The sequence below is a fragment of the Bradyrhizobium sp. 197 genome (genome assembly GCF_023073375.1).
Taxonomy (GTDB): domain Bacteria; phylum Pseudomonadota; class Alphaproteobacteria; order Rhizobiales; family Xanthobacteraceae; genus Bradyrhizobium.
Genome location: NZ_JADPJJ010000191.1, coordinates 169,314 through 226,984, shown reverse-complemented (window position 1 = coordinate 226,984; position 57,671 = coordinate 169,314). Strand labels below are relative to the sequence as shown.

General features: G+C 63.7%; 47 protein-coding genes (2 of these 47 cut by a window edge). 20 read left to right on the top strand and 27 right to left on the bottom strand.

The genetic code is table 11. From position 1 onward, the window contains the following. Positions 1-671, top strand: the 3' portion of a protein-coding gene (locus IVB27_RS42735) for an SDR family oxidoreductase (protein ID WP_247448476.1). It extends 112 nt beyond the left edge of the window; only the last 671 of its 783 coding nucleotides appear in the window; its start codon lies beyond the left edge, outside the window; it ends in the stop codon at positions 669-671. Further along, positions 668-1,657, top strand: coding sequence for an NADPH:quinone reductase (locus tag IVB27_RS42730; protein WP_247448475.1), 990 nt, complete (start codon positions 668-670; stop codon positions 1,655-1,657). Before IVB27_RS42735 ends, IVB27_RS42730 begins: the two co-directional genes overlap by 4 nt. 12 nt (positions 1,658-1,669) lie before the next feature. On the opposite strand, the gene IVB27_RS42725 is transcribed toward IVB27_RS42730, so the two are convergent. After that, on the bottom strand, positions 1,670-2,149 hold the full coding sequence (locus IVB27_RS42725) for a DUF3775 domain-containing protein (protein WP_247448474.1): 480 nt from the start codon (positions 2,147-2,149) through the stop codon (positions 1,670-1,672). 138 nt (positions 2,150-2,287) lie between these two features. Between IVB27_RS42725 and IVB27_RS42720 the strand changes: the two genes are divergently transcribed. From IVB27_RS42720 to IVB27_RS42685, 8 genes are all read left to right on the top strand, one after another. Continuing rightward, positions 2,288-3,136 (top strand): MBL fold metallo-hydrolase, encoded by an 849-nt coding sequence (locus IVB27_RS42720; RefSeq protein WP_247448473.1) that lies wholly within the window; start codon positions 2,288-2,290, stop codon positions 3,134-3,136. Positions 3,137-3,355: 219 nt separating this feature from the next. After that, complete coding sequence (locus IVB27_RS42715) at positions 3,356-4,198, top strand: fumarylacetoacetate hydrolase family protein (protein ID WP_247448472.1); 843 nt, start codon at positions 3,356-3,358, stop codon at positions 4,196-4,198. Between the two features lie 183 nt (positions 4,199-4,381). Next, positions 4,382-4,993 (top strand): glutathione S-transferase family protein, encoded by a 612-nt coding sequence (locus tag IVB27_RS42710; protein WP_247448471.1) that lies wholly within the window; start codon positions 4,382-4,384, stop codon positions 4,991-4,993. A 15-nt stretch (positions 4,994-5,008) separates the two neighbouring features. Continuing rightward, complete coding sequence (locus tag IVB27_RS42705; protein WP_247448470.1) at positions 5,009-5,878, top strand: MBL fold metallo-hydrolase; 870 nt, start codon at positions 5,009-5,011, stop codon at positions 5,876-5,878. 25 nt (positions 5,879-5,903) lie between these two features. Next, complete coding sequence (locus tag IVB27_RS42700) at positions 5,904-7,052, top strand: alpha/beta hydrolase (RefSeq protein ID WP_247448469.1); 1,149 nt, start codon at positions 5,904-5,906, stop codon at positions 7,050-7,052. Between the two features lie 67 nt (positions 7,053-7,119). Next, positions 7,120-8,091 (top strand): iron exporter MbfA, encoded by a 972-nt coding sequence (mbfA, locus tag IVB27_RS42695; RefSeq protein ID WP_247448468.1) that lies wholly within the window; start codon positions 7,120-7,122, stop codon positions 8,089-8,091. A 105-nt stretch (positions 8,092-8,196) separates the two neighbouring features. Beyond that, a complete protein-coding gene (locus IVB27_RS42690) occupies positions 8,197-9,669 on the top strand; it encodes an amidase (RefSeq protein ID WP_247448467.1) in 1,473 nt (490 codons plus the stop codon). A gap of 53 nt (positions 9,670-9,722) precedes the next feature. Then, entirely contained in the window at positions 9,723-10,076 is a 354-nt protein-coding gene (locus IVB27_RS42685) for a nuclear transport factor 2 family protein (protein ID WP_247448466.1), read from the top strand. A 57-nt stretch (positions 10,077-10,133) separates the two neighbouring features. Here IVB27_RS42685 and IVB27_RS42680 read toward each other — a convergent pair whose 3' ends face one another. Then, the gene (locus tag IVB27_RS42680; protein ID WP_247448465.1) at positions 10,134-10,616 is read right to left on the bottom strand and encodes a CinA family protein; all 483 of its coding nucleotides are present in this window, start codon (positions 10,614-10,616) and stop codon (positions 10,134-10,136) included. 168 nt (positions 10,617-10,784) lie between these two features. Here IVB27_RS42680 and IVB27_RS42675 point away from each other — a divergent pair, with 168 nt between their 5' ends. Genes IVB27_RS42675 through IVB27_RS42665 form a run of 3 tightly spaced genes read left to right on the top strand, consistent with a single transcriptional unit; the run spans position 10,785 to position 13,390 of the window. Further along, entirely contained in the window at positions 10,785-11,843 is a 1,059-nt protein-coding gene (locus IVB27_RS42675) for an amidohydrolase family protein (protein WP_247448464.1), read from the top strand. A gap of 24 nt (positions 11,844-11,867) precedes the next feature. After that, entirely contained in the window at positions 11,868-12,977 is a 1,110-nt protein-coding gene (locus IVB27_RS42670; protein ID WP_247448463.1) for an amidohydrolase family protein, read from the top strand. Beyond that, a complete protein-coding gene (locus IVB27_RS42665; protein WP_247448462.1) occupies positions 12,977-13,390 on the top strand; it encodes a Rieske (2Fe-2S) protein in 414 nt (137 codons plus the stop codon). The genes IVB27_RS42670 and IVB27_RS42665 overlap by 1 nt, the downstream gene beginning before the upstream one ends. 49 nt (positions 13,391-13,439) lie before the next feature. Here the strand turns inward: IVB27_RS42665 and IVB27_RS42660 are convergent, their stop codons facing one another. Then, on the bottom strand, positions 13,440-14,786 hold the full coding sequence (locus IVB27_RS42660) for an MFS transporter (protein WP_247448461.1): 1,347 nt from the start codon (positions 14,784-14,786) through the stop codon (positions 13,440-13,442). A gap of 140 nt (positions 14,787-14,926) precedes the next feature. Further along, positions 14,927-15,826 carry a transcriptional regulator GcvA gene (gene gcvA, locus IVB27_RS42655; RefSeq protein ID WP_247344148.1) on the bottom strand — a complete coding sequence of 300 codons (900 nt, stop codon included), beginning with the start codon at positions 15,824-15,826 and terminating at the stop codon, positions 14,927-14,929. 110 nt (positions 15,827-15,936) lie between these two features. Here gcvA and IVB27_RS42650 point away from each other — a divergent pair, with 110 nt between their 5' ends. Continuing rightward, entirely contained in the window at positions 15,937-16,140 is a 204-nt protein-coding gene (locus tag IVB27_RS42650) for a DUF1127 domain-containing protein (RefSeq protein WP_247344151.1), read from the top strand. 80 nt (positions 16,141-16,220) lie between these two features. After that, complete coding sequence (locus IVB27_RS42645) at positions 16,221-16,844, top strand: GNAT family N-acetyltransferase (RefSeq protein WP_247448460.1); 624 nt, start codon at positions 16,221-16,223, stop codon at positions 16,842-16,844. 228 nt (positions 16,845-17,072) lie between these two features. On the opposite strand, the gene IVB27_RS42640 is transcribed toward IVB27_RS42645, so the two are convergent. Beyond that, positions 17,073-17,903, bottom strand: a complete 831-nt coding sequence (locus IVB27_RS42640; RefSeq protein ID WP_247448459.1) for an enoyl-CoA hydratase — start codon at positions 17,901-17,903, stop codon at positions 17,073-17,075. 122 nt (positions 17,904-18,025) lie between these two features. Next, positions 18,026-18,727 (bottom strand): SDR family NAD(P)-dependent oxidoreductase, encoded by a 702-nt coding sequence (locus IVB27_RS42635; protein WP_247448458.1) that lies wholly within the window; start codon positions 18,725-18,727, stop codon positions 18,026-18,028. Positions 18,728-18,958: 231 nt separating this feature from the next. Here IVB27_RS42635 and IVB27_RS42630 point away from each other — a divergent pair, with 231 nt between their 5' ends. Both IVB27_RS42630 and IVB27_RS42625 read left to right on the top strand, forming a co-directional pair. Next, positions 18,959-20,743, top strand: coding sequence for an acyl-CoA dehydrogenase family protein (locus tag IVB27_RS42630; protein WP_247448457.1), 1,785 nt, complete (start codon positions 18,959-18,961; stop codon positions 20,741-20,743). A 44-nt stretch (positions 20,744-20,787) separates the two neighbouring features. Further along, positions 20,788-21,876, top strand: a complete 1,089-nt coding sequence (locus IVB27_RS42625) for a Zn-dependent alcohol dehydrogenase (RefSeq protein ID WP_007605188.1) — start codon at positions 20,788-20,790, stop codon at positions 21,874-21,876. A gap of 67 nt (positions 21,877-21,943) precedes the next feature. Here the strand turns inward: IVB27_RS42625 and IVB27_RS42620 are convergent, their stop codons facing one another. From IVB27_RS42620 to IVB27_RS42555, 14 genes are all read right to left on the bottom strand, one after another. Further along, positions 21,944-23,317 carry a putative hexosyltransferase gene (locus IVB27_RS42620; RefSeq protein ID WP_247448456.1) on the bottom strand — a complete coding sequence of 458 codons (1,374 nt, stop codon included), beginning with the start codon at positions 23,315-23,317 and terminating at the stop codon, positions 21,944-21,946. Between the two features lie 367 nt (positions 23,318-23,684). Continuing rightward, entirely contained in the window at positions 23,685-23,960 is a 276-nt protein-coding gene (locus IVB27_RS42615; RefSeq protein ID WP_345947009.1) for a DUF1488 family protein, read from the bottom strand. A 157-nt stretch (positions 23,961-24,117) separates the two neighbouring features. Continuing rightward, positions 24,118-24,726: a tetratricopeptide repeat protein gene (locus IVB27_RS42610; RefSeq protein WP_247448455.1), complete on the bottom strand. Its 609-nt coding sequence runs from the start codon at positions 24,724-24,726 to the stop codon at positions 24,118-24,120. 154 nt (positions 24,727-24,880) lie between these two features. Further along, the gene (locus IVB27_RS42605; RefSeq protein WP_247448454.1) at positions 24,881-26,359 is read right to left on the bottom strand and encodes an AMP nucleosidase; all 1,479 of its coding nucleotides are present in this window, start codon (positions 26,357-26,359) and stop codon (positions 24,881-24,883) included. A gap of 161 nt (positions 26,360-26,520) precedes the next feature. After that, positions 26,521-27,855, bottom strand: coding sequence for an HlyD family type I secretion periplasmic adaptor subunit (locus IVB27_RS42600; protein WP_247448453.1), 1,335 nt, complete (start codon positions 27,853-27,855; stop codon positions 26,521-26,523). Next, positions 27,852-29,597: a type I secretion system permease/ATPase gene (locus IVB27_RS42595; protein ID WP_247448452.1), complete on the bottom strand. Its 1,746-nt coding sequence runs from the start codon at positions 29,595-29,597 to the stop codon at positions 27,852-27,854. The genes IVB27_RS42600 and IVB27_RS42595 overlap by 4 nt, the downstream gene beginning before the upstream one ends. A 261-nt stretch (positions 29,598-29,858) precedes the next feature. Continuing rightward, complete coding sequence (locus IVB27_RS42590; protein WP_247448451.1) at positions 29,859-30,128, bottom strand: GlsB/YeaQ/YmgE family stress response membrane protein; 270 nt, start codon at positions 30,126-30,128, stop codon at positions 29,859-29,861. 90 nt (positions 30,129-30,218) lie between these two features. Continuing rightward, positions 30,219-31,196 carry an ABC transporter ATP-binding protein gene (locus IVB27_RS42585; RefSeq protein ID WP_247448450.1) on the bottom strand — a complete coding sequence of 326 codons (978 nt, stop codon included), beginning with the start codon at positions 31,194-31,196 and terminating at the stop codon, positions 30,219-30,221. Continuing rightward, entirely contained in the window at positions 31,193-32,608 is a 1,416-nt protein-coding gene (locus IVB27_RS42580) for an amidase (protein ID WP_247448449.1), read from the bottom strand. Before IVB27_RS42580 ends, IVB27_RS42585 begins: the two co-directional genes overlap by 4 nt. Continuing rightward, positions 32,605-32,802, bottom strand: a complete 198-nt coding sequence (locus tag IVB27_RS42575; protein WP_247448448.1) for a hypothetical protein — start codon at positions 32,800-32,802, stop codon at positions 32,605-32,607. Before IVB27_RS42575 ends, IVB27_RS42580 begins: the two co-directional genes overlap by 4 nt. Further along, positions 32,799-33,860 carry an ABC transporter ATP-binding protein gene (locus tag IVB27_RS42570; protein WP_247448447.1) on the bottom strand — a complete coding sequence of 354 codons (1,062 nt, stop codon included), beginning with the start codon at positions 33,858-33,860 and terminating at the stop codon, positions 32,799-32,801. The genes IVB27_RS42575 and IVB27_RS42570 overlap by 4 nt, the downstream gene beginning before the upstream one ends. A 2-nt stretch (positions 33,861-33,862) precedes the next feature. Further along, the gene (locus tag IVB27_RS42565) at positions 33,863-34,765 is read right to left on the bottom strand and encodes an ABC transporter permease (protein WP_247448446.1); all 903 of its coding nucleotides are present in this window, start codon (positions 34,763-34,765) and stop codon (positions 33,863-33,865) included. Positions 34,766-34,973: 208 nt separating this feature from the next. Beyond that, a complete protein-coding gene (locus tag IVB27_RS42560) occupies positions 34,974-35,927 on the bottom strand; it encodes an ABC transporter permease (protein ID WP_247448445.1) in 954 nt (317 codons plus the stop codon). A gap of 236 nt (positions 35,928-36,163) precedes the next feature. Next, a complete protein-coding gene (locus IVB27_RS42555; RefSeq protein WP_247448444.1) occupies positions 36,164-37,819 on the bottom strand; it encodes an ABC transporter substrate-binding protein in 1,656 nt (551 codons plus the stop codon). Between the two features lie 200 nt (positions 37,820-38,019). On the opposite strand from IVB27_RS42555, the gene IVB27_RS42550 reads away from it, so the two are divergent. After that, positions 38,020-39,615 (top strand): ABC transporter substrate-binding protein, encoded by a 1,596-nt coding sequence (locus IVB27_RS42550; protein WP_247448443.1) that lies wholly within the window; start codon positions 38,020-38,022, stop codon positions 39,613-39,615. An 86-nt stretch (positions 39,616-39,701) separates the two neighbouring features. Here the strand turns inward: IVB27_RS42550 and IVB27_RS42545 are convergent, their stop codons facing one another. Continuing rightward, a complete protein-coding gene (locus IVB27_RS42545; protein ID WP_247448442.1) occupies positions 39,702-41,933 on the bottom strand; it encodes a CHASE2 domain-containing protein in 2,232 nt (743 codons plus the stop codon). A 77-nt stretch (positions 41,934-42,010) separates the two neighbouring features. Further along, a complete protein-coding gene (locus IVB27_RS42540) occupies positions 42,011-49,996 on the bottom strand; it encodes a VCBS domain-containing protein (RefSeq protein WP_249811869.1) in 7,986 nt (2,661 codons plus the stop codon). Between the two features lie 619 nt (positions 49,997-50,615). Between IVB27_RS42540 and IVB27_RS42535 the strand changes: the two genes are divergently transcribed. After that, complete coding sequence (locus IVB27_RS42535; RefSeq protein WP_247448440.1) at positions 50,616-51,347, top strand: transglutaminase-like cysteine peptidase; 732 nt, start codon at positions 50,616-50,618, stop codon at positions 51,345-51,347. Positions 51,348-51,473: 126 nt separating this feature from the next. Then, positions 51,474-52,598, top strand: coding sequence for a lysozyme inhibitor LprI family protein (locus IVB27_RS42530; RefSeq protein WP_247448439.1), 1,125 nt, complete (start codon positions 51,474-51,476; stop codon positions 52,596-52,598). Between the two features lie 163 nt (positions 52,599-52,761). Here the strand turns inward: IVB27_RS42530 and IVB27_RS42525 are convergent, their stop codons facing one another. The 5 genes from IVB27_RS42525 to IVB27_RS42505 form a co-directional block, all read right to left on the bottom strand. Continuing rightward, complete coding sequence (locus IVB27_RS42525) at positions 52,762-53,961, bottom strand: ABC transporter substrate-binding protein (protein ID WP_247344223.1); 1,200 nt, start codon at positions 53,959-53,961, stop codon at positions 52,762-52,764. Positions 53,962-54,041: 80 nt separating this feature from the next. Then, positions 54,042-55,880: an AMP-dependent synthetase/ligase gene (locus IVB27_RS42520; RefSeq protein ID WP_247344227.1), complete on the bottom strand. Its 1,839-nt coding sequence runs from the start codon at positions 55,878-55,880 to the stop codon at positions 54,042-54,044. A gap of 125 nt (positions 55,881-56,005) precedes the next feature. After that, on the bottom strand, positions 56,006-56,794 hold the full coding sequence (locus tag IVB27_RS42515; RefSeq protein ID WP_247344230.1) for an ABC transporter ATP-binding protein: 789 nt from the start codon (positions 56,792-56,794) through the stop codon (positions 56,006-56,008). A 3-nt stretch (positions 56,795-56,797) separates the two neighbouring features. Continuing rightward, positions 56,798-57,556: an ABC transporter ATP-binding protein gene (locus tag IVB27_RS42510; RefSeq protein ID WP_247344232.1), complete on the bottom strand. Its 759-nt coding sequence runs from the start codon at positions 57,554-57,556 to the stop codon at positions 56,798-56,800. After that, on the bottom strand, positions 57,553-57,671 hold the final stretch of the coding sequence (locus IVB27_RS42505) for a branched-chain amino acid ABC transporter permease (protein ID WP_247448438.1). Its footprint extends 1,033 nt past the window's final position; only the last 119 of its 1,152 coding nucleotides appear in the window; its start codon lies beyond the right edge, outside the window; the stop codon is at positions 57,553-57,555. Before IVB27_RS42505 ends, IVB27_RS42510 begins: the two co-directional genes overlap by 4 nt.

Here is a 57,671-nt window from a genome sequence, read left to right as displayed (position 1 = left end):
CGCGCGGCGCCGAAGCTTTGAAAAAGACGGCCTACGACATCCGCAAGGCCTGTCCTGATGTGACTGTCACCGAGATCGTCGGCGACATCACGACGCCGGCCGGCCGCGAGGCCGTGCTCAAGGCCTGCCCCGAGCCCGACATCCTGATCAACAATGCCGGCGGACCGCCGCCCGGCGATTTCCGCAACTGGACCCGCGACGACTGGATCAAGGCGATCGACGCCAACATGCTGACCCCGATCGAGCTGATCAAGTCGACGGTCGACGGCATGATGGCGCGCAGGTTCGGCCGCATCGTCAACATCACCTCGGCCGCGGTGAAGGCGCCGATCGACATTCTCGGTCTCTCCAACGGCGCGCGCGCCGGCCTCACCGGCTTCATCGCCGGCCTGTCGCGCAAGACCGTGATCAACAACGTCACCATCAACGGCCTGTTGCCGGGCCCGTTCGAGACCGACCGCCTGCGCAGCACCGCGAAGGGGGAATCCGAGAAGCGCGGCATCACGCCGGATCAGGTTCTGGCGGAGCGCGCCAAGCTCAATCCCGCGGGCCGCTTCGGCGATCCCGACGAGTTCGGCTACGCCTGCGCATTCCTGTGCGGCAGCAGGGCCGGCTTCATCACCGGTCAGAACCTTTTGCTCGACGGCGGTGCCTTCCCCGGAACGCTGTGAGGGCAGTCTGGTACGAAGAGACAGGACCGGCGGCGGACGTCCTCACCTATGGTGAGATGACGACGCCGGTCGCAGGCCCAGGCGAAGTTCGTATTCGCCTGGAAGCCTCCGGCGTCAACCCGGCCGATGTCGGCCGGCGCGGCGGCAGCTATCGCGCGAAGGAATTTTCGCGTGTCATTCCGAACAGCGATGGCGCGGGGTTTATCGACCAGATCGGCGATGGCGCGACGCGGTTCAAGATCGGCGACAAGGTCTGGCTGTTCAACGGCCAGCGTAACGGCCGCGCCTTTGGCACGGCGGCCGAACAAATCGCGCTTGCCGAGCATCTGGTGACGCCGCTGCCGGACAATCTCTCTTTGGCGGAAGGCGCGACGCTGGGCATTCCCGCAATGACGGCGTGGTGCTCCCTGTTTGCGGACGGACCGATCGTCGGCAAGTCCGTGCTGGTCACCGGCGGCGCGGGTGCAGTAGGGCATTACGCAGTGCAACTCGCGAAATGGGGCGGCGCGCAGGTGATCGCGACCGTCAGTTCGGCGATGAAGGGCGAGCAGGCGCGACAAGCCGGTGCCGATCTCGTGGTCAATTACAGGGACGAAGATGTCGTTGCCAAGGCGATGGCCTTCACCGGCGAACGCGGGGTTGACCACGTGGTCGATGTCGATTTCGGCGGCAACATCGCGACGACCCTGAAGTTGATGGCAATCAATTCGACAATCGCGGTCTACGCCACGAACGGCAACCGCACGCCGACTGTGCCGATGCGCGAGCTGATGGAGAAGTGCATCACGCTCCGCTCGCTCGTCTTGTTCGCGCTGCCGCCGGCGTTGCTTGCGGCGGCGCAGGCCGACATCTCGAAATGGCTGGCGGCGGGGCCGCGAATTCACAACGTCGCGGCGCAATTTGCGTTGTCGGAGACGGCGCAGGCCCATGTCGCCGTCGAGAAAGGCGACAAGCTCGGCACCGTGGTCGTCGACTGCGCGCGCTAGTATCGGCCAGGATCACCGCTGTTGCTTGGTGGGCTCGTCTTCGTCCCGCTGGCTCGAACTGGAGGAATCGGCGACTGGGGTTCCGTCGGTCCAGTCGATGCCGAATTCGTCGAGCCCGTCGGCAAGCAGATCGCCCAGCATCGGCTCACCGAGCAGATAATGCGCCGTTTCGCGCCGGGGGCTGTGATACTCGGCGCGCGCCTGCACGGCGCGTGCGCGCAAATCGTTCCAGTCGTCGATCGTGCCGTCGCCGCGGCCGAGCCAGGTCAGCGTGACGAGATCGATCTGCTCGTCCTCGTTCAGGGCAACGATGAAACTTCCGAGTTCGTTGACGACCGGATCGGAGCCGTCATCCTCAAGGATGTCGACCGCATCGTCATCCGTCGCGTTCGAGCCGGAATCCGGATCGGAATTTCCTTCCTTGACGTCGAATTCGCGCGCCTTTTCGATGATGAAGGCGATCTTCTCGGCGGAGATTGCAAGCTCTGGCATGTCTGGCTCTGGCATGGCTGGCCCTTTGGCTTTCGCTGGGTTCCCGCGATAACGCCGCATCACGTCAGATGATCCATTGCGCCTGACGGCGAAACTGCGCATGTTCCGTGCCAAAGCAAGAACGTCAGGATGCGCCGGATGCAGTGGAAGGTCGGCAGGGTCAAAATCACCAAGGTCGTGGAATTGGAGACGGTCGGCTCGACCCGCTTCATTCTGCCCTTGGCGAGCAACGCGGAAATCCAGAAGCTGTCCTGGCTGATCCCGCATTTCGCCACCGACGAGGGCCGGCTGAAAATGTCGATCCACTCGCTGGTGGTGGAAACCCCGACGCGCCGCATCGTGGTCGACACCGGCCTTGGCAACGACAAGCAGGGCCGCAATGTCCCGACCTGGAACAACCGCACCGCGCCATTCCTTGAGACGATGATTGCGGCGGGCTTTCCGACCGAGAGCATCGACACCGTGCTGTGCACACATCTTCATGTCGATCACGTCGGGTGGAATACGAAACTGGTCGAGGGCAAATGGATGCCGACCTTCCCCAATGCGCGCTATGTGTTCGGCAAGACTGAATACGAGCATTGGCGCGACCACTCCACCGAGCCGGACAAGCAGGCCGTATTTGGCGATTCCGTGAAGCCGATCGTCGATGCCGGCCGGGCCGAGTTGATCCCGGGCGACCACCGGCTAAGCGACGAGATCAGCATGATCCCGACCCCGGGCCACAGCCCCGGACATATCAGCATTTTGATCCAGTCGGACGGTGAGCAAGGACTGTTGACGGGTGACGTCGCCCATCATCCGTGCCAGATGGCGCATCTCGGCTGGTCCTCGACCGCGGATTCCGATCAGGGCCAATCGGCGGTGACGCGCCGCGAATTATTCGGCCGCTTTGCCGATACCCCGACGCTGGTGATCGGCGGGCATTTTTCGGCCGGTCACATCAAGCGGGATGGGGACGCGTTCAGGTTCGACGCGCTGGGGTGAGGAAGTTGCTCCTCATGGTGAGGAGCGCGTCTTCGCGCGTCTCGAACCATGAAGGCCCCGCTTTCGCCCGCGGCCATCCTTCGAGACGCCCGCCTTTTGGCGGGCCCTCAGGATGAGGGGGAGCAATGCGGCAACGGGCGTCAGTCGGCGGTTGAATTTCCCGCCGCCCTGTTCCATGAAGCTGTTCAACCGATCGGTCCATTCCAGGGAGAAACGAGAATGAAACTTGTTCGTTATGGCGAGAAGGGTGCGGAAAAGCCTGGCCTGATCGACAAATCCGGCCAATTGCGCGACCTGTCGGCGCATGTGAAAGATCTGACTGGCGAGGCCTATTCGCCCGACAGCCTGAAGAAACTGGCGGCGCTCGATCCCGCCTCGCTGCCCGCCGTCTCGGGCAAGCCGCGGTTCGGCGCGCCTGTTACCGGCATCTCGAAATTCGTGGCGATCGGCCTCAACTACAGCGATCATGCCAAAGAGACCGGCGCCGAGATCCCGAGCGAGCCGATCATTTTCATGAAGGCGAACACCTCGCTGTCCGGCCCGAACGACGCGGTCGAGAAGCCGCGCGGCTCGACCAAGCTTGACTGGGAGGTCGAGATCGCCGCGATCATCGGCACTCGCGCAAAATACGTCTCGGAGGCCGATGCGCTCAACCACGTCGCCGGCTACTGCGTCTGCAACGACGTCTCCGAGCGCGCCTTCCAGATCGAGCGCCTAGGCCAGTGGACCAAGGGCAAGTCGCACGACACGTTCGGCCCGGTCGGCCCGTGGCTCGCCACCAAGGACGAGATCAAGGACGTGCAGAACCTTTCGATGTGGCTCGACGTCAACGGCCAGCGCCGCCAGTCCGGCTCGACCAAGACCATGATCTTCTCGATGGCCAAGTGCATCTCCTATGTCTCGCAGTTCATGACGCTGCTGCCCGGCGACATCATCACCACGGGCACCCCGCCCGGCGTCGGCTTGGGCATGAAGCCGCCGACCTTCCTCAACGTCGGCGACGTCATCACGCTCGGCATCGAGGGCCTCGGCGAGCAGCGCCAGGAGATCGTCGCGGCGTAAAGGCTCCGTCCTCATCCTGAGGAGCGCGCACAGCGCGCGTCTCGAAGGATGGACACGAACACAGTCGCCCGACGTTCGCGCCGGGTGACGAGAGAGCGCCTCCCTCGCCCATCCTTCGAGACACGCGCCAAACGGCGCGCTCCTCAGGATGAGGTTTGTATGTCTGGATAGCGGTTATTTCCCATGAAGCTCACCTTCTCTCCCGCCTCGCCCTTCGCGCGCAAGGTGCGCATTGCCGCGATCGAGCTCGGGCTGATCGACAAGATCGAGTTCACGCCGGCAGCCGTCGCGCCGGGCACGGCCAACGAGGACTACTCGCGCATCACGCCGCTGAAGAAGCTGCCGGTGCTGATCACCAACGACGGCGATGTCATTTTGGACTCCTACGTCATCGTCGAATATCTCAACGAGATGGTCGGCGGCAGCCTGATCGCCGACTACGGTCCGCGGCGCTGGCAGGTCAAGACCAATCATTCCCTGCTCAACGGCATGCTCGATTCCATGCTGCTGTGCCGCTACGAGAAGATGGTGCGGCCGCAGGGCCTGCAATGGCAGGCTTGGTCGGACGACCATTGGAATCGGGCCTGGACCGGCATGGCGCGCTTCGAGAATATGCCTGATGTCCTGAACGGCCCGTTCGACATCTCGCAGATCGGCCTCGTCTGCGTGCTCGGCTATGCCGACTTCCGCTTCGCCGATTGCGGCTGGCGCAAGGCCTATCCGAAGCTCGACGCTTTCCATCAGAAGATGCTGGAACGGCCCTCCGTGAAGATCTCGGTGCCGCCGGCGGCTTAAATCTCGGGAATCCTCATGAGCCTCAAATACTCGGTCGGCGATCTCACCATCCATCGCGTCGTCGAGCAGGAGACGACGTTCCTGCCGGCGCTAGACCTCATGCCCGGTCTCACGCCGGAGGTGCTGTCCGAGAATCGCGCATGGATGCGTCAGGCAAATGCGTTGGACGAACAGGATACGCTGATCCTCTGCTTTCAGTCCTATGTCATCAAGACGCCGCATCACACCATTCTGGTCGACAGCTGCATCGGCAACGACAAGCCCCGGCCGCAGCGTCCGAAATGGAACATGAAGACCGACGACACCTATCTGAGCGGGCTCAACGCCGCCGGATTCTCCATTGACGACATCGACTTCGTGATGTGCACGCATCTGCATGTCGATCACGTCGGCTGGAATACGCGGATGGAAAACGGCCGCTGGGTGCCGACCTTCCCGAAGGCGCGCTACGTGTTCGCCAGGCAGGAGTTCGACTACTGGACTGAACAGAATGCGAAGGGGCCGGTGCCGCCCTTCGTGGATAGTGTATTGCCGGTGGTGGAGGCCAAGCGGCACGAGATCGTCGGCAATGATCACCAGATCGGCGACCACGTGCGTATCCTGCCGACGCCGGGTCACACGCCCGGCCATGTCGCGTTCACTTTCGGCCGCGGCAAGGACGACGCAGTCTTCAGCGGCGATCTCATGCATTCGCCGATCCAGACGCTCTATCCGGAGATGTCGGTGAAGTTCGACGTCGATCAGGCGCAGGCGGCAACGACGCGCCGCAGCTTCCTGGAACGCTATTGCGACACCGACACGCTGTGCTGCACCGCGCATTTCCCGTCGCCGTCGGTGGGCAAGATCCGGCGCAAGGGCAACGGGTTCGTCTGCGCGGCGGTGTAGCGATTCCACCGAGTGGAGAGACACGATGACAGCGCTCCCCGATATTCCCCTGCCCGCCGGCATCCGCTCACGCTATGTCGACGACATCAACGGCCTGCGCATGCATGTGCTGGAGGCAGGCTTCGAGACCAAGGGGCGGCCTTGCATCCTGCTGCTGCACGGCTTTCCCGAGCTTGCCTTCTCCTGGCGCAAGGTGATGCCGGCGCTTGGCTCGGCCGGCTATCACGTGATCGCCCCGGACCAGCGCGGCTATGGCCGGACGACGGGGTGGAGCGCGGAGTACGATAGCGATCTCGCGCCCTTTTCGCTCTTCAACCTGGTGCGTGACGCGCTGGGGCTGGTGTCGGCGTTCGGCTACAGGCAGGTCGACGTGATCGGACATGATTTCGGCAGCCCGGTCGCGGCGTGGTGCGCGCTGATGCGGCCCGACGTGTTTCGTTCGGTGGCGATGATGAGTGCGCCGTTCGGCGGAGCGCCGCCGCTGCCGTTAGACACGATCGACACGCCGGTAAAGCCACCGGTCGAAGATCCCGTGCATCGCGAGCTCGCCGCGCTGCCGCGTCCGCGCAAGCATTATCAATGGTACTATGCGACGCGCCCGGCGAATGCCGACATGCACCGCGCGCCGCAGGGCGTGCATGATGTTCTGCGCGCCTATTATCATCACAAAAGCGCGGACTGGACCGGCAACAAGCCGTATCCGCTGAAATCCTGGTCGGCGAACGAGCTGGCGAAGCTGCCGACCTATTATGTGATGGACCTGAACGAGACCATGGCCGAGACGGTGGCGAAGGAGATGCCCTCGCCGGCTACGATCGCTGCCAATCAATGGCTGCCCGACCGCGAGCTCGCCTACTACAGCGCCGAATATGGCCGCACCGGATTCCAGGGCGGCCTGCAATGGTATCGCTGTGGCACATCTGGCGCATTCAACAGCCAGCTGCAATTGTTGGCCGGCCGCAGCATCGACGTCCCCTCCTGCTTCATCTCGGGCAAGCAGGATTGGGGCACCTATCAGCGTCCCGGCGTGTTTGAAGCGATGCAGGCGCGGACCTGCACGAAGCTGCTCGGCTGCCACCTCGTCGATGGCGCCGGCCATTGGGTGCAACAGGAGCAGCCTGTCGAGGTGAGCCGTCTGCTGCTCGAATTCCTGGCGAAGAGCCGCCCGGCCTGATTTGACCCGGGAACCCTGACGCCTTATATAGTTTAGAATAATTCTAAACTATCGAGACAGGGCTACCGTGAAGACCTTTGCCGATCTGACCGAACGCGAGGTGCTCGCGGTCGCGATTTCCTCCGAGGAGGAAGACAGCCGCATCTACATGACCTTCGCCGAGGATCTCAGGGACCGTTATCCGGACACGGCCAAGATATTCGAGGAGATGGCCGAGGAGGAACGCGGCCACCGGCGCCGTCTGCTCAAACTCTACGAAGAGCGCTTCGGTCAGCATCTGCCGCCGATCCGCCGCGAGGACGTCAAAGGCTTTTTGCGCCGGCGCCCGATCTGGCTGACCAAGAACCTGACGCTCGACACGATCCGCAAAGAGGTCGAGACGATGGAGTTCGAAGCCGAGCGCTTCTACGCGCGCGCCGCCGAGCAGGCCGAGGATGTCGGCGTGCGCCGCCTGCTCGGCGACCTCGCCGAGGAGGAGAAGCATCACGAGAATCGCGCCGCCGCGCTCACCGACGAGATCCTCAAGCCGGACGTGCGCGCCGAGGAGGATCGCACGCGGCGGCGGACGTTCGTGCTGCAATATGTGCAGCCCGGCCTCGCCGGCCTGATGGACGGATCGGTCTCGACGCTGGCGCCGCTGTTCGCGGCGGCCTTCGCCACGCATCAGAACTGGCAAACCTTTCTGGTGGGCCTCGCGGCTTCGATCGGCGCCGGCATCAGCATGGGATTCGCCGAAGCGCTGTCCGACGACGGATCGCTCTCGGGGCGCGGCTCGCCATGGCTGCGCGGCATCACCTGCGGCGCGATGACGACGCTCGGCGGCCTCGGCCACACCCTGCCTTATCTCGTCCCGGACAGCTGGCCGAACGCATTCTGGATCGCGACGGGAATCGCCGGCGTCGTCGTGTTCTTCGAATTGTGGGCGATCGCCTTCATCCGCTCGCGCTACATGGACACGCCGTTCCTCCAGGCCGTGTTCCAGATCGTGCTCGGCGGCGCCATCGTGCTGGCGGTGGGGATATTGATCGGAGCGGCGTAGGCTCCTCACGCTCTGTAGCGGCATATCAATCACCGTCAAACAGCCGTTGCAGCATTCGGCCAAACTGCGCATCATCCCTCCGGCAATAAGAGCAGGAGAAGCGCCGTGGCCAAGTCGGATTGGAGTTTCAAGAGTGCGGTCGAGCTGTCGGCCGCATTGACCGCGAAGAAGGTCTCGTCGGTCGAGCTCACGCAGGATGCGATCGACCGCATCGAACGCCACGACGGCAAGGTCAACGCGATCTGCGTCCGGGATTTCGACCGCGCCCTCAGTGCCGCGGGCGAGGCGGACGCCGCATTGGCGCGCGGCGAGCGGAAGCCGCTGCTCGGCCTCCCCGTCACGGTGAAGGAATCCTACAACGTCGCCGGCCTGCCCACGACCTGGGGCTGGACGCCGCAGAAGGATTTCAAGCCGGCGGAGGACGCGCTGTCGATCACCCGGGTGAAGGGCGCCGGTGGCGTCATCCTCGGCAAGACCAACGTCCCCGTTGGGCTCGCGGATTGGCAGAGCTACAACGACATCTACGGCACGACGAACAACCCGTTCGATCTCGGCCGCACGCCCGGTGGCTCGTCGGGCGGCTCGTCTGCCGCGCTCGCGGCAGGCTACGGACCGCTCTCGCTGGGGTCCGACATCGGCGGCTCGCTGCGCGTGCCCGCCTTCCATTGCGGGGTCTATGCGCACAAGCCGACCTACAATCTCTGTCCGACACGTGGCCACACGCCCCCGCCCTTTCCAGCGATCCCGATGGAGCGCGATATGGCGGTGATCGGTCCGATGGCGCGGAGCGCAGCCGATCTGCCCCTGCTCCTGGACGTGATGGCAGGCCCCGATCCGCTGGACCTGGGCATCGGATACAAGCTCGCGCTGCCGGAGGCGCGACACCACGCGCTAAAGGATTTCCGCGTGCTGGTGATCGATAGCCACCCGTTGCTGCCTGCCAGTGCCGACATCCGCAGCGCGATCGAGAAGCTGGCGGAACAATTGGCGGGCGCAGGTGCGAGCATCACCCGCGAAAGCCCGCTGTTTCCCGACTTCACGGAGTCCTCTCGCCTCTACATGCGCATGCTGATGGGCTTTCTGGGCGCCTTCCTTCCGCCGGACATTCTCGCCGGCGCGCGTGCCGGGGCAGCGCAGCTCTCACCAGAAGACAAGGGCCTGTCTGCCGAGCGGCTGCGTGGCATGACCAGCGCACATCAGGCCTGGGTGTTCGACGAGGGCGCTCGCGCCGGCCTGCGCACGCAATGGCGGCATTTGTTCAGGACATTCGATGCGGTGATCTGCCCGATCATGCCTACCCCCGCTTACCCGCATGATCATTCGCCGCAGCAGGAGGCGCGCCGGATCAACATCGACGGCAAGGACTTTGCCTATCCGGACCAGCTCGCCTGGCCCGGCATCGCCACACTGACGGGCCTGCCGGCAACGGCTATTCCGCTCGGTCTGTCGAAGGACGGCCTGCCGGTCGGCGTTCAAATCATCGGGCCATTCCTCGAGGACCGCACGCCGCTGAAGCTCGCCGCGCTGATCGAACGCGAGTTCGGCGGGTTCGTGCCGCCGCCCTCGTTCAATGACTAGTCCTTCTCGTAGCTGCGAGGAGCTCTTGCGACGAAACAATGGAGAGAAACCTCATGAGCCAGGACATGGATGAACTCACCACGCTCAACCGCGACTATGTCGCCTCCGTGCAGAATTGCGACGTCAAGCGCTTCGACGAGATTTTGGCGCCGGAGTTCTACTGCTCCAATCCCGACAAGACGCTGGTCGATCGCGCGGCCTTCCTGAAGCAGACGGCGCAACCGATTGCGATCCGGAATCTCGGGGAGCACGACGTCATCATCCGCATCATGGGCGATTTCGCCATCATCCACGCGGCGACGAGCTACACCACGGCGGACGGCCAGAAGGCAACCGGGCGCTATACCGATTGCTGGGCGAAGAAGAACGGGACGTGGCTGGCGGTGTCGGCGCACGTGTCGCGATAGGGAGCGCATCGCACCCGCGCATTCTCCGGGGCATCCAAATACCGGGAGACATCGAGGTCACCGGTCCAAGTTCTTCAACAGCAAATTCAACGCTGTCGCCGCGAACGTCTGCATGTTGGCGAAGCGGTCGTTGCTGCCCGTCTCCCGCGTCATCACCTCTGCGGCGGGACCGGCAACCGCCATGCAGCTGTGGCCTGCCGCATCGCCGTAGCGGTTGCCGGTGGGACCGGCGGCGCCGGTCTCGGACAGGCCCCAGTCGCAGTTGAAGCGGCCGCGCATCTGCTCGGCCAGCAGTTGCGCGTAGGGCTCCGACGAGGAGCGAAATCCCTTCATTCCTTCGTCCGAAATATCCATCAGCACGCGCCTGGCGTCGCGGGTGTAGACCACGGCGCCGCCGAGGAAGTAGGCGGACGCGCCGGGCACCGCGAGCAGGCTGGCCGCGATCAGGCCGCCGGTGGAGGATTCGGCCACGGCAATGGTCTGTTTGCGCGCGATCAGTTTCGTCGCGACCTGTTCCGCAATACCGACGAGCTCTTTCATGTCCTGCACCTCTGATCCTCGCAACCGAGCTGTGCCTTCCTAGCATATGACAGCGCCATTGGCCGAGTTGCGAACGACGGGCAGGCCTGCTTGAATGGCAGGCACAAGACGGCGCGACTAGGCGCTGCGCAAGCGTAACATCAAGAGGAAACGTAAAAGGGAGACGTCATGGCGTCCCTGATCGCCGGCGGGGTGGATTGCGATGTGCATCCGGCCGTGCCGCATCTGACCAGCCTGCTGCCGTACCTGAATGACTATTGGCGCGATCAGGTGACGACGCGCGGCATGGTCGATCTCATCTCGCAGTCCTATCCGCAGAACTCGCCGATCACGGCGCGGCCCGACTGGCGCCCTGAAAGCGGCAAGCCGGGCGAGAGCCTGGCGGACATGCAGCGCCATGTGCTCGATCCCTTCCAGCTCTCGCACGCCATCTGCAATCCGCTTTATGGCGTGCAGATGGTGTTTTCGGAGGATCTGCAGGCCGCCTTCTGCCGCGCGCTGAACGAGTGGCTCGCGAAAGAATGGCTCGATCGCGATCCGCGGCTGCGCGGCTCGATCGTGATCCCCACGCAAAGCATCGAGAAGGCCGTCGCGGAGATCGAGCGCTGCGCGCAGGACCGCCGCTTCGTGCAGGTGCTGATGCTGGTGATGGGCGACACGCCCCTCGGCAAGCGCGCGCTGTGGCCGATCTATGAGGCGGCGGAACGGCTGGAGCTGCCGATTGGCGTGCATGCCGGTTCCGCCTATCACAATCCGCCGACTGCTGTGGGGTGGGGTTCCTATCACATCGAGGACTATGTCGGTCAGGCCCAGGCGTTCCAGACCCAGCTCACCAGCCTGATCGTCGAGGGCGTGTTCGCCAAATATCCGCGCTTGAAGATGGTGATGCTGGAATCCGGCGTCTCCTGGATCTCCCCCTTTCTCTGGCGCCTTCACAAGTTCTGGCGCGGCGTGCGGATGGAGACGCCGTGGGTCGATCGCGCGCCGCTGGACATTGTGCGCAGCAACATCCGCTTCTCGTTACAGCCGTTCGATGCGCCGCCAGATGAGGCGACATTAATTCGCCTGTTTGATCATATGCAGTCGGATGAATTGGTTCTATTCTCCACCGACTACCCGCACTGGCAGTTCGACGGTCAGGACGCGCTGCCCGCAGGTCTAACCCCCGATCTCGTGCGCAAGATCATGAGCGACAATCCGCATGCAACCTATCCCCGCCTGACTTAGCCCGCTGCCAAAGGAGGCAAGGCGATGAATATTCAGTTCCGCGAAAGCTCCGAAGCCGCTTCCCCACTGACCGTCAAAACCGCGATCGCGGACTGCGACATCCATCCGGCACGCGCGACCCGCGCCGAGCTCTATCCCTATCTCGCCAAACGCTGGCAGCATCATCTCGAAGTCTACGGCGTCCATGCCTATCAGGGCATGATGGAGGGCCCGCCCTATCCGAAGGCTCAGCCCAACGCCTCGCGCCGCGATGCCTATCCGCCGGAAGGCGGGCCGCAGGGCTCATCGCTGTCCTTCATGCAGAAGCAGCTGCTCGATCCCAACAACGTGCAGCTCGGCGTGCTCAATCCGCTCAACACCGGACAGGGCATCCGCAATCACGAGCTCTCGGCGGCGCTGTGCTCGGCGATCAATGACTGGCAGATCGACAAATGGACCAGCAAGGACAAGCGGCTGAAGGCGTCCATCGTCGTCGGCAATGAGGACGGCCCGTCGGCCGCGGCCGAAATCCGCGAGCGCGCCGGCGACAAGAATTTCGTGCAGGTGCTCTTGCTCAGCCGCAATGTCGAGCCACTCGGACAGCGCCGCTACTGGCCGATCTATCAGGCCGCGGAAGAGGCCGGCCTTCCCGTCGGCGTCCACGCCTTCGGCTTCGGCGGCAACCCGATCACGCCGTCGGGCTGGCCGAGCTACTACATCGAGGAGATGGTGGGGCACTCGCAGTGCCAGCAATCGGCGCTTGCGAGTCTGGTGCTGGAGGGCGTGTTCGAGCGCTTCCCGAAATTGAAGATGGTGATGATCGAAGCCGGCTTCGGCTGGGCGCCGTCACTGGCGTGGCGGCTCGACAAGGTCTGGCAGCGGCTGCGGAGCGAGGTGCCGCACGTCAAACGGCCGCCGTCGGAATATATCCGCGAGCAGGTGTGGTACACGACGCAGCCGATGGAGGATCCGGAGCGGCGCGAGGATCTGTTCGACGTCATCAAGTGGATTGGCTGGGACCGGCTGCTGTTCGCGACCGACTACCCGCATTGGGACTATGACGAGCCGTCGCGCGTCTTGCCGGCGGGCGTCGGCGAGGCCGATCGCGAGGCGTTCTATCTGGGCAATGCGAAGAAGCTGTACGGCATGTCCTGATGGCAAGATACGTCATTGCCGCGGTGGATGAACTGCCGCCCGGCACGCGAAAATTTCTGGAGATCGACGGGCGGCCGATCGCGGTCTTCAACATCAAGGGCGAATATTTCGGCCTGATGAACCGCTGCCCGCATCAGGGCGCGGCGCTGTGCGAGGGACCGCTGATCGGGCTCGCGCAATCCAGTGACCCCGGTGAGATCGAATACACGAAACTCGGCGAGATCATCCGCTGCCCCTGGCACGGCTGGGAGTTCGACATCCGCACCGGCCAGTCCTACTGCGACCCCCGCCGCTTCCGCGTGAAGGCCTATCCGGCCCATGTCGAGCCGGGCGCGAGCGTGGTCAAGGGGCCGTATGTCGCCGAGACGATCCCGGTAAAGGTCGAGAGCGATTACGTGGTGGTGGAGTTGTAAGCTCCCGCCGTCATTCCGGGGCGCCCGAAGGGCGGCCCCGGAACGACATTCAGTGTCCGGCAACCGGCTCCGCCACCGCATCATACGTCGGCACCGTCTTGCCGCCGCCGCGATAAACGACGAGCGCGGCGATGATACCGAGCGCCGCGCCGAACATGAGCCAGTACGCCGGCGAAGCCTTGTCGCCATTGGTCATGCTGATCAGTTTGGTAGCGACAATGGGGGTGGACGTGCCGAAGATGCCTGCAGCCATCGCGAAAGCGATCGAGAAACAGGTGGTACGGACATGCGCCGGGACGATCTCGACCAGACATCCCAGCATCGTGCCGCTGTAAACGCCAAAGTAGAACGAGAACATCATCTGCACCGCCAGCAGCTTTCCGAGAGTGGGCTCTGCCGCGAGCCAGGACAGCGCCGGGTAAGCGGTGACCAGCGATAGGCCTGCGATCGTCAGCAGCACCGGCTTGCGGCCGATGCGATCGGATACCGCACCGCCGACCGGATTCCAGATGAAGTTGGTCACCGCAACGAAAAGGGTCACGAGCAATGTCCCCGCGGGCGAAAGGCTGAGCTGCTTGCCAAAGCCGGGGGCATACACCGTGATGAAATAGAAAGTCGTCGTGGTCAGGACCGCGATCATCATGCCGAGGACGACAATGCGCCAGTTCGCGAGCGCCGAAGCGAACACCTCGCTTGCGGTCGGATGTCTCTTCATGGCCAGGAAGGCCGGCGTTTCCTCAAGCGAGCGCCGCAACATGAAAATGACGGGGATGATGATGCAGCCGATAAGGAACGGGATGCGCCACTTCGCGATTCCTCCGAGGGAGTCCAAGAACGTGTCGCTGGGCATGACTTCCCTCAGGATAAAGCCGATGACCGCAGCCACAAAGATCGCGACCTGCTGACTGGAAGATTGGAACGAGGTGTAAAAGCCGCGATTGCCGGGCGTCGCGATCTCGGAAAGATAAACAGAGACGCCGCCCAGCTCCACGCCGGCGGAGAACCCCTGTATCAACCGGCCAATCAGGACGATAACCGGGGCGGCAACGCCGATTGCGGCGTAGGACGGGCAGAAGGCGATCACCACGGTACCGAGCGCCATCAGCGCGAGCGTGACGATCAGCCCCTGGCGACGGCCGATGCGGTCGATATAGGCACCTAGTACGATCGCGCCGACCGGACGCATCAGAGCACCGAGCCAAAACACGCCGTAGGCATTGAGTAGCGCCGCGGTCTCGTCCGCGGCGGGGAAAAACGCCTTTGCGATATCTTGCGCATAGAAGCCGAACAGGAAGAAGTCGAACTGCTCGAGGAAATTGCCGCTCGTTGCACGCAGGATTGCGCCGATGCGCGACTTGATCTCGGGCGGATTGGTTGATGCTGCTGGTCCAGCCATGGCGTCACTCCCCTGGAAGACGTAGCCGGACCGGAACTCACTTCACGGCAGGCGACGGATAGTTGCTGCGACAATCTGCCCTACCCCTCTCGCGCTGGCCGCGGCGCGTCAACTCAATTCGCCGGCGGAGCCGATGATTTTCAGGCTATATTTTGCGTTGCAGCAATCATCCATTCGCGGAATGCGGCGAGCTTCGGGGCCTCGCGGCGGCCCTCCGGCGCGACCAGGTAGAAACCGGCGTCGGCCGGCAGCGCGATCTTGAACGGAACGACGAGCCGGCCCTTGGCGATGTCGTCCCGGACGTAGGAGGTCCGCCCCATCGCCACGCCGATGCCGTCGATCGCGGCCTGGATGGTCATGAAGATCATGTCGAAGGTGATGCCGGGCTGCCTGGCGATGTCGGCCGGCAGACCCGCCGCCGTCAACCACAGCCGCCAGTCGTCGCTATTGGCGTTGGAGGTGTGCAGCAGCATATGGCTCTTGAGGTCCTCCGGAGAGCGCAGCGGCTTGCCCCCGTGCAACAAAGATGGGCTGCACACCGGAAACAGCTCGTCCGCCATCAGCCAGTCGGCGCGCAAGCCCGGCCACTGGCCGCGCCCGTAGCGGATCGCGGCGTCGACATTGTCGCGCTGAAAATCGACCAGGCTGGTCGAGGTGGTGATGCGGACGTCGATGCCGGGATGGTGCTCCTGGAAATCAGTGAGCCGCGGCAGCAGCCATTTTGCGGCGAGCGAGGCCAGCGTCGAGACGGTCAGCACCTTGTCGTCGTCCTTGCGCAGCAGCCGATCGGTGGCAAGGCGGAGGTCGTTGAAGGCGGCGCGGACGCCCGGCAGATAGTCGCGCGCCTCCGGTGTCAGCGCCAGCGCGCGGTTCTGCCGGACGAACAGGCGGATGCCGAGCTCCTCCTCCAGCCTGCGGATCTGATGGCTGATCGCAGTCTGGGTCACATTCAGCTCGGAAGCGGCCAGCGTGAAACTGAGATGGCGCGCGGCGGCTTCAAAGGCCCGCAATCCGTTCAGGGAAGGCAATCTGGCAGTCATCTGGCAGCAGGATACATGACGTTATTTCATGCGAAAGAGTACAAATTGTCGTTTGTCGCAGCGCAGTAGGAAGCAGATATAAGCGGTCAACTTAGCTCCAGGAGCTGAAAATGTCTACTTTGACCCAGAATTCGATGACAAATCATCATGCGCCCGGCCTGATCCACCAGATTGGCGAGACCCTTCACGTCTGGCACGAGCGCTACCGGACCCGGCGTGAGCTGACCAACTGGTCCGCGCGTGACCTCCAGGACGTCGGACTGTCCTGGAGCGATGTGGCCTTTGAGGCCGACAAACCCTTCTGGCGGGCCTGATTGGCCGCCAGGCCGGCGCCGCCTGATCACAGGGGCGCCGGCGGTCCCTTCTTCCTTGACGTCCCTTGTGGGCATGTGTCATGAGCACCCTCCGCCTGGAAGATTTGAAGCAATATTCGGACTCGCTGCGCACCCGGCACGGTGAGCCGGTGAGCGTTCGCTTCGTCGAACCGCGCGACACCGACGAGCTCCAGCACTATGTCCGCTCGCTCTCGACCCGCTCCCGCTACAACCGTTTCTTCGGCGGGATCAGCGAGCTGCCGAAAAGCCTGCTTCACGACTTCCTTCAGGTCGGCGAGCGCGATCGTTTTACGGTGGTCGCGACCATGATGGTCGACGGCTTCGAGACCATCGTCGCCGAAGCGCGCTACGCGCTGCATGCCGAAACCGCGACGGTTGAATTCGGCCTCTCGGTCGACGATCGCTGGCAGGGCCACGGCATCGCCACCGTGCTCATCAAGAATCTCGAATGCCGCGCGGCTGCGCTCGGTGCCGAGCACATGCTCGGCGACACGCTCCGTTCCAACGAGGCCATGATCTCGCTCGCGCGCAAATCCGGCTTTGCCTTCGTCAATCATCCTGATGACTGGAAACTCGTCCGCTTCGACAAGGAGATCAGCGTCGCACCAAAGGACATTCCCTGCGCGAGCTGGCGCCTCATCGCCCTTTCCCGTCGGGCCGAAAGCCCCTCAGCCTCGGCCTGACACCACTCGAGCCCGGCCTGGCGAAAACCAGAGCCGGGCATTTTTTTATCCCATTCATAAACCGTCATCCTGAGGCGCTCGTTCTGCGGTCTTCCGCAGAACGGGCCTCGAAGGATGGACGGCCCGGCTGGTTTTTATTTTCGCCGCGGCAACAGCGGGGCCGTCGCCCTTCGAGGCCTCCGCTTCGCTCCGGCACCTCAGGGTGACGGTCAACCACTTTCGGAAGCCCTACTTCCCCCTGAACACCGCCTTGCGCTTCTCGATAAACGCCTGCACCGCCTCCTTGTGATCGGCGGTCGTGGTCAGGCGGATCAGCCGTTCAGCCTCATGATCGCGCGCGGTTTCGAAGTCGAACTGCAGGGCCTCGTCGAGGTTGTCCTTCATGTAGCGAAGCGCGAGGCGCGGGCCTTCAGCGAGGGATTTCGCCAGTGCGAAGGCCTCTGCCTGCAATTTGTCGTCGGGCACCACGCGGTTGACGAGCCCGATCGCCTCACAACGCGCTGCGTCCACGCGATCGCCGGTGAACAGCAACTCGCGCGCCCGCGCCGTGCCGACGAGCCGCGTCAACAGCCACGCGATACCGTAATCGCCGCTGAGCGCGATGCGGACATAGCCGGTGGCCACGAAGGCCGATTGCGCGGCGATGCGGATGTCGCAGGCCATGGCGATGGTCAGCCCCGCGCCGACCGCCGGACCGGGGAGCGCCGCGATGGTCGGCTTGCGCACCGACACCAGCGCGCCGGTGAGCAGCCGCTGCCGCTCCTGGAGATCGGCCACGCGGTCTTCCAGCGACACCTCCAGCTTCTTCGGGTCGCGATGCGCGCCCATGCCCTTGACGTTGCCGCCGGCGCAAAAAGCTTCGCCGGCGCCGGTGAGCAGCAGCGCGCCGACATCGGGATTCTCGCCGCAGCTGCGGATCATCGTGCGCAGCGCCGGCGTCAGCGCGTCTGACAGCGAGTTGCGCGCCTCGGGCCGGTTCAGCGTGATCAATGCGACGCGATCACGGATCACGCAGAGGAGTTCATTGGTGCCGGTGTCGATGGTGGTTTCCGTGGTCATGTCGCTCCCTCTTTTTCGTCATTGCGAGGAGCGAAGCGAGGAAACAATCCAGCCTTTTTCCGCGGAAGCATTCTGGATTGCTTCGCTTCGCTCGCAATGACGGCGTTGTGACGTTATCGCCCTCAAAACTTCTCCACCCAGGGCCGCAACTCGAGCTCCCAGCTCCAGGCGCTGCGCGGCTGCTGCAACACGTTCCAGTAGCTCTCCGCGATGGCATCGGGATCGAGCATCGAACCCGGCTTGTCTTCGGGCTCCGTGCGCGCGGCGCTGCGGATGCCGCCGTCGATGACAAAATGCGCGATGTGGATGCCTTGCGGCGACAGTTCGCGTGCCATGCTCTGCGCGAGGCCGCGCAGCGCGAACTTGCCCATCGCGAACGGGGCCGACTGCGCATAGCCCTTGACGCTTGCCGAAGCGCCGGTGAACAGGATCGCGCCGTGCTTGCTCGGCAGCATGCGTTTTGCCGCCTGCTGCGCCACCAGGAAGCCGCCATAGGCGCTGACCGCGATCGCCTGCGCCACGTCGGCCGGGACGAGATCGACGAACGGCCCGCGCGCGCGAGCGCTGGCGTTGTAGACGACCACGTCGGGCGTGCCGATCTCGCGTTCGACGAGGCCAAACAAGCGCTCGACCTCCTCGGGCTCGGTGGCGTTGCAGGCATAGGCCTTGGCGCCGGTCTCGCTGCAGAGCGCGCCAAGTTTCTCGATTTTTCGCGCGGCCAGCGCGACGCGGATGCCCTGGGCAGACAATAGCCGCGCCAGCGAGGCGCTCAGGCCTTCGCCGGCGCCGACGATGAGGGCGATCTTGTATTTCGGGTGTTCCATGGCGTGATCTCTCGCAGACGGGAAGCCGCTGATCTATGCACGGTCCGTGCGGACAACCAGCCGGGACGATCACAATTCCGCAGAGCGAATTGCTCCCTCACGGCGATCATGCCTCCCTGACGATTTGCGGCTTTCTCCGCTTTCGCGACTGGAGCATGATCGACATCATCTCAAGCGGCAAGCGCCAAATCGGCGTAAGATGTCCGTAAGGCGGAAACGAAGAGGACGATCATGCACAAGCCGGCCCCCGCGCAGGCAAAACAGGTCGCGGCCGCACCATCCGGACTGCTGGCTCCCGATACCACTGGCATGAATTTCTACCGCGCCGATCAGGCGTTGACGGATCTCCTGCGCATCCATCTGCCGGAGAAGCTGTTCCGCCACATCGAGCCGCATCTCGATCGCCTCGGTGGACTCGCCGGCGGCCCCCTCGACGACTGCGCGCGGCTCGCCGACCGGCACACGCCGGTGTTGCACCAGCGCGACAAGTTCGGCCGCGACGTGCAGTGGATCGAATACCACCCGGCCTATCGCGAGTTGGAGGACGCGGCCTTCGGCGAGTTCGGCATCCACGCGCTATCGATCCGCAAGGGCATCATGGGCTGGCCGGACAAATATCCGGTCGTAGCGAAACACGCCTTCACTTTCCTGTTCAACCAGACCGAATTCGGCATGGGCTGCCCGATCAACGTCACCGACGGCTGCGCGAAACTTCTTGCGAATTTCGGCAGTGATGCGCTGAAGGCGAAATATCTCGATGGCCTGACCCAGACCGACATGAGCAAGCTGACCCAAGGCGGCCAGTTCATGACCGAGAAGGAAGGTGGCTCCGACGTCGGCACGCTCACCACGACGGCCGTGCAGGAGGGCGACCATTGGCGCCTCACCGGAGAGAAATGGTTCTGCTCGAACGCCGACGCTAAAATCGTGATGCTGCTGGCGCGCCCCGAAGGCGCCGGCCCCGGAACGCGCGGCGTCGGCCTGTTCCTGATGCCGCGCTTCCTCGACGACGGCTCGCAGAACCACTACCGGATCGTGCGTCTTAAGGACAAGCTCGGCACGCGCTCGATGGCGTCAGGCGAGATCAAGCTCGAAGGCGCGATCGCCTATGCGGTCGGCAAGCTCGACCGCGGCTTCGTGCAGATGGCCGAGATGGTGAACTCGTCGCGGCTTTCCAATGGCGTGAAATCCACGGCGCTGATGCGCCGTGCCTATCACGACGCGATGACGGTGGCGAAGAACCGCGTGGTGTTCGGCAACCGCATCATCGACCTGCCGCTGGGCCGGCGCCAGATGCTGAAGATCATGCTGCCGGTCGAGCAGGCACTGTCGATGAGCTTTCTCACCGCCGACGCGCTCGATCGCGCCGAGGCCGGCAGCCAGGATGCCGCTGCGCTGCTTCGCATCCTGACCCCGACACTGAAATTCCGCGCCACGCGTGATGCGCGAAAGGTCTGCGGCGATGCGCTCGAGATGCGCGGCGGCATCGGCTACATCGAGGAATTCGCGACCGCGCGGTTGCTGCGCGACGCGCATCTCGGCTCGGTCTGGGAAGGCACCGGCAACATCGTCGCGATTGATGCGCTGAGGCGCGCGGTCGGACGCCACGGCGCCGAATCTGCGCTCGCCGCCGATCTGCACGCCCGGCTCGATGACAGCCCTTCGGTGCCGCAGGCGTGGCGCGACCGGCTGCACATTCTCACCGCTCGCGCAGTCGGCTTCGCGCGCGAGGTCGCGGGCAAGGCCGACAACGAGGCCGATGCGCGCCGCGCCACCAGCCTGCTCTATCATGTCGCCAGTGCCGTCGCGCTCGCCTGGGAGGCGCACCGCATTCACGACCTGCGCGGCGATGCGCGAAGGCTGCTGATGTCGCGGCTGGTGATCGATCACCGGGTATCGCCGAGGGATCCGTTCCGGCTGACGGAAAATGCCGTGCAGCAGAAGATCGCCACGCTGCTGCTCGGCGATCGCGCAGCTGATATGAGCGAGGTTGGCGAACTGGTTCTGGCAGCGTAGGCTGCACCCGCGTTCAAAGCAAAAAAAGCGATAGGGAGTGCTCGATGAAGGCCGCCGTCCTCCATGAAGTCAACAAACCCCTGGTCATCGAGGATGTCAGCCTGCCGAAGCCCGGCCCGCGCGAGGTCCTGATCCGGACGTCGGTGGCGGGTCTCTGCCACTCCGATCTGCACTTCATGGAGGGGCTCTATCCGCATCCGCTGCCCGCGGTGCTCGGGCACGAGTCCGCCGGTGTCGTCGAGCAGGTCGGCTCCGACGTGACTTATGTAAAGCCCGGCGATCACGTCGTCACCTGTTTGTCGGTGTTCTGCGGCACCTGCGACAATTGCACCACGGGCCGCACGGTGCTCTGCACCGACACCACGGTGAAATTGCTGCCGGGTGCCTCCAATCGGATGCAGTGGGCCCGCTCGGAGAAGCTGCATCAGTTCCTCAATCTTTCCTCCTTCGCCGAGCAGATGCTGGTGCATGAGAACGCGATCGTCAAAATCCGCAAGGAGATGCCGCTCGATCTCGCCGCGCTGATCGGCTGCGGCGTCATCACCGGCTATGGCGCGGTCGTAAACACGGCGAAGGTGACGGCCGGCGAGACCGTGGCCGTGATCGGCTGCGGAGGTGTCGGCATGGCTGCGATCAACGGGGCGCAGATCGCGGGCGCCGGCCGCATCATTGCCATCGACACCAATCCGGCAAAGCTGCAGCTCGCGACCAAGCTGGGCGCTACCGACATCATCAACCCTGCCGACGGCGACGTCGTGAAGCAGGTGCGCGATCTCACCAATGGCGGCGTGCATCATTCCTTCGAGGTGCTCGGCCGCAAGGAAACCGCCGAGCAGGCTTTCGGCATGCTCGCCTCGGGCGGCACGGCCACCATCGTCGGCATGATTCCGTTCGGCCAGAAGATCGAGCTGCACGGCTTCGACTTCCTGCGCGAGCGCAGGATCCAGGGCTCCTCGATGGGCTCGAACCACTTTCGCGTCGACATGCCGCGGCTGGTGGATTTCTACCTGCGCGGACGGCTGCATCTGGAAGACTGGATCTCGGCCAAGCTGAAGCTCTCCGAGATCAACGAAGGCTTTGCCAACATGAAAGCCGGCAAGACGCTGCGCAGTGTGATCATATTCGACAGCTGATTGCTGGCGCTCCCGTGTTGCTCCGAAACAGCTGTCAGCCCCCGGCTCGACCGGGCGAGAGTTGAAGTCAAGACAACCGGTCCGGGCTGTCGCCCGAGCTGCGACGCGACTCTTTCAGGAGCAGCAGCGTCATAACCGTGGCGAGACTAGCGGTGAGCAGGTACACGGGGGACAGGTTCCAACTGGCACCTTTGAAGACCAGATTGGAGAGCAATCCCGCAATCGACACGATGAAGCCGAGCCAGGCAAACCTCGGAAAGCGAAATCCACGTTCGCCGCGCCAAAGATCAAGCACGAGGTAGAACACGAGAACGGTGTTGCAGAGTGCCGCCGGCAGCAGGCCCAGGACGATCCCGCTTTCGAACGCGAGATAGGATAACACGCCGTCGACTTGAGCAATCGCCGCGAAGGGCAAATAGCGCGGATTGAGGCAGGCGAGCGCGATGGACGCTAGTTCGAACGCGTAGAAGTAGCGCTCGTGCATCTTCGGGAGGAGATACGGCATGAGCATGAGCGATACACACGCGGCGAGCAGAATAAACTCCGGCCCCGCTTGCTTGGAGCGCGCGATGAAGATCGACAAGGCGAGCCCGCTCGCCGCTGCGAGCGCCAGGCCGGCCGCGACTCCGATCGCGTACGGCGTTGCCCCAGCCAACACCCAGATGTTCGCTGCATTCATGGTGAGACGGTGAAAGGTGTTGGCCTGGTCTAGATAGACCTCGAACACGGAGGCCAAGGATCTGCCGGCGACGAGAACCGGAATGGCGAGGACCACATAGATCCCGGGAACAGCGGCGAGCCACGCCACGTGTATCCTGCGGCGCAAAATCATGCCGAGCACGAAGGGCCCCAGGAATACGGCCTGGGCCTTCACCGAAAAGGCCAACGCAAATGACACGACGCCATTTCGGTCCCGCATGAACAGCGCCACGGAAACCAGCGTGAAGAAGGTCCAGATCGAATCAGTCTGCCCCCATACTGCCCCGTTGAAGATCACCGTCGGTGCAAGCCAAACGGCGCAGAAGCCCAGGGACGCGCGCAATGGCACCTTTGTAGCTTGCCAGACGATCTGGGCCACAGCGATCGCGCAGCCAAACTCGAATACTGCCGAGATCATCTTCAGGAGGGAAAGTGGCTCGCCTAGCCCATCAAATCGAGCGGCGATCAACAGGAGGTAGCTGAAAAACGGGGTATAGTTGGTAAAAGCTTCGGCCAGCCCACCAACGCCGTGATCTCGAGCAAAGACATACCAGGGGATCACATACCGAATGGTGTCGTCGGTCGCGTGCTCCCGGGCGAAGTAGCGGAGCACGAGGCCCACAAATCCGCACCCGATCGCTATGGCCATTGCAAGCCGCCAACTCTTTGGCAGCGTCTTGTCCGGATTGACGTAGCGACCGGACTCGCGGCTCGCGTCGTTTCCAACAATCTCTTTTGTCACGGGATCACTCGTGCGGGATTTGTGCGCGACCATCGGCGCCCTCTGGTGGCCGCCATGAAATCAGGAACCGTTGGATACAGGAGTTCCGGACGTGGTCGGCTTTCCTTTGCGCTCGGTCAAACACAGAGGCACTCCAAGCTTCGGGCGCGTCCATAGTGACTTCTTCAAGGTCGAAGCAAGCCTCTGGGCTCCAGGTTCGTGACCTAACCTGTACGAGTAACCAATTCATGGCTGGATAATGTCTGGCTTTGCATGTCTTAGGATTGCTGCGAAAAGATTGTTTGGTTAGCGAATGCTTTAGAGAAACCAAGCGCGACGAATTGCAGCGATCAAGCTTGGGGGCATGACGGCGGGGGCTGGAGTGGCATTACCGCTGCAGATGTCGCGTAAAAATCCGCACGACATGGCCCCTGACCCTCGGCGCCTCGTCGTAGAGGTCTGACGCGAGCCGCTCGATGGTCTCGCGCAGCGACATGAACTGCGCCTGCCGCGCGCTGCTTTCGGTACCCTGCATGCCCGCCAGCTCGTCCATCGCGGCGTCGCTGATCTGGCACTGCACGACCTCGCCGTCGTTCAGCATGGTGAAGAGAAAGGCCAGCCGTTCGAGATCATGGCCAATGATCCTGTCGCGCATGAGTGGCATCAAGTCGTCCCGGTCGAGCCCCCGCGCCGGACAATGCTGAAAATCTGACGCCTTGTCACCATGCGTGGGGTGCGTTAGCCGAAGGCGCAGCCCACTCCTTGTCCCGAGCCGTCGTCGGAATTGGCGGGTTACGCTTCGCTAGCACCGACCTACGGCCTCAATAAACGAGAGCCGTGCCAGTAGGTTTGTCCAGCGCAATCGCCAGAGACTTGTACTCTTCACAATCGCGGCCGCAGATCGTGGCGATACGACTTAAGTGATACATCGCCTGCTCGCGGTTGCCCTGCTCGAGCTGCCAGAGCCCATAATACTGCCAGGTCAGCACGTGATTCGGATCGGCCTTCAGCGCGCGCTCGTACCAGATCTGCGACTGCTTGTAGTCGCCGAGCTTGCGATAGGAGTAGCCGATGAGGTTGGCGACGTTCGGATGATCGTCATGGTCCAACGCTTTCAACTGCTCGATCGCAGCTGCGTAGTCGTTGCGCTCGTAGATCGTGTCATAGGCCACACGGTAGCCGGCCGCGAATGCGGGGTCACCGATGCGCGACTGATTGTTCGGCTTCTTGCCTTTCTGGGTTGCCTTGGGGTTGGAACGTTTCGGGTAGGCTGGCTGCGCTTTCTGGTCCGAATAGGCGCCCGCATAGGGATCGGTGGAACTGGCGCCACCGCCGCCACCACCACCGCCTCCCGCGGCCAGCCCTGGCGAAGCGAACAACGTCGCTGCGAGCATTCCCGGCACGACAAATTTGATCATCGCTGTGATCATTGCTGCCTCCTGTTTCTGACAACGCAACCCCGACGACGTGGATAACCCTGCTCCGACGGCGATATTCCGGAATGCTTGCGTTCTCACGGAGACGTCAGTGTCGTGCGTGCGACAGTCTTGCTGCCAGATCCTGCCGGCAAGTGGGAGGGACGCGCTACTGGAACGCGACTTCGGCGAAACTGCGGAGCTTTCGCGAATGCAACCGCTCCGATTCCTGCTGCTTGAGCCGTTCCAGCGCCTTCAGGCCGATATCGAGATGCTGGCCGACGCGACGGCGGTAGAATTCACTGGCCATGCCCGCGAGCTTGATCTCGCCGTGCAAGGGCTTGTCGGAGACGCACAGCAGCGTGCCGTAGGGGACGCGGAAACGGTAGCCGTTGGCGGCAATCGCGGCCGATTCCATATCGAGTGCAACTGCGCGCGATTGCGACAGACGGCGGATCACCGCCGGGCCGGAGATCTCCCAGTTGCGATTGTCCACGCTTGCGACGGTACCCGTGCGCATCAGACGCTTCAGCTCGAAACCTTCGAGGCCCGTGACGTCCTCGACGGCCTCTTCGAGTGCGACCTGCATCTCCGCCAGCGCCGGGATCGGCACCCACAGCGGCAGCTCGCGGTCGAGCACATGGTCCTCACGCACGTAACCATGCGCAAGGACGTAGTCGCCGAGCCGCTGCGTGTTCCGCAGGCCCGCGCAATGGCCGAGCATCAGCCAGGCATGGGGCCGCAGCACGGCCACGTGGTCGGTGACGTTGCGCGCGTTGGACGGGCCGGTGCCGATGTTGATCAGGGTGATGCCGCGATAGCCGGGCTCGACCAGGTGAAAGGCCGGCATCTGCGGCGTGCGGGCGGGCGCAACGCCCGTCATCGCGCCGCCGCTGCGCGTGATTACATTGCCGGGAGCGACGAATGCCTCGAAGCCGGCTTCGCCGGACTGAAGCCGCTGCTGGCAGAGCTGCGCGAAGGCATCGACATAGAACTGGTAGTTGGTGAAGATCACGAAGTTCTGGAAATATTCGGGGTCCGTGCCGGTGTAGTGGTAGAGCCGGCGCAACGAGTAGTCGACGCGGGCCGCCCGAAACAGCGATAGCGGCTCGGGCGCGCCGGGCTGGAGCTCGAAAGTGCCGTCGGCGATGGCATCGTCCATGGTGGCCAAATCAGGCACGTCGAACGCATCGCGCAGCGATCCCGCGACGGCGAAGTTCTCGCTGGTGGTGATGGCCGCCTCGATGTTGATATCGCGACGATAGGCGAAGTGAACGGGGATCGGTTCGCCGGATTCGCCGATTTCGACCGGGACGCCGTGGTTCTGAATCAACAATCCGATCTGCTCGGTGAGATAGGTCCGAAACAGATCCGGACGCGTGACGCTGGTCTCGTGCACACCGGGCCGGGCGACGAAGCCGTAGGCGAGCCGCGAATCCAGCCGCGCATGCGTCGCAGTGGTGACGCGGACGAAGGGATAGAAGGCCCGCACCCGCGTCGTGATCGCCTCGCCGTTGACGTAAGCCTCGAACCGGTCGCGCAGGAACTTTGTGTTGCGCTCGTAGATCTCTTCGAGGCGGGCGACGGCGAGACCAGCGTCGGAGAAGGATTCGGTGGCGATGGACGGTGGGGATTGGATGGATTGCATTGTTCGACGCCGGGTTGCTGGGGCTGAATCGAACTATAGCAAGAACGAAGGCTCGCCGTCATTGCGAGCGTAGCGAAGCAATCCAGAAATTTCGCTGCGAAGGCAGACTGGATTGCTTCGCTGCGCTCGCAATGACGAACGGGATGACGCGCTTTCGCGCGTCACTTCTCCCGGAACGCCCGCATGAACTGGTCGTGCAGCGGCTTCATCAGATAGGACAGCATGGTGCGGTCACCGGTCTGGACGAAGGCCTCCGCCGGCATACCGGGAATCAGCTTGGAGTCGCCGAGTTTGGCGACCTCTTCCGCTGGCAACGAGACGCGGATGGTGTAGTAGCTCTGGCCGGTGCGCTGATCGGTGGTGACGTCGGGCGAGACGCGGCTGACGACGCCGTTGAGCTCGGGCGTGGTGCGCTGGTTGAAGGCGGACAGACGCAGCAGCGTCTTCTGGCCGATCTGGAGCTTGTCGATATCGACCGGATTGACCTTGGCCTCGACCTGGAGATCATCGGCCTGCGGCACGATCAGCATGAGCGCGTCGCCGGCGGTGACGACGCCGCCGACGGTGTGCACCGTCGATTGCAGCACCATGCCGTCCTGTGGCGCGCGGATGTCAACGCGGCGAAGCTGATCTTCGGCCGCGACCTTGCGCTCGATCATTTCGCCGATCTTGTCGTTGGTCTCGCGCAAATCCTTCGAGACCTCGCTCACCATGTCCTTGTCGACCTGGATGATCTGGAGCTCGGTCTCGGTGATCTTGCCCTTGGCCTGCGCGCGCGAGGCAATGTATTGCGCGCGCTCGCCGTTGAGTCGGGCGGAATCGCGTTCGAGCGTGGTCAGGCGGGAGATCTGCACCAGGTGCTTGTCATAGAGATCGCGGACACCGACGAGCTCCTGCTGCACCAGCGAGATTTCCTTGTCCTTGGCTCTCTCCTGCGCGGAGAGCCCCTCGATCTCCTCGTTGAGTTGCTGGACGCGCTCGCGAAGCTGCGCCTTCTGGCCGGCGCGGCCGTTGACACGGACGTCGAACAGCTTGGTCTCGGCGGAGAGCAGGTTCTTGACATCGGGATCGTTGCCGCGCTCGAGCAGGACTTGCGGAAACTCCAGCTTGTCGATCCCGCGCTGCTCGGCCTGAAGCCGCGCCGTGCGCGCCTGCGCGGCGTCGAGATTCTTGGTGACGATGGCGAGGTTCGCCTTGGTGACGGTGTCGTCGAGCCGCACCACGATGTCACCTGCCTTGACCACGTCGCCGTCGCGGGCGCGCACCTCGCCGACCACGCCGCCGGTCGGATGCTGCACCTTCTTGACGTTGGATTCGACCACGATCTGGCCCGGCGCGATCAGCGCGCCCGAGATCTGCACCGTCGATGCCCAGCCGCCAAGGCCGACGGCCAGGACCAGCACGATCGCGAGACCGAGCATCAGGTGAAATCGGATCGATTCCCGCACCGTTCGCTTTGCGGCAGGCTTCCCGCCGCCGATCGCCATCGTGCTCATGCCTTGGCTCCGCTTTCGCTGACGATCTTGATCGGTGTCGGCGGCGTCACACGCGGCTGGAGTACCTGGGCGAGGACCTGTTCCTTCGGCCCGAAGGCCTGCATGCGGCCGTCGCGCAGCACCAGGATCTGGTCGACCGCTTCCACGCCGATCGGGCGGTGCGCCACCACGATGACGACGGCACCGCGCTCGCGCGCCCCACGGATGGCGCGGGTCAGTGCCTCGTCGCCTTCAGTGTCGAGATTGGAATTGGGCTCGTCGAGCACGATCAGGAACGGGTTGCCGTAGAGCGCGCGCGCCAGCGCCACGCGCTGCGCCTGGCCTGCGGAGAGCGAGGTGCCCTGCTCGCCGACCTGGGTGTTGTAGCCCTCGCGCATCTTGATGATCATCTCGTGCACGCCGGCCTCTTTCGCGGCAGCGATGATGCCGTCGGAGGTGGCGTCGGGATCGAAGCGGCTGATGTTCTGTGCGATGGTGCCGCCGAACAACTCGACGTCCTGCGGCAGATAGCCGATGTGGCGGCCGAGCATGTCCGACGACCATTGGTCGAGCGCCGCGCCGTCAAGCCGCACCTTGCCGCGGACCGGCTGCCAGACGCCGACCAGCGCGCGGATCAGCGACGACTTGCCGGAGCCGCTCGGTCCGATCACGCCGAGGCCGTTGCCGGCTTCGAGCGCAAAGGTGATGTCCTGGACGATGACGCGCTGGTCGCCGGGGGGCACCATGGCGACGCCTTCGACCGAAAGGCGGCTGGTGGGCGCCTGCAACTGGGTCGGCATCGTTTGCGCCGGCATCTGCTCCAAAAGACGGGTGAGGCGGTGCCAGCTCTGACGTGCCGCGACAAAGGATTTCCAGTGCGCGATCGCAAGATCGACCGGCGCAAGCGCACGGGCCGAGAGGATCGAGCCGGCGATGATGATGCCGGCGGTCGCCTCCTGGTGGATGACGAGATAGGCGCCGACGGCGAGCACGGCCGATTGCAGCATCATGCGCAGCACTTTTGCAACCGCGCCGAGACCGCCGGCGACGTCGCTCGCACGCTGGTTGCCGTCGAGATATTTTTCGTTGGCCTCGCTCCAGCGCGCGTTCATCCGGCCGGCCATGCCCATCGACACCATCACCTCGGCGTTGCGGCGGCTGGACTGGGCGATGTCGTTGCGCTGGGCGGCGAGCCCCATCGCCTCGCGCGCCGGCTGGCGGGACATGAACTCGGTGACCAGCGTCAGTCCGACCAGGATGATGGCGCCGATCAGCGCGGTGACGCCGATCATGACGTGGAAGGCGAAGCAGATGGCGAGATAGAGCGGCAGCCAGGGCAGGTCGAAGAACGCGCTCGGTCCCATGCCGCCGAGGAAGGAGCGGACATTGTCGAGATCGCGCAGCGGCTGAAGACCCTCGTTGCGGCTGCCAACCAGCAGCGGCAGGCGCACGATGGTGTCGAACACGCGCTTGTTCAGGGCTTCGTCCAGCGCGGTTCCGACCCGCCCCAGGATCCGGTTGCGGATCATGTCGAGCACGCCCTGCGCCATGTAGAGGAAGCTGGCGAGGACGATCAGGCCGACCAGCGTCGGAATGCTGCGGCTCGGCAGCACCCGGTCGTAGACCTCCAGCATGAAGATAGACCCGGTCAGATAGAGCAGGTTGATCATGCAGCTCATCAAGCCGACGCCGACGAACGCCGCGCGACAAGTGCGCAGCGCGTCACCGAGCTCTGAACGGCGGAGGCCGGGAACGGCTGCCATCAGTCTGATCTCTTTCGGGTGGGAGCCAAAGCCCCTGATTTCAAAGGCGAATTCAGGAGTAATTGACCCGGATTAATATCGCGTTTGCGCTCCTCGCCCAACGCAGCCGAATAATCCGGGACCGCTTTGGTCCACATCACCCCCGACCAGCCTCGCACGCAAGTCCGGAATCTCACGTTCTTGCGGCTTTTTCTTGCAGACATGTCACCTCTCCCCGGGCGGGGAGAGGTCAAAAGTTCGATCAATTGAACTTGGGCGCCATTAGAACCGGCCGCCGCCGCGTACCAGTCGCACCACCAGCAGCAGGATGACAGCGCCGATCGCGGAATAGACGATTTCGGATATCAGCCCGGTGCCGATGTGAATGCCGAGCTTCGGGAACAGGAAGCTTGCGACTAGCGCGCCGGCGATGCCGACCACGATGTCGCCGATGATGCCGAACCCGGTTCCGCGCACCACCTTGCCCGCCAGCCAACCGGCAACCAGGCCGACGAACAGGATGACAAGCAGGCCTTCGTTGGAAATGTGCATAAGCGAGGTCCCTCTCCGTGAACGGCCCCATGGAACCGGAACCGGAATGAATGAGGTGTGAATGCTGTTCCCCGTTCCCTGGTCCAAATATTAGGACAGCGCGGTGACCGGCTCCGCCAGCACACACCTAGCCGCCCTGCCCGCTCCCACTTCCACATTCGCGGGCAGTTGCTCCAGGCAGCGAGGCTGGGCCACGGCGCAGCGGGGGGCGAAAGAGCAGGTGTTGGGCTTTTCAGCCAGCGAGGGCGGCGTGCCGGGGATGGTTTCAAGCCGCTGCCCCCGCTTGGCGCCGTGGATGGTGGAGGCGAGCAGTCCCTTGGCATAGGGATGTACCGGCGAACGGACGATGTCGCGAAGCGTGCCCTGCTCCACGATCTGGCCGGCATACATCACCGCGACGCGGTCGCAGATCTCGATGGCGACGCCGATGTCGTGGGTGACGAAGATGACGGACATGCCGAATTCACGCTGCAGCTCGCGTAGCAGCAGCAGGATCTGGATCTGCACGGTGGCGTCGAGCGCCGTGGTCGGCTCGTCCGCCAGCAGGATCTTCGGCCGGCAGGCGAGCGCCAACGCGATCATCGCGCGCTGTCGCATGCCGCCGGACATCTCGTGCGGATAGGCATCGAGACGACGCTTGGCGGAAGGAATGCGCACGACCTCGAGCATGTCGAGTGCTCTCGCGCGTCCCTCCGCATAGCTTTTGCCCTCGTGCCGCACGACGCTTTCGGCGATCTGCGCGCCAATGGTGTAGACCGGATCAAGCGCGAGCGCGGGCTCCTGGAAGATCATCGACACGGTCTGTCCGCGGAATGACGACAGCTGCTCGTCGTTCATCGCGAGCACGTCGCGGCCCATGACGTTGACCTTGCCCGTGATCTGCGTGCGCTTCTTCGGCAACAGCCGCATCAGCGCGCGCAAGGTCACGCTTTTGCCCGAACCGGACTCGCCGAGCAGGCCCAGCACCTCGCCATCGCCGAGCGAGAGACTGAGATCGTTCACGGCATAGACCGTGCGTTCCCCGGTAAAGCGGATGTTGAGGCCTGAGATATCGACGAGCTTTGTCATGACGGAAGTTTCGGCAACCTATCGTGATAGTCGGTGACGCGCTGGAATGCCGCGCCGATGGTGAGCAAGGTCGCCTCGTCGAAGGAGCGGCCGATCAGCTGCATGCCAATCGGAAGACCGCTCTTGGTGAAGCCTGAGGGCACGGTGAGCGACGGCAGGCCGAGAAAGTTCACCGGACGGGTGAACAGCGTCAGCCGCTGCAACAGCGCCGGCGCGTTCGGTCCGCCGCCGACGTCGCTCTCCTCGATCGTCGGCGCCGGCACCGGAGAAGCCGGTGCGATAATCGCGTCAACGCCTGCGGTCGCCGCATTGTGCGCGGCGAGCGCCGGGCCGCGCCAGCGCATTGCCTCGAGATAGGTGATGGCGGGAACGGCAAGACCGTTCTGAAGCCGCATCAGGACCTGCGGGCCATAGTCCTGGGGACGCTCGATCATCCAGCGCTTGTGAAACGCGGCCGCTTCGGCTGCGAGCACGAGCTGGCTTGCCGCGGACAATTGCCGCTGGTCCGGCAGCTCGACTGTGACGATGTCGGCGCCCTCGCGCTTGAGAACGGCGATGGTCTCGTCGAGCACGCGCGCGACCTCGCTGTCGAGATCGTCGACATAGAAGGACGAAGGGACGCCGATTTTGAGACCTTTCAGCGAGCCCTTGGTCGCGCCGACATAGTCGGAAAGCGGCTGTTGGCTGCAGGTCGAATCTTGGGGATCAGGGCCGGCCATCAATGCCAGCAGCAGCGCGCAGTCCTCCGCGGTGCGGGCAAGCGGGCCGACCGTGTCGAGCGACTGCGACAGCGGCATCGCGCCGGCGCGGCTGACGCGGCCGACGGTGGTCTTCAGCCCGGTGACGCCGCAGAAATGCGCCGGCATGCGGATCGAGCCGCCGGTGTCGGAGCCCAGCGCCGCATAGGTCAACCGCGCCGCGACCGCCGAGCCGGAGCCCGACGACGAGCCACCGGTGATATGCGCGACGTTCCAGGGATTGCGCACCGGACCGTAATGGGCGTTGTGGCCGGTCGGCCCATAGGCGAACTCCGCCAGATGCAGCGTGCCAAGGCGGACCTGGCCGGCGTCCTTCAGGCGCTGCAAGGCGGTAGAGGTCACCGTCGGTACGAAATCGCGACGGATCAGCGAGCCGCAGGTCGCGACGTGGCCGGCGTCGTAATACATGTCCTTGTGCGCGAGCGGCACGCCATGCAGCGGCCCGCGGACTTCGCCTTTGGCGAGTTCGGCGTCAGCAGCGTCGGCGGCCTTCAGCGCGGCCTCCGATTCGATCGACATGAAGGCGTTGAGATGCGGCTGCCATTGCGCGATGCGCTGCAACAGCGCGCGCGTGACCTCATGCGAGGACACCTGCTTCATCGCGATCGCACGCGCGACCTCGGCGAGCGTCATCAATGCAGGGTCGGCACTCATTTCGACACCTTCTGCGTCTGCGCGATCGGATACAGCGCGGGCTCGAGGTCGAACGGCAACGTGCCGGCGATGGCCGCAAAGCCTTCAAAAGCAGGCCCGATGGAATTGGAGATGCGCGTCGCGATCTCGTCGTCGACGGGAACGCCCGCGACCTGCGCCGTCGCCTTGATCTCTTTTGTCGTCGGTCTCGTCATGCGGTTTCCTCCTTCGGCGAGCGGCTATGGCCTGAACCCGGGATCGCCATGTAGCACGCGGCCTCGTGGCCCATTGTATCGAGCGCGGTGAGCTTTGGTGTCGCATTTGCGCAGAGCGGCTCCGCAAACGGACAACGGGTATGAAAGCGGCAGCCCGACGGCGGATCGATCGGATTGGGCGGATCGCCCGTGATCGGCGGCGTCTCGGTTCGGCTATCAGGATCGGAGGACGGCATCGCGGCCAGCAGCGCACGCGTATAGGGATGCGCGGGCCTGTCCCACACCCGGTCGACCGGACCGAGCTCGACGACCTCGCCGAGATACATCACCAGCACGCGATCGCTGATGTAGCGGACGACGTTGAGGTCGTGGCTGATGAAGAGATAGGTCAGCCCAAACTCGCTCTTGAGATCGGCGAGCAAATTGAGCACCTGCGCCTCGACGGACTTGTCGAGCGCGGAGACCGCTTCATCGAGGATCACCAGCCGCGGCGACAGCGCCAGCGCACGTGCGATGTTGATGCGCTGGCGCTGGCCGCCAGAGATCTCGTGCGGGTAGCGATTGGCGAAATTTGCAGGGACCAGCCCCACCTTGCCCAGCAGCTCGCGCGCCAACGCACGCGCAGCGCCGTCCGCCATGCCGTGCACCTTCGGGCCGAAGGCGATCGATTCCTCGATGGTCAGGCGCGGATTGAGCGAGGCGTAGGAATCCTGGAACACCATCTGCATGCCGCGGCGCAGTTCGCGCAAGCTTAGCGACTGCCCGACACTCATGCCGTCATAGATGATGTCGCCGGTATCGCGCGGCATCAGGTGCATGAGCAGCCGCGCGGTGGTCGACTTGCCGCAGCCGGATTCACCGACGATGCCGACGGTCTCGCCCTTGGCGACGGAGAAGGAGACGTTGTCCACCGCGCGCACGGTGCGCTTTGCGGCGAACAATCCGCCACGAACCGGAAAATGCTTGGTGAGGCCATTGACCTGAAGCAGCGGCTGCGCGACGCCGCCGCGGTCCTCGACCGGTTCCAGCATCAAGACGGAAGCGTTGGTTTCGCTCATGGCTAGTTCCTGATGTCCATGGCGCTACGCAGGCCGTCCGAGAGCAGGTTGAAGCAGATCGAGACCGCGAAGATCATCGCACCGGGGAGCGCGGCGACCCAGGGGTTGACGTAGATCGCGGTGCGCAAGGTGTTCAGCATCAGGCCCCATTCCGGCTCCGGCGGCTTGGTGCCGAGGCCGAGGAATGAGAGGCCTGCCGCTAGGATCATCGAGACCGAAATCAGGCTGGTGGCATAGACGAAGATCGAACCGAGCACATTGCCGAGGATATGTACGCGCATGATGGTGAATGGACCGGCACCGGAGGCACGCGCGGCGTCGACGAAGTCCATGTTGCGCACGCCTGTCGTGACGCTTTCGGCGACGCGTGTGATCTGCGGCACGAACACGACGGTCAACGACACGATGGAATTGAGGATGCCGGCTCCGAGTGCGCCGGAGATCGCAATCGCCAGCAGCACGGACGGAAACGCGTAGAACACGTCGATCGTGCGCATGATCGCGGTGTTGAGCTTGCCGCCGACATAGCCGGCGACGAGGCCGAGCGAGGTGCCGATGCAGAAGGCGAGGATCACCGGCAAAATGCCGATGAGGAGCGACAGCCGCCCGCCATAGATCAGCCGCGCCAGCATATCGCGACCGAGCTCGTCGGCGCCGAGCGGGTAGCCTGATGTGCCGATGTGGCGCAGGCGCCGGATCATCGAGCCCTTGTAGGGATCTTCCAGACCGAGCCACGGCGCAACGATCGCAGACAGGAAGATCAACAGCAGCACCAGCGCGCAGACCATGCTGACCTTGTCGCGCCGGATGCGGCGGCCGACGGTCGCCCAATAGCCGCGCGCCTTGGTCGCGGGCGCGGCCTGGAGCGCCGCATCGCCTGTAACGGACAACGGAAGCTCGCTCATCGGCGAGTCTCCGTTATGCATCGAGGGATTCGATGCCCGTCAAGGCGGCGGTGCACCTCTCCCGCGTGCGGGAGAGGTCGGCGCGCAGCGCCGGGTGAGGGCTTTGTCCTCTTGGAGGCTCTCGATTGAGGAGACACCCTCTCCCCAGCCCTCCCCCGCAGGCGGGGGAGGGAGCGCACCTTTTTCGCGGCTCTAGCCTCGCTCATCGCTAGCCCCGCTTGATGCGCGGATCGATCGCGGCTTGCGCGATGTCGACCAGCAGATTGAGAAAGACGAAGAACAGCGCCAGGATCAGGATCGTGCCCTGCAGCAGCGGCAGGTCGCGCTGGAAGATCGCGGAGTTGAGCAGGAAGCCCGAGCCCGGCCAGGAGAACACGGTCTCGATCAGGATCGAGCCGCCGAGCATGTAACCCAGTTGAAGCCCCATCACCGCGAGCGCGGTGGGCGCGGCGTTCTTGATGACGTGGCGGAACACACCGCGCTCATGCAGGCCTTTTGCACGCAGCGCCTCGACAAAATCCTGGCTGAGGATATCGCCGGTCAGCGCGCGCACGGTGCGGGTGACGATGCCCATCGGGATCACCGAGGTCGTGATCGCCGGCAGCACGAGATATTTGAGATGCTCCCAGTCCCAGGCCCAGGCGGTGGAGCCGCCGGGCCCGGCGCCGACCGCGGGCAGCCAGTTCAGCTGGACCGAGAAGATGATGACGAGCACCATGCCGAGCCAATAATGCGGCACCGAAACCCCTGCGATGGCAAAGGACGTCGCCAGCTTGTCGACCCAGGTCTCGTGGAAATAGCCGGCGATCAGGCCGAGCAGGATGCCCATGGTGAAGCCGATGATGGCGGCCGCAACCGCCAGCGTGACGGTGTTGCTGACCGCGCGCATGACCTCGGCAAGCACGGGACGCCCGCTGGCGATGGAATTGCCGAGATCGCCATGCAGCGCGCGCATCAGCCACAGGCCGAACTGCACTGGCAGCGGGCGGTCAAAACCGTAGGCGGCGCGGAGTTGTGCGGCAAGCTCCTGCGACGCATCGGCCGGCAGCACCGCGACGAGCGGATCGCCCGGCGTGATGTGCACAAGCAGAAAGCACACCAGCGCGACGCTGATGACGATCGGGACGACGTAGACGATGCGTCTGGTGATATAGGCCAGCACTTTGTTTCTTTTCTTCCTTTCTCCCCTTGTGGGAGAAGGTGGCATAGGCCGCCTCAGGCCTTTTTTTTAAGACGACGCCGAAGCAGAGCTTCGGCTACGGCGCCGGATGAGGGGTTTGTTTCCGCGGATGATACTGCGTTGAGAGGTCCGCATTCGCGGAGAGAGACCCCTCACCCGGCTTCGCTAAAGCGAAGCCACCCTCTCCCGCGAGGGGAGAGGGTACAGCGAGTACGTTGCTACTGAATCGACACCAGCGAGAAGTCGATGAACCAGCTCTTCGGCTGCACGACGCCTGTCACCTTCGGGCTGATGGCGCGGGGGCCGACGTCGTGGGCGACGTAGAGGAAGGCGGCGTCGTCGACAGAGGCCGCGTGCAGTTCGGCGAGCGCGGCGTCACGCGCGGCGGGATCGAAGGTTTGCCGCGCCTTCTTCACCAGTTCATCGAACTTGGGATTGTTGATAAAGCCCCAATTGTTCGAGACCGGCGGCGCCATGCCCGATTGCAGGAAGCGCACCAGGGCGAAGAACGGATCCATCGCCGCATAGGTGACGTTGGTGGCATTCGAGCTATTGGCGCTGGGATCCTTGGCGCCGCGGCGCCAGTTGGTGAACAGCGTGTTCCATTCGATGACGTCGAGCTGCACGTCGAAATAGCATTCGGCCAGTGCCTGCTGGATATATTCGTTCATCGGCAGCGGCTGCATCTGGCCCGAGCCGGACGCCGAGGTCTGGGTCTTGACCGTCAGCTTCTTGTTCGGACCGAAGCCTGCCTCCTGCATCAGCTTCTGCGCGGCAGCCTTGTCATACTTGATCTCGAAGGTCGGCTTTCCGCGCCAGGGATGGCCGGGCTCAAAAGTGCCGGTCGCGGGCACCATCAACCCTGCAAGCAGACCGTCCTTGAGACCTTCGCGGTCGATGCAGAGGTTTGCCGCCTTGCGCACGCGGATATCGTTCCAGGGCGAGCCTTCGACACGCGAGAACTGCCACGGCCAGACATGCGGCTGCTCGTTGGCGTAAAGCTTGAAGCCGCGCTGCTTCAATTCAGGCAGCGCGTCCGGCGCCGGCGCCTCGATCCAATCGACCTGTCCGGAGAGCAGCGCCGCGGTGCGTGCATTCGCTTCCGGCATCGGCAACAGCACCATCTTGTCGACCTTGGGCACGCGCGCCTTGTCCCAATAGCTCGCGTTCTTGATCAGTTCGAGCCGCTCGCGCGGGGTGAAGGCCGCCATCTTCCATGGGCCGGTGCCCGCGGCGTCCTTGGCAAAGGCGGTCCATGCGGCCTGCGACTTCGCCTTGGCGTCGGCGCCTTCCGCCTTGTCGTAGAAGGCCTGCCACTTCGCCGGGCTCGCCATGAACAGGTTGGTGAGGTTGATCGGCAGGAAGCTGTCGGGCTCCTTGGTGGTGAGTTCGACCGTCATGTCGTCGATCTTCTTCGCGGACGCCAGCGTCGGCATGCGCGACGCCGTAACGCCGACCTGGCTGGCGTCGAATTGCGGCGCGTCCTGCTTCAGCACCTTCTCGACGTTCCACACCACGGCATCGGCGTTGAACGGCGAGCCGTCATGGAAGGTGACGCCGGGGCGCAGCTTGAATGTCCATTTGGTCTTGTCGGCGTCGTCGACCTTCCACTCGGTGGCAAGGCCGGGGATCACCACGCTCGCCTTGTCGGCGGAGGACAAGTCCCAGCCGGTGAGCGCGTCATACATGGTGAGGCCGGTGAAGCGGTTGCCTTCAAATCCCTGATCGGGCTGGCCCAGCGTGCGCGGAATATCGGCAGCGGTCATGCCGATCCGCAGCACAGTGTCGGCACTGGCCACGCGCGGCCACGCTGCCGCACTCGTCAGGGCCAGCGCCGCAATCAGTGCCGCGCGCGTAGTCTTCTTGATAAGCATCGACTCAATCCTCTTCGTCTTTCGATGACTAATTTTGATGCAATCGTATGCAATGGCTGTGCCAATGGGGAAACTTATTCTGCGAATTGCCCCTGCGACGACAAGTCCTTGTGATCGGACGTCGGCGAGGGCACCCCGCTGCCTATTCTGGCATCAAGATTGCAAGTTTGGTCCCGATTTCTCCCTGGGAGCTATGGGCCATGCGTATCCGACTACCGACCTGTCTCGCCGTGCTTGCGCTGGCGTTTTCCGCAATTTCGGCGCGTGCCGAAACGGTGGTGCGCTACGGCATCTCCATGGCGGATATTCCGCTGACGACAGGCCAGCCCGACCGCGGCGCTGGCGCCTATCAGTTCACGGCCTACACGATCTACGACCCCTTGGTGGCCTGGGAGATGGACGTCGCCGACCGGCCCGGCAAGCTGGTGCCGGGACTGGCCACGGAGTGGAAAGTCGACGACGCGAACAAGACCAAGTGGCGCTTCACCTTGCGCAAGGGCGTGAAGTTTCACGACGGCAGCGAGTTCGATGCCGATGCGGTGATCTGGAATCTGGACAAGGTGCTCAACGACAAGGCGCCGCAATTCGACAAGCGGCAAAGCGCGCAGGTGAAGACCCGCCTGCCCTCGGTCGCAAGCTACACCAAGATCGACGATTCCACGGTGGAGATCACCACCAAGACGGTCGATTCCTTCTTTCCCTACCAGATGCTCTGGTTTCTTGTGTCGAGCCCCGCGCAATACGACAAGCTCGGCAAGGATTGGGACAAGTTCGCGAGCCAGCCCTCCGGGACCGGCCCATTCAAACTGACGAAACTGGTGCCGCGCGAGCTCGCCGAGCTCACGAAGAATCCGGATTACTGGAACAAGAAGCGCATTCCCAAGGTCGACAAGCTCGTGCTGGTGCCGATGCCGGAAGCGCTGACGCGCACCAATGCACTGCTCGCCGGCCAGGTGGACCTGATCGAGACGCCGGCGCCGGACGCCGTGCCGCAGCTCAAGGCTGCCGGCATGAAGCTCGTCGACAACGTCACGCCGCATGTCTGGAATTATCATCTGAGCGTGCTGCCGGGCTCGCCCTGGACCGACATCCGCCTGCGCAAGGCGCTCAACCTCGCGATCGATCGCGAGGCAGTGGTCGGCCTGATGAACGGCCTCGCGAAGCCCGCCAAGGGCCAGGTCGATCCGTCCAGCCCCTGGTTCGGCAAGCCGAGCTTCGAGCTGAAATACGATGTTGCCGCGGCGAAGAAGCTGGTCGAGGAAGCCGGCTACTCCAAGGCGAAGCCGCTGAAGGCCACCTTCATCATCGCACAAGGCGGCACCGGCCAGATGCTGTCGCTGCCGATGAACGAATTTTTGCAGCAGAGCTTCAAGGAGATCGGCATCGACATCGATTTCAAGGTGGTCGAGCTCGAGACGCTCTATACGCATTGGCGCAAGGGCGCGGCCGACGAGATCAACGCCGGCATCACCGCCAACAACATCGCCTACGTCACCTCGGATCCCCTTTACGCCATCGTCCGCTTCTTCCATTCGAGCCAGATCGCGCCGGTCGGCGTCAACTGGGGCGGCTACAAGAACCCGAAGGTCGACGCGCTGATCGACGAGGCCAAGCAGACCTTCGATGCCGCCAAGCAGGACGATCTGCTGGCCCAGGCGCATGCGCTGATCGTCGACGACGCCACGCTGGTGTGGGTGGTCCACGACACCAACCCGCATGCACTGTCGCCCAAGATCAAGCAGTTCGTGCAAGCGCAGCACTGGTTCCAGGATCTGACGACGATCGGGGTGGAGTGAGACGGCAGCTCAACCCTCTGCCGTCGTCCTGGCGAACGCCAGGACGACACCTCTTGTTGGGCGGCAGCGAGAGCCTCTCGCCCCCCTTACTTCGTCAGCAGCGCATACGCCCCGGTCCAGCCCTCCGCCGGCGGGTTGATCTGGAAATCCTTGATGCGGGCTTCGTACAGCCCGAACAGCTTTTCCAGCGTGTCGGCATCCTCGCTGCGACGACCGCGCTCGATCGCATCCAGCGCGCCCTGCCAGTCGCGGCCGCGATAGCAGGCAAGCATTTCGATGGTGACGTTGCGCAGGCGCTGGAACGGTCCAGAATGCAACACGTCGCCGCGGCCGGCGATGGCGTAGATCACTTCCGGCTCGGTCTTGCCCTTGACCATGATGAAGTCGAGCTCGAGGATTGCGAACTTGTCCTTGGCGGCGAGCGCGGTCCTCGAGCCGACGATGATGGGAAAGCCGTACTCTTTCGACTGACCTTCCAGGCGCGAGGCCAGGTTCACGCTGTCGCCGAGCACCGAATAGTTCTTCTTCAGGTCGGAGCCCATGTTGCCGACCACGCCGATGCCGGTGTTGAGACCGATACCGACATTGAGCGGGATGTAGACGTGGCCGCCATCGGCGGCTTCCTGCTCGCGGTCCTTGTTCACCGCGTCGATCTTCTCGAGCATCTGGATCGCGGCCTCGCAGGCGTTGACCTCGTGCGCGGCATCGTCGAGCGGCGCGTTCCAGAACGCCATGATGGCGTCGCCCATATATTTGTCGATATAGCCCTTCTGATCGATGATCACGTCGGTCAGCGGCGTCAGGAAGCGGTTCATGAGCGCGATGAGCCCTTGCGGATCGTGCTTGTAGGTTTCCGATATGGTGGTGAAGCCGCGCACGTCGGAGAACATGATCGTCATCTCGCGCTCCTCGCCGCCCAGCACGAGCTTTTCCGGCGACTGGGCGAGCTGCTCGACCAGAACCGGCGACATGTATTGCGCGAACATGCCGCGGATCTGCACGCGCTGCCGCTGTTCACGCACGAAGCTGGCGAAGATCAGCGTCAAATAGATCGCCGTGGTCGAGAGCAGCGGATAGGTGAAGTCGATAAGATAGCGATATTGCGCATAGAAGAACCAGGACACGCCGATCAGGATCGCGGCGAACGTCGCACCCGCAAGCACGAGGCGAACCGGTCCGAGATTCGGCGTGAAGATGATGACCAGAATTCCGATCACGAGCGCCGCGAGCAGCTCGACGCCAAGCGCATAGTTCGGCTGCGAGATCACCGCGCCGCTCAGCACGCTTTCGAGCACCTGCGCATGGATCTCGACGCCCGGCATGGTCGAGGACACCGGCGTGGTCTTGATGTCGTTCAGTCCGACCGCGGAAGTGCCGACCAGCACCAGCTTGCCGGAGAACTTGCCCGGCGGCACCGTGTTGTCGAGCACGTCGGCGGCCGAGACGTAGATCGAGGGATCCTGGCGGGCATAGTGCACCCACAGCTGACCGTTCCTGTCGGTCGGAATCTCCACGCCCTTGAGACGCACGGCTCGGACGCCGGTCTTGTCGGTCCTGACAAGCAGCGTCGGCGTGCCCGTGACGACGCGCAGAATCTCGAGGCTGAGCGAGGGCATGACCATGCCCTGGGCGCGCATGATCATTGGCACGCGACGGATCAGGCCGTCGCGCTCGGTCCTGATCGAGAACAGGCCGCGGCCGGCAGCGACCTTCTCGATGACGGGCACGTTGCGCAGGAGGCCCGGGAATTCGAACAGGAAGCGTTCGGCGCCCTCCTCACCGACCGTCGCGACGCCGGTGAAGGGCAGCGACTTGTCGACCTCGGAGGATATGGCGTGCTGCCCGGTCTCGCCCAGCACCACGCGCGAGCGCTTGATCGCTTCGGACAGGATCTGGTCGTTGCTCGGCAGCTCGCGCAGCTTGGCGCGGGTGGCATCGTCCAGATCGCGCATCTGGCTCGCGACGATATCCGGGTTGAGCCGGTCGGCCTCCGAGAACACCACGTCGAAGCCGATCGCGATCGCGCCGTTATTGGTGAGGTTCTGGATCAAATCGGCGATCCGCGTCCGCGGCCACGGCCACTGGCCGAGCTTGGCGAGGCTCTTGTCGTCGATGTCGACGATGGTGACCGGCCGCGCCGTCTTGTGGCGCGGATCGATCAACTGAAACATATCGAAGGTGCGCAGCCGCAATTCCTGGATCGGCGGCGGATCCCAGAGCCGAGCGCCGGCAAACACGACCAGCAGCCCAAGGCACATCAGCCGCGCAAACCCGAACTTCCGCGTAAACCACCGCCGCAGGATTTTGAGACGTTTCATGCTAGCTGAATATCACGCTTCCGCAGCCGGTGGCAGCTACGATCGGACGGACCACGGCCGCAGTGTCTCAGTAGCCGTTAGGCATGGAGTATGTCGCTCGCCTGAAGGCTGCTGACGCCTTTCAGGAGGATCGTATCTGCCGCATCAAACGTGATCAGGGTGTCCGTGGTGCCAGACGCCGCCACATGTTGATTCATCCAGGCCCCGATGTCGCTGATCGTCCCGAGCGCCGTCAGGTCAATATGATCCGTTCCGGAGGTGAAGTTCACGATCGTATCGTGGTTGGAATTGGCCGCAAACACGAACTGGTCCTGATAGACGGTCCCGAAGAACACGTCCTTCTCGGGCGTACCGGTGAGGCTGACCGCCGTTTCAGTCAGATTGAAGATCAGATTGACCTTGTCGATGGCGCCCTGCGCGTCGGTCACAGTGACCGCAATCTTGTCCGTCGCAGGCCCGCCGCTGCTTGCCTCGGTATAGGTCAGCGCCTGGAGTGCCGAATTGATGGTGGTCAGGGAGCCGGATCCCGATGAGGGGATCACACTGGCGCCCGATGTCGTGGTGGCAGCGATCGTGAAAGCATCGTTGTTATCGGGATCGGCGATCGACAGGCCGTGGACTGTCACCTGATCGTCCACTTGTGTGACGCTGAGCTGGTCGACATTGAGCACGGGCGCGTCGTTCGCACCGGTGATCGTCACGGTGACCTGCGCCGTGTCGGTCTTGTGGCCGTCGTTGAGCGTGATGGTGGAGAGAACCTGAACGGTCTGGTCCTTGCCGAGGAAGTCCAGCGTGCTGTCGGCGATCGAATAGCTCCAGCCGACCGTACCGTTGTTGTTGCCGGTGGTCTGGAGCGACAGAGCGTGCTCGAGCGCGTCGATCTGGTCCGTCGTGAGGAACCCAGAGAGGTTGGTGGTGTGATCGGCGCCTGTCCAACTCGCCGTCTGACCCGTGATGAAAGCGCTTGGCCGGTCGGTGAGATCGACGTCCTTGAAGCCGAACGAGCCGGCCGCGGCAGTCGGCGTCGGGTCAAGCGTCGAGGAACCGGTGGTGCTCTCAAGCTCGGGGACGGTTGCGGTCAGTGTCGCCCCGGCCGCGGTGAAGGCCGGCGCATCGTCGGGTGGGTTGAACGTGATCAGCGTGCCGCCGTGGCCGTCACTGCTGCCGGCGAAATGTGCACCGCTGTAGTCAGCGCCGGTGAGCTGCAACGTAATCGTATGGTGATAGGCGTCGCTCACAACGAGTTTGCCGGTCGTGGCGTTATAGGTCGCCGACGTGCCGTCATCATAAACAATGCTCGACAGGTCGATCTTGTCGTTCGCGGACAACCCGGCGATCGTCCCGCCAAAGATCGACGTGTCGATCTGAAGTTCGGCGCCGTCGCCGGCCAGCGTGATCATTTGCGACACCGCGTCCTTGACCTCGAGCAGCGCGCCGGCATCGACGGTGACCGAGCCCGTGCCGGACAGACAGCCGAACAGCGTCAGCGCCCCGTTATGGACCTCGATGGTGCCGGTATTGGCGATGGTGCCGGAGATCGACGCCGTGCCCCAGCTATCGATCTCGTGCGAATTGGTGATGCTCAGCAGGGTCCCGGAAATCGAACCGCCGTGCAGATCGATGACACCATCGTTGACGATCGAGGACAGATTGCCGAACACGCTGGTGCCCGCAACGGTCCAGGTGCCGCTCGACTCGTTGTTGAACGTGGCGGTGGCGACCGAAATATTGCCGTTGATGTGGCCGGTGTTGTTGATCTCGATGGCGCCACCGGTTTCGACGATGGCGTAGGTCGTCGAGGTCACGGTGGAGGCGTCCGGCCCGATGGTGCCGGAATTTTCAATCAACGCAGAGCCCGTCGTATTCTCCTGGATATAGATCGCCGCGTGCGCGGTCGGGGCCACGATCGATCCGGTATTGGTGATATGGGTCGAGCCGGTTGCGCCGGCCCCGTTCTGCGTGACGCTGATGCCGGCCAGGCTCGTGCTGGTGATGCTACCGTCATTGACGATGGTGATGTCGCCGGTGCCGAGGGCAACGGCGGCAAGGCCGACTGTGCCGGTGGCGGAACCCTCGTTGGTGACGCTGACGTCGCCGCCGCCATTGTTGAAGGCGCCGATCGCAGTGCCTGCGGCGGTGATCGACGAAAGCGCGCCGGTCGTGACCGTGACGTTGCCGTCAGCCCAGGTGAACGCCTCAATGCCGTAGCCGGCGTCTGCGGTGATCGTCGCGTCGCTGTCGACGCTGACGTCGCCCTTGACCGCGCTGGAGTACGTGGAGTTGCCGCCCGGCTTGTAGCCGGCGATGATCCCGCCCGGCGTGGTGCCGTCGCTGTTCAGGGTCGAGCCGGAATGGATCGTGCCATGCGCCTTGACGGAGATCGTGCTGTCGACATTGTCTGCGATCGCAGCCGCGTAGTTGACCGCCACGATGCCGGCGCTGCCGGATGTGATTTTGTCGCCGTTCGCCAGGATGACGCTGATGTCGCCCGCGTCGATGCTGAAGGCCCTGATGCCGTAGCTCGTCGCACCCGAAATCGTGACATTCGCGCCGAGCGTGACCGTGATGTCGCCGGTACCGCCGCTTAGTGCGGAGGCGTTGATGCCCATGCTCTGGGAACCGAACACGGAGATGGTCGTGCCGGCAAAGCTGTTCACCGTGACGTCGCCATTCCCGCAATTATAGGCATTGATGCCGTAACCGGCCGCGGCGGTGACATTGGCGTGGTTGTTGACGACGACCGTGCCGTTAACAGCGGTGTTGGCGCCGGTGCCGTTCGTGGCGCCGGTGTAGCCTGCTTCAATGCCGCCCGGTGAATTGCCGCTCAGGTTCGGGCTGCTGCCGGAGTTGATCGTGCCGTAGGCGTTGATAGTAATGGTGCTGTCGGATGCAGCGCCCAGCGAGATCGCTCGATTGACAGCGACGATGCCGGAGCTGCCCGAGGTGACGACGCTGCCGGCCTCGGTCGTGACGGTCTGGTCGCCGGCGCCGTAGCTGCGCGACCGGATGCCGTAGGTCGAGCTTCCCGTGATGGCGCCGCCGATGTCGATGGAGATGTCGCCACCGCCCTCGGTATGCGCATCGATGCCGTAAGCGCCGCCCACGGCGCCGCCGAGCTGGGTGATCGAGATGTTACCGTTGTTCGCAGCGTTCAAATTCTCGACGAGCACGCCGACCGAATTCGCGCCGGTGCCGGTCGCCTTGCCGGTGAGACTATTGACCGTGATGCCGCCGACGCCGGTTGCGCTGTCGCACAGCGTGATGCCGTTGCCGTTCAGGCCCGAGATGTCCTTCGTCGCCGTCAGCGAGATGGCGCCCGCGCCATTCTGGGTGACGACGATGCCATTGGCCGCGCCCGTCAGCGCGCCGGTGGGTGTGAGAACGATATTGGCGGGCGTGGCAGACGCGCCGCCCGACGCGGTGAAGTCAAGCGCGTCGCCGCTTGCGCTGGCGATGTCGGCCGCCCCCGTGATCGTGAACGTGCCGCCCTTCGTCGACTGGCCCGCGATGGTGCCGGTAAAGCTCTGGCCAGCGACGTTGTCGAGCTGAAGCGTGTCGGTGCCGCCGGCGAAGGTGACGGTCTGCGCATTCGCGCCGCTGAGCTCAAGCGTCGCCGTGTCGTCGATGATCAACGAGCCGACGCCATTGAGGCCGCCGGAAAAGTTGAGCGTGCCGCCCTGGACTTCGATGGTGCCGATGTTGGTGACGCTGCCTGTGATCGTGTTGAGGCCGACGCTGTAGAGATTGCCGGCATTGCTCAGGCTACCGCCGTTGATCGAGACGTCGGTCAGATAGAGTTTCGAGGTGCCGTCGACCGTGATCGACGCGCCGGTGTTAGTGATAGTGGCGGTCGTCAGCTTCAGCGTACCGCCCGTGACCGCTGCGATCAGGCCGTGATTGATGATGGCATGCGCAAGCCCGGGATCGATCGTCAGCGTACCGCCGGTGACGGTGATGATGCCGGTGTTGGTGATGTCGGCGTCGTTGATCGCGCTCGCGCCGGTCGATTCCAGCGTGCCTGCGATTGTTAAGGTGCCGCCGTCGATGATCGCGCCGACGAGATCGAGCGTCGAGCCGGGCTCGACCGACACCGCGCCACTGCCAGTATTGGTCACTGTCGCCGAGATCAGCTTCAGCGTGCCGGTGTTGATGGCAGCCAGCGTGCCGGTGTTGGCGACGGTCTCGTGGTCGATATCGAGCTTGGCGCAGTTGGCCCGAATGATGCCGCTGTTCGTGATGGCTGCGGCGGGAGTCGTCGCCACCAGCGTCAGCAGTCCGCCGAGGGTCGATTCGAGCAGATAGCCGTTCGAGATATTGGCGCCGGTGATCGTCGTGATGCCGGAGGATGCGAGCGTACCAGCGACGGTGAGCGTGCCGCCGGTCAGGCTCGCACCTGCCAGCGTCAGCTTCTTGCCGGTATCGACCTTGACGATGCCGCCATTGGTGATCGCGGTGCGCGCAACGGTCGCGTCGTCGAGCGTCAGCGTGACGCCGGTCTCGATCGCGACGGCGCCCTTGTTCAAGGTCGCATTGCCGTCGATCTTGCTGTCACCGGTGACGTCGATCGTGCCGCCCAGCACGCTGTAATTGTCGATGGTGCCGCCGGTGATCTCGGTGCCGGACAGCGTCAGCGTCTGGCCATCGTCGACCTTGACGATGTGACCGGTGTTGGTGAGGACATCGTTGAGCAGCGTCGCGGCGCCGGCGATCTCGAGCGTGCCGTTGTTGGCGATCGCGCCGCCCTGGATTTTGGCGGCGTCCTTGAGCTTGACGGTGTTGTCGAGCTCGATGCTGGAATTGTCGGTGATCGTCGAACCCGACACCGTGACGCCGTCCAGCGTCAGCTTGGCATCGGCGGTGACCGCGCTAACGCTCAGCGTAGCCCCGCCGTCGATCTTGCTGGCGCCGGTGACGTGAATGGTGCCGCCGCCGTTGATGGCACCACCGCTGATCGTGGCGTTGTCGAGCGTCAGCGCGGCAGTGGCGTCGACAATGACGCTGCCGCTCGAATTGTTCACCGTCGAGCCCTGATCGATCGCGAGCACGCCATTGACCAGCACCTCGATGGTGCCGGCATTGGTGACGGTCTCGCCATCCAGCGCGTTACCGGTACCGGTGACGTTGAAGATGACGTTGTTGTTCAGCACGCCGCCGCTCAGTATGGCATTGCCGTTCAGGTCGATCTCGCCGTCGTTGGCGATCGTGCCGGCACCGCTGATCGTTGCCCCGTTCACCGTCAGCTTGCCGCTGGCATCGACGGTGACGTTGCCGGTGTTGGTGACGCCGGAGCCCTGATCAATGCTCAGCCAGCCATTCGCCAGCACCTTGACCGTGCCGCTGGAGGTGTTGGAGACGGTCTCGTGGGCAAACTCGACCGTGCCCTTGACGTTGACCGCGCCGGAACTGTTCAGCGCGCCGTTCTCGATCAGGCTGGTGCCGTCGAGCTCCAGCGTGCCCAGAATGGCGACGGTGCCGCCGTCGATTGTCGCGGTGTCGACGATCAGCCTCGTGCCGGCATCGGCCTTCAGCGTGCCGCCGGCATTGTGGATCAAGGCGAGCGTCTTCAGCGTGCCGCCCGACAGCTCGATCATGCCCGAATTGGTGATCGTGGTGCCTTTGGCGAAATCGCCGCCGCCCGCGAGCGTCAGATAGCCCGCATTGGTGAGCACGCTCGTGCCGAGGATCTCGGACTTGCCGCCGACCGACATCACGCCGGCCGCCGAGTTCGTGAAGATCGAGTCGGCGCTCATGTTGAGCGCGCCTGATATCGTCAGCAAGCTCTTGTTGATCACCTCCGGCGGCGGGCCGCCGAAATCGTTCATCGTGATCGACTTGGCATAGGCCGCAGTGTCGATCGTCACGGGATAGGACGGCGTCAGCCCGTGCAGCTGATCGGTGATGACGATGACGTCGTCGTCGATCGTCGGGACGGTGCCTGTTTCCCAGTTCGCGGCGTCCTTCCAGAACCCGCCGGAGGGAGCTCCGGCCTTGTCGGTCGCGATCCACACCACGGCGGCAGCGTCCGTTCCGGTGATCGTGACGGTGATGGTCTGCTGCGAGGTGGCGCCTTGCGCGTCCGTGAGCGTCACGGTGTAGACCAGCGTCAGCACCTCGCCCTTCGGGATGAAGTCGGCGAGATAGACGGGCAGGTCGGCCAGCGACCAGTTGATGGTGCCGGTGCCGCTGCCCTTGCTGTCGGCGTCGGCCGCGATCGCGGCCGACATCGCGCTCTGGAACATCGCCAGCGGGCCTGGCGGCACGGTGCCGTCAGGCAGCGTCGCGCTTGTCAGCTTGACCGCAACCGTGTGGGTGTCGGTGAGGTCGACATCCTTGAAGGTCAGCGTGCCCGAGGTCGGCACCTCGCTGGTGAGCGGGCCACCCGCCACGCTGGTGCCGCCTTCGAAGGTGATGGTCGGAACGCTGCTCGTGATCACCGGCTTGTCGTTGGTGCCGGTGATCGTGATGGTGATCGTTCTGGTGGCGGTGTCCGGGCTCACGGTGAAATTGTTGGCGATGCGGACCGTGTAGGTCAGCGTCAACGTTTCGCCAGCCGCGAGGAAGTCGAAGACGTGGTCGGGGATCGTGTAGGTCCAGACCGCCGAGCCGGTGTTGGTGTTGCCGCCCTTGGCGACCACGTCGATGTTGATCAGCGTCGCCGCGATGTCCTGCTTCTGGAGCGAGGTGAGCGATGCGGTGACATCGTGCAGTCCGGCGTCCTTGTAGACGTAGTTGGGCGCGTCGCCGAGGCTCACGCTCACCGTCGGCCGGTCACCCAGGTTCTGGTCGAGGAAGGTGATCAGGCCGGAGATCGTGTCGGAATGCGTCGTGTCGCCAGTTGTGTTCGCGCGCTCGGTCAGCGCGAATTCCGACGTCACATTGCCGTTGAGATCGAGGGTGCGCGCGTCGGGCGGGCCGGGAATACGGTTGCTGGTCGACGTGGATGTGCCGGGGCCCTGCGGTCCCTGCGGATTGAGGTTCGCGAAGGTCGCAATCGCGGTGGCGCCGGTTGGCGTCTTGAGCAAGATATCGTAGCTGGTCTGTGTGATCGAATCGGTGAAGTTCGTGGTCAGCTTGGTGTTGGTGTTGTTGTCGGTGAACTTCAGCGTGAACACGTCCGTGATCAGCTTCTGGACGTCCGGCGACATCAGCGCATTGCTGATCGAGACGTTGCCGCCGCTGATCTGGATCATCTGGCCGGCCTGGTTGACCGTCGCGATCGGCAGCAGCGTGACCTTGTCGAACAGGATGTAGGAGCCGGTCGTGCCGTTCGGCTCGACCAGCACCTGGAAGCTCGCCTCCGGCTGCGGTTCACCGCCCCCGGCGGGAACGACGAAGTGGATCTGGCTCAGCACCGCCGTGCCGCGGATGCCCATGGTGGCGACCGGGGTGTCGATCTTCATGTCGCCATGCTTGGCGGTCTCGCCGGCAACGAAGGTGATGGTGCCTGCGACCAGACTAAGCAGCGAGGAATTGTTCGACCCGTTGGGGTCGTAGACCATCTCGTTCAGCACCATCCGCGCATTGGAGGACAGGCCGAACACCGTACCGTCGATGAAGGTGATGCCGAGCGTCGAGTCGCCGCCGGTCGAGACCACGTCGCCCTTCTCGACGTTGTCGCCGTTGTTCAGGATGATGGAGACTCCGTTGCGGACCGCGGTCGCGCTGCCGGACAGCTTGGTGACGTGGCCGATGACCTGGGCGGCGGCAATGCCGGACGCGGCCTGCGCATATTCGACGTGGCCCGTGAGCGCGTTGACGATGTCGCCGCTGAGGTGTGCGCCATCCGGCGACGAGAGCGCCGCGCGCTTGTCGCCCCTGAAATAATCGTGAACGATAAACTCGTGACCGTCGTGGGACAGCACGAGATCGCTGCCTGCGCGCTTGTACTCGCCGTTGAAGATCAGGTTTGGATCGGGAACAACGAACGCACCATCAGGCACGTGACCCTGCGCCTTCGCGATAAAAGGCTTGCCCGTAAAGGAATCGACATGGACGTCGGAGGGCGAGTGGGAACCCCCGCCATCCAAGGAAATCGCGGCGTTAAATATGCCAGCGTAATTCAACCGGGCACCAAAAAAAGGGTTAAAATCTAAGTAAGTATCGATCGCCTAAGCTTGCTTATCATTACCAAGTCCCTAGCGAAACCATCTATTGCTTGTGTGATTTCGCATCACCCAGCGGTCGACGCCCCTGCCAGGCCCCGCCACCTTAGAGGAAGCAGCGTATTTATCGAAATATCTGTAAGTATATGATTGCTTATCCGAGCCCATTTTCGGTACCCTCCTGTATTCGCCCGTATAAATTTTACAACGAATACTTGAGTTATCTATCGTTCGTGGTGCCCCGCAACATACTGCGGCAAATACGGAGCCAAATCTGTGACCCAATTAACAGAACCCGTGAAATAGCGGGTCGTTAGCCATAGGGCGCGGAATCGGCCGCGGCACAACCAGTACCTGCAATTCGTCCGATTTCGCGGCAGGCGGCCTCTTACCTAGTCCCCGATTCGTAAAATTTTACGCAATTGGGCCAGACCGGTTTCAGCCTGTTATCCGGTTTTGGGACCTCAGCCGGGCGCGTTAAGCAGAACAAAACAGCCCGTCTCGCACTATCTCCGCGAAAGCAACAAAGCCCGCACGACCAGGTCGAGGGGGACCTGGCGAAGCCGGAAGGGGATGTCAGATGGAGACCGCTGCTCGCTCGCGCGCTTGGCGCGCAATTATTGTGCTGTGCGGATTGATCCTGCTCGGATCGGCCGCCGAGCTTCGCGCCGGCACGCTGCTGTCGCCGGGGGCCGGTGTCCTCGTGCGCAAATCCGCCGAGCCGTTCGGCGTGTTCGCCTTCGCCACCTCCGCCGGCGGCCTGCAACAGAAATGGTTCGCGCTGAAGTCCAGGCTCGATGACGACATGGTGCAGCTCGCGCTGTGCGACGGCGACCGGGACAATTGCGCTTCGCCCGCCGCGCTGAAACTGATCGCCATCGTCGACCAGGCCCGCAGCCGTGACGGCCGCGCTCTGCTGGGCGAAACCAATCGCGCCATCAACCTGGCTATCCGTGCCGCCAATGACGGTTCTGAGGACGTCTGGAGCTCGCCGCTCGCGACCTTCGCGCGCGGCGCCGGCGATTGCGAGGACTATGCCATTGCCAAGCTCGCCGCCCTGCGGCTCGCGGGCGTTGCCGCCGAAGACCTTCGCATTGTCGTGGTGCGCGACGTCAGGGCCGGCGAAGAGCATGCGGTTGCCGCCGCACGGCTCGACGGCCATTGGCTGATGCTCGACAACCGCCGCATGGCAATGGTCGAGGACGACGCTGCACGGAGCTACCAGCCGCTGTTCGTGCTCTACCAGTCGGCCGTGATGAAATATGTCGACGAACCCGTGCGGTTCTCGATGGTCGCCGCCGAGACGCATTGATTGATGTTGTAGCCCGGACGGAACGCAGCGAAATCCCGGCTACGAGCCCAACCACCCCGCCACAAAGCCATTTCGCCGCGCGATCCGGGACGCTAGCATGGCCGCGGCTATGCGGGGGCGACTGGAATGCGGTTCATCGTGCTGACTTTGCTTGCGCTGCTGGCTTTGCCGGCGGCACCGGGCTTCGCGCAATCAGGCACCTCCGACCGCTCCATCGCCGACAGGCTGCCGCTGTTCGCCAGGAACAACTGCCAGCAGATTCGCGATCCCGGTAATCAATTGTTCTGCGGTGATGCCGAGCTTGCCGCCGCCGCAGAGAAGCTGAGCACGGGAATCGAGGCGCGGCTTGCCCGCCTGCCCGATCGCCTGCCTGGAATCGAGGAGAACGCGATCTGGATCCGCCAGCGCAACCTCGGTTGCGGCATCGTCGGCCAGACCGCAATCCGCACCGACGATTTCGACCGGGTGAAGGCATGCCTCCTCAAGGTGACCGAGGAGCGCGCAGCGATCGTGCGCGATCCGGATTTCGACTGTCTCGCGGCCAACACCGCAGCGGGTGCGCTGATCTGTGCGGACCCGTCGCTGGCGCTTGCCGAGACCGAATTGAACAGCCAGGTGCTCGGCCTGATCGGCAAGCTCGATCCGACAGCGGCACGCTTTGCCTTCGCCGAATATGGCCGGTGGACGCGGGAGCGCGATCGCAAATGCAATCTGGTCGGCAAGGAGAACGTGCCGCTCGGGGAGCTCGAGTCGGCGGAGGACTGTCTCGCCGGCTATCTCAAGCACAAGGCCGGCGAGATTGGCGCGGCGAAAGGCGATCCGAAAAAGGTATTCGGCCGACAGGTCGTAGCCCGCTTGCCCGACACCGACGCCGTCGACTTCTGCGCCGCGCGAATCCACGCGGCCAATTCCTGCGGCAACTTCCTCCGCATCAACCGCGTCTACGCGCTCGACAGCCAGGTGACCGAGCAGGAGGCGCAGGTCACGGGCGAGATCGAGATGGTTGTGCTGGCGCCCTTCACCATGTGCAGCAAGGTCGCGTCCGCCTGCACGGGCACCTGCTGGGACGCCAGGACGGGTCGTCCACAGCCTGGCGGCGGCAACAAGGAGCGCTCCGCAGACGCCTTCAACGTCACACGCCGCCTCAGGATCCAGCGCACTTTTGCGTTTGTGAAAGCCGCCGACGGCTGGCGCTGCCGGGAAGACGAACTGGCCCCGGTGAATTCCGGCACCGCGGGCGGGGGATCGTGAATCGTCCTTAAAGAACGCCGACGCTTCGCATCGGCTATGGTGCCGGATGAGGGCAAGACTGTTCGCGAGGAGGGAACCTCTCACCCGGCTCGCCGCTTCGCGGCGATCCACCCTCTCCCGCAAGGGACGAGGGTGCACCGTTAGCGCCGCAAGAGCGATCCGATCAAAACATCAGATTGTCCTTCACCAGGACCCAGCGGCCGCCCTTGACCTGCTGCACCTGGGTGATGGTGTTGGCGAGGTGGTCGGTCTTGGAGAACTTGGTCGGCGGCGAGTTGAAGATGTCGAGGAACTTGTCGCCCGATTCCAGCGCGTCCAGCATCTTCTGGCCGGTCAGATCCTTGCCCGCCTTGTTGGCGTAGAACGCAAACGTCGTCACCGCGTTGTAGCCGATGATCGCCTGGGTGTTGGCATCGGTGTTGAACATCTTCTTGTAGTTGACGAGCCAGTCGTGGACCTTGCCCTTGGCGGTGTCCTCGTACGGAATCTCGAAGCCTGACGCTGCATAGAGGCCCTCGACGGCGTCCTTGCCGAGCGCCGGCACTTCCAGCACGTTGGTCGGCGTCGCCCCCAGGAAGGTGACGTCCCAGCCGAGCTTCTTCGCCTCCGTCATCGCGCCGATGGTTTCGCGGATCACGGTGCCGAGCACGACGAGGTCGCAGCCGTCCGACTTCATCTTGGCGATCTGCGCGCTGAAGTCGGAGGCGCCGCGCTTGTAGCTCGTCACCGACGCCGGCTGCAGCTTCATGGCCGTCAATTGCTGGGTGAAGCCGTCGAGAACGTTCTTTCCGTACTCGTCGTCCTGATGCATGATGCAGGGCTTCCCAAAATTCTTCCACTCCACCATGTACTTCAGCGCGGCGCGCGTGCTCTCGACGTAGGGCAAGAGGTTGTTGAACTTCAGCCGCTCCTGCGGCTTGGCCGGGTCGAACTTGAAGGTGAACTCGGCGGCGGTCAGCGGGAAGAGCTGGAGCACGCCGGCATCGAACAGGATGTCCTGCGCGGCCAGCGTCGGCGCCGATCCCATCGAGCCGATCATGACGAAGATCTTGTCGCGCTCGACCATCTTCTGCGAGGCCAGCACGCCCTTCTTCGGATCGTAGCCGTTGTCTTCAAGGATCATCCTGATCTTGCGTCCCTGGACGCCACCGGCCGCGTTGATTTCCTCGACGGCCATCTTCATGCCGTTGGAGACCGGCACGCCCCAGACCTTGATCGGCCCTGAAAGATCCTGATGGGTCCCGATGACGATCTCGGAGGCCGAGATGCCTTCATTGGTGACCTTGGTCTGCGCTGCGGCGGGCAGACTGGTGAGCACCACCGCGCCTACCGCAAAGCCGAACGCTCTCGACGATCTCGACATTGACGTCTCCTCTCCTTGGGGCCCGCATGATGCGAAGGGTGGGGGCCATCACTCCTTCGCTGTTTTTCGAACGAGATTGTTCAAGCCACCGCCCGCGCGAGATACATCGCCTCGATATCGGCGGCATAGCGCTTGTTCACGAAGCCGCGCTTCAGCTTCATGGTCGGCGTCAGCTCCTCGTCCTCCGGAGTGAGCTGGCGTTCGATCAGATAGAATTTCTTGATGGTTTCGACGCGGGCGAAATTGGCGTTGACCGCTTCGATCTCACGCCAGATCAGGTCCTGGATCTCCGTCGCGCGGCACAGGCTAGCATAATTGGTGAATGGGATGTCGTGGTCCTGGGCGAATTTCTCGACATTCTCCTGGTCGATCATCACGAGGCAGGTGAGGTACGGCCGCTTGTCGCCGATCACCACGGAATCCGAGATGTAGGGCGAAAATTTCAACTGGTTCTCGATCTCGGAAGGCGTGATGTTCTTGCCGCCGGAGGTGATGATGATGTCCTTCATCCGGTCGGTGATGCGGACGAAGCCTTCATTGTCGATGGTGCCGACGTCGCCGGTATGCAGCCAGCCGCGATGGTCGATGGTCTCGGCTGTCCTCTCCGGCTGGTTCAGATAGCCCATGAACAGGAAGTCGCCCTTGATCAAGATCTCGCCGTCGGGCGACAGCGCGACCTCACCCCACGACACAGCCTTGCCGACCGAGCCAAGCTTGATCCGCTCCGCCGGCATCATGGTCGCGACGCCGCAATTCTCGGTCTGCCCGTAGAGCTCGTGGATGTCGATTCCGAGCGCGAGATACCAGCGGATCAGATCCGGTGCGATCGGCGCCGCGCCGGTGAAGGCGACGCGGCAACGGTCGAGCCCGATCATGCGGCGGATGTTGCGGAATGCGAGCCGGTAAGCGATGCCGTTGGCGATGCGCAACGACAGCGGCGGCGCCTTTCCTTCGATCCTGCAATCGACCATGCGATAGCCGATGCCGATGGCGCGGCGGTAGACCCATTGCTGGAACGGCGTCGCATCCTTTAGCGCGATGGTGATGGCGGAATAGAATTTTTCCCAGATGCGCGGCACCGCGAGGAAGATGGTCGGCTGCACCTCGCGCAGATTGTCAGGCACGGTCTCCGGACTTTCGGCAAAGTTCATCACCGAGCCGAGCGCGACCGAGATGTAATAGCCGCCGATCCGTTCGGCGACGTGGCAGAGCGGCAGAAAGATCAGCCGATCGTCGTCCTCCCGCGCCGGGATGAAATCGTTGGCGTGCCGCATCTGATGCGTGACGCTGCGGTTGGCGTGCATGGCGCCTTTGGGCGGCCCCGTGGTGCCCGATGTATAGACGAGAACCGCGAGATCGCCCGCGTTGCGGCTGTCGACCATCTCCTGCCACAGCGCCTCGCGGCCCGCCATGTAGTTGCGCCCGAGCGCGCGAAACTCGTCGAGCGACATCACCATGTCGTCGGAGAACCCGCTGAGGCCCTCCATGTCGAACACGATGACCTTTTGCAGAGACGGACAGCGCGCGCGGCAGGCCAGCACCTTGTCGAGCTGCTCCTCGTCCTCGGCGAAAATCACTTTGGTCCGGGAATCATTGACGAGGTATTCGACCTGGGACGACGCGTCGGTCGGATAGATTCCGGAGGAGACGCCGCCGGCGCATAGAATGCCCATGTCGGCATGGACCCATTCCGGCACGGCGTTGGCGATGATGGAGGCGACGTCGCCAGGCGTGAAGTCGATGGCGTGCAGCGCGTAGGCGATCTCCTTCGAGATCTCCAACCATTCGCGCCAGCTCGTCGGCTGCCAGATCCCGAATTTCTTCTCGCGTATAGCCGGCCTATCGCCCCGCGTCTCCGCGGCGCGCAAAAAGCTTTTCGCGATGGTGTCAGCGACCGTCAGCACCGCCTGTCGGGCCATGCACGTCTCCTCCTTGTCGCGCTCCCCTCCGCTGCCTGCCTTGCCGGCGGTCTATTGTTACGGGCGGGTATCCTGATCTAACGCCAAGTCTTGCTCTAACACCAAGTCTTGCTCTAACGCCTGCTTTAACGCCAAGTCTTCTTCTTTTTCCAGCGCCGCTCGCCTCGCGCGCCCGCTTCCTTGGCGCCAAGGTAGAATTCCTGGATGTCCTGGGAATGCATCAAGCGGTCGCAGGTGTCGTTCATCACGATCCGGCCGATCTCCAGCACATAGCCGTAGTGCGCCGTCTCCAGCGCAACCTTGGCGTTCTGCTCGACCAGCAGGATCGACATGCCCTGCTCCTCGTTGACCCGGCGGATGATGGAGAAGATCTCCTTCACGAGCAGCGGCGACAGGCCGAGCGAGGGCTCGTCGAGCAGCAGCAGCGTCGGCCGGTTCATCAGCGCGCGGCCGATCGCGAGCATCTGCTGTTCGCCGCCGGAGAGCTGTCCGGCCGGTTGGTTGATGCGCTCCTTCAAACGCGGGAAATAGCCGTAGACACGCTCCAGATCTTCCGCAACGCCCTCACGATCCCTACGCGGATAGGCGCCCATCATCAGATTCTCGCGCACGGAGAGGAACGGAAACACCTCGCGTCCCTCCGGCACGTGGCTGAGGCCGAGCCGCACGATTCTGTCCGCCTCCATGCGTTGGATCGGCCTGCCCATGAACTCGATGGCGCCCTTCTGCGGATCGAGAATGCCGGAGATGGTCTTCAGCACCGTGGTCTTGCCAGCGCCGTTGGCGCCCAGCAGGGTGACGATACGGCCGCGCGGCACCTCCAACGAGATGCCGCGGATCGCCATGATCGGCCCGTAATAGCTCTCGATGTTGGAGAGCTTCAAGATGATATCGGGCGTGACGGCGGCGTCCATGCGTCAGGCTCCCAAATACGCGGCGACGACGTCAGGGTGCTGCTGCACTTCGGCGGGGGAGCCCGTGGCCAGCACCCGGCCGTAGTTCAGCGCAATGACGCGGTCGGAGACGCGGTTGACCAGCGACATGTCGTGCTCGACCATGAGCACGGTGACGCCGAGATCGTTCTTCAGGTCGCGGATCCAGAACGACATGCCGTCGGTCTCCTCGACGTTGAGGCCCGAGGACGGCTCGTCGAGCAGGATCAGCTTGGGCTCCGAGCACAGCGCACGCGCAAGCTCGATCACCTTGCGCACGCCATAGGGAAGGCCGGAGATCAGCTTGTCGCGATAAGGCTCGAGATCGAGGAACTCGATCACCTGCTCGACCCGGCGGCGATGCAGCTTCTCGCCCGCGCGCACGCTTGGCAGGAACAACAGCTCCTGCCAGAGCTGCGTGGTTGAATGCCGGTGGCGGCCGACCAAAAGGTTCGACAGCACGGTGGCATTCTCGAACAGCTCGATGTTCTGGAAAGTGCGGGCGATGCCGAGCCTTGCGATGTCGTAGGGCGGCTGCTCGGTGATGTCCTGGTCCTCGAAGAAGATGCGGCCCGAGGTCGGCCGGTAGATCCGCGAGATCAAATTGAAGATCGAGCTCTTGCCGGCGCCGTTGGGTCCGATGATCGAGAGGATCTCGCCCCTCTCCACCGCGAACGACACCGCATCGACCGCCTTCAGCCCGCCGAAATGCAGCGACAGATTCTCTGCGCGAAAATAGCTCATCGGTTGCGCTCCGACTTCACATAGATCTTCTGCCGCTTGAAGGTGGCGCGCTTGTAGAGTGGGAACAGCTGGAAGAAGAGTTTTATCTTCAGCCAGCGGCCGTAGAGCCCGAGCG

Excerpts from the sequence above, each read along its gene's own strand:
- IVB27_RS42725 (WP_247448474.1), bottom strand. The coding sequence starts at position 2,149 with ATGCCAGAGCTTGCAATCTCCGCCGAGAAGATCGCCTTCATCATCGAA.
- IVB27_RS42720 (WP_247448473.1), top strand. The coding sequence starts at position 2,288 with ATGCAGTGGAAGGTCGGCAGGGTCAAAATCACCAAGGTCGTGGAATTG.
- IVB27_RS42715 (WP_247448472.1), top strand. The coding sequence starts at position 3,356 with ATGAAACTTGTTCGTTATGGCGAGAAGGGTGCGGAAAAGCCTGGCCTG.
- IVB27_RS42710 (WP_247448471.1), top strand. The coding sequence starts at position 4,382 with ATGAAGCTCACCTTCTCTCCCGCCTCGCCCTTCGCGCGCAAGGTGCGC.
- IVB27_RS42705 (WP_247448470.1), top strand. The coding sequence starts at position 5,009 with ATGAGCCTCAAATACTCGGTCGGCGATCTCACCATCCATCGCGTCGTC.
- IVB27_RS42700 (WP_247448469.1), top strand. The coding sequence starts at position 5,904 with ATGACAGCGCTCCCCGATATTCCCCTGCCCGCCGGCATCCGCTCACGC.
- IVB27_RS42685 (WP_247448466.1), top strand. The coding sequence starts at position 9,723 with ATGAGCCAGGACATGGATGAACTCACCACGCTCAACCGCGACTATGTC.
- IVB27_RS42680 (WP_247448465.1), bottom strand. The coding sequence starts at position 10,616 with ATGAAAGAGCTCGTCGGTATTGCGGAACAGGTCGCGACGAAACTGATC.
- IVB27_RS42675 (WP_247448464.1), top strand. The coding sequence starts at position 10,785 with ATGGCGTCCCTGATCGCCGGCGGGGTGGATTGCGATGTGCATCCGGCC.
- IVB27_RS42670 (WP_247448463.1), top strand. The coding sequence starts at position 11,868 with ATGAATATTCAGTTCCGCGAAAGCTCCGAAGCCGCTTCCCCACTGACC.
- IVB27_RS42665 (WP_247448462.1), top strand. The coding sequence starts at position 12,977 with ATGGCAAGATACGTCATTGCCGCGGTGGATGAACTGCCGCCCGGCACG.
- IVB27_RS42660 (WP_247448461.1), bottom strand. The coding sequence starts at position 14,786 with ATGGCTGGACCAGCAGCATCAACCAATCCGCCCGAGATCAAGTCGCGC.
- gcvA (WP_247344148.1), bottom strand. The coding sequence starts at position 15,826 with ATGACTGCCAGATTGCCTTCCCTGAACGGATTGCGGGCCTTTGAAGCC.
- IVB27_RS42650 (WP_247344151.1), top strand. The coding sequence starts at position 15,937 with ATGTCTACTTTGACCCAGAATTCGATGACAAATCATCATGCGCCCGGC.
- IVB27_RS42645 (WP_247448460.1), top strand. The coding sequence starts at position 16,221 with ATGAGCACCCTCCGCCTGGAAGATTTGAAGCAATATTCGGACTCGCTG.
- IVB27_RS42640 (WP_247448459.1), bottom strand. The coding sequence starts at position 17,903 with ATGACCACGGAAACCACCATCGACACCGGCACCAATGAACTCCTCTGC.
- IVB27_RS42635 (WP_247448458.1), bottom strand. The coding sequence starts at position 18,727 with ATGGAACACCCGAAATACAAGATCGCCCTCATCGTCGGCGCCGGCGAA.
- IVB27_RS42630 (WP_247448457.1), top strand. The coding sequence starts at position 18,959 with ATGCACAAGCCGGCCCCCGCGCAGGCAAAACAGGTCGCGGCCGCACCA.
- IVB27_RS42625 (WP_007605188.1), top strand. The coding sequence starts at position 20,788 with ATGAAGGCCGCCGTCCTCCATGAAGTCAACAAACCCCTGGTCATCGAG.
- IVB27_RS42615 (WP_345947009.1), bottom strand. The coding sequence starts at position 23,960 with ATGCCACTCATGCGCGACAGGATCATTGGCCATGATCTCGAACGGCTG.
- IVB27_RS42610 (WP_247448455.1), bottom strand. The coding sequence starts at position 24,726 with ATGATCACAGCGATGATCAAATTTGTCGTGCCGGGAATGCTCGCAGCG.
- IVB27_RS42605 (WP_247448454.1), bottom strand. The coding sequence starts at position 26,359 with ATGCAATCCATCCAATCCCCACCGTCCATCGCCACCGAATCCTTCTCC.
- IVB27_RS42600 (WP_247448453.1), bottom strand. The coding sequence starts at position 27,855 with ATGAGCACGATGGCGATCGGCGGCGGGAAGCCTGCCGCAAAGCGAACG.
- IVB27_RS42595 (WP_247448452.1), bottom strand. The coding sequence starts at position 29,597 with ATGGCAGCCGTTCCCGGCCTCCGCCGTTCAGAGCTCGGTGACGCGCTG.
- IVB27_RS42590 (WP_247448451.1), bottom strand. The coding sequence starts at position 30,128 with ATGCACATTTCCAACGAAGGCCTGCTTGTCATCCTGTTCGTCGGCCTG.
- IVB27_RS42585 (WP_247448450.1), bottom strand. The coding sequence starts at position 31,196 with ATGACAAAGCTCGTCGATATCTCAGGCCTCAACATCCGCTTTACCGGG.
- IVB27_RS42580 (WP_247448449.1), bottom strand. The coding sequence starts at position 32,608 with ATGAGTGCCGACCCTGCATTGATGACGCTCGCCGAGGTCGCGCGTGCG.
- IVB27_RS42575 (WP_247448448.1), bottom strand. The coding sequence starts at position 32,802 with ATGACGAGACCGACGACAAAAGAGATCAAGGCGACGGCGCAGGTCGCG.
- IVB27_RS42570 (WP_247448447.1), bottom strand. The coding sequence starts at position 33,860 with ATGAGCGAAACCAACGCTTCCGTCTTGATGCTGGAACCGGTCGAGGAC.
- IVB27_RS42565 (WP_247448446.1), bottom strand. The coding sequence starts at position 34,765 with ATGAGCGAGCTTCCGTTGTCCGTTACAGGCGATGCGGCGCTCCAGGCC.
- IVB27_RS42555 (WP_247448444.1), bottom strand. The coding sequence starts at position 37,819 with ATGCTTATCAAGAAGACTACGCGCGCGGCACTGATTGCGGCGCTGGCC.
- IVB27_RS42550 (WP_247448443.1), top strand. The coding sequence starts at position 38,020 with ATGCGTATCCGACTACCGACCTGTCTCGCCGTGCTTGCGCTGGCGTTT.
- IVB27_RS42545 (WP_247448442.1), bottom strand. The coding sequence starts at position 41,933 with ATGAAACGTCTCAAAATCCTGCGGCGGTGGTTTACGCGGAAGTTCGGG.
- IVB27_RS42535 (WP_247448440.1), top strand. The coding sequence starts at position 50,616 with ATGGAGACCGCTGCTCGCTCGCGCGCTTGGCGCGCAATTATTGTGCTG.
- IVB27_RS42530 (WP_247448439.1), top strand. The coding sequence starts at position 51,474 with ATGCGGTTCATCGTGCTGACTTTGCTTGCGCTGCTGGCTTTGCCGGCG.
- IVB27_RS42525 (WP_247344223.1), bottom strand. The coding sequence starts at position 53,961 with ATGTCGAGATCGTCGAGAGCGTTCGGCTTTGCGGTAGGCGCGGTGGTG.
- IVB27_RS42520 (WP_247344227.1), bottom strand. The coding sequence starts at position 55,880 with ATGGCCCGACAGGCGGTGCTGACGGTCGCTGACACCATCGCGAAAAGC.
- IVB27_RS42515 (WP_247344230.1), bottom strand. The coding sequence starts at position 56,794 with ATGGACGCCGCCGTCACGCCCGATATCATCTTGAAGCTCTCCAACATC.
- IVB27_RS42510 (WP_247344232.1), bottom strand. The coding sequence starts at position 57,556 with ATGAGCTATTTTCGCGCAGAGAATCTGTCGCTGCATTTCGGCGGGCTG.